The organism is Paraglaciecola sp., assembly GCF_051252315.1.
Taxonomy (GTDB): Bacteria; Pseudomonadota; Gammaproteobacteria; order Enterobacterales; family Alteromonadaceae; genus Paraglaciecola.
In genome coordinates this window covers 1-43,129 of the sequence record NZ_JBPOFP010000034.1, presented here as the reverse complement: position 1 = coordinate 43,129, position 43,129 = coordinate 1, and the positions used below count along the sequence as shown (strand labels likewise).

Below are 43,129 nucleotides of genomic sequence, written 5' to 3'. Positions count from 1 at the left end.
CCCCTTTCTTATTTTTTAAAGATAATTTGACTAAACGCACTTATTTACTGAAATTAAGTTTAAGTTCTTCCGGTGTTTTCATTAACATTGCATTATCAGCAGGCACGGTTTTTTCAAGATGCACATGCGCAAATACCGCACTACTAAAAACGACACTGATTACGGTTAAAAATTTAATTAATGTTTTCATATTTACCTCTTTTTTAAGTTTATAATTTAACGACGAAATTTATTTTTTGGATAACGCTTGGTTGAAGATATTTATGTCTCGCTTCTTAACAATTGAATAAATTGCTGGCAGTACAATGAGTGTTAGTAATACTGCGCTCGTCATACCACCTACCATTGGCGCAGCTATGCGACTCATTACCTCCGAACCTGTTCCTGTTCCATATAAAATAGGGAAAAGACCAATGATGATTGTAGCTACCGTCATCATGACAGGGCGCACGCGCAAACCAGCTCCATGCAGTAAAGCTTCGCGGTACTCACCATCTGATATAGGTTTTACTTGCTCCTTGGCTTTTTCCTTAAGCTCGGTAAGAGCTTGATTCAAGTAAACCAGCATGATCACCCCAATCTCAACGGCAACACCTGCTAGCGCAATAAAGCCTACGCCTACTGCAACAGAGAAGTTAAACCCTTCTAAATGCATCAACCATAGGCCGCCAATCATCGCCATTGGCAATGTCACAACAATAATGGCCACTTCGCTAAATGAGCGGAAATTCAAATAAAGCAAGATCAAGATAATGGCTAGCGTTAAAGGCAATACATAAGTCAATTTTTCTTTAGCTCTTTCCATATATTCATACTGCCCAGCCCAAGAAATTGAGTAGCCTGCTGGTATGTCTAAATTTTTATCAAGGTACTCTTTGGCATTGTCTACATATGTGCCGACATCAACACCTTCGATATCAATAAATGCCCAGCCATTAATACGAGCGTTTTCACTTTTTATTCCCGGTGCGCCATTTTCAACACGAATATCTGCCACATCGCCTAGTGCGATGCGCTGACCATTTGGCGTAATAACAGGTAACCTTGAAAGCTGCTCAGGAGAATCTCGATAATCTTGTGGATATCTTAAATTGACGGGATAGCGCTCTTGTCCCTCAACAGTTTGAGTGACATTCATGCCTCCAATAGCCGTCGATACGACCTGCTGGACATCAGCTATATTTAGCCCGAATCGACTCGCCTTTTCGCGAGAGATATCGACCTTGATATAACGACCCCCAGCAACACGTTCAGAATAAACAGACGCAGTACCTTCTACTTTTGGCAACAGTTGTTCTATCTGTTGACCAATTTCTTGAATCGTATCAAGATCAGGTCCTGCTATCTTAATTCCAACTGGAGTTTTGATGCCTGTCGCTAGCATATCTATTCGGGTTTTTATTGGCATTACCCAAGCATTGGTTAAGCCGGGGAATTTAACCAACTTATCAAATTCAGCTTTTAAACTTTCAGTGGTTACACCTTCTCGCCACTGCTCTTGTGGTTTCAACTGAATGAAAGTTTCAATCATAGTTAAAGGGGCTGGGTCAGTGGCGGTTTCAGCACGACCAACTTTACCAAAAACGGTTTCAACCTCAGGTACTGTGCGAAGTAACTTGTCCGTTTGTTGCAATAACTCACGAGCTTTACCAATAGAAATGCCCGGATAAGTGGTTGGCATATACATCAGGTCACCTTCATCTAGTGGCGGGATGAATTCACTACCAATCTTATTAACAGGCCAAAAGCCTACTACCGTAATCAATATTGCTATTACAATTGTCGATTTAGGGAATTTCATCACTTGCCTTAAGACAGGCATATATAGCGCCGTTAGTACGCGGTTCAATGGATTTTTCTTTTCAGATATAACCTTGCCACGAATAAAATAGCCCATAAGAACGGGAACTAGCGTGATTGCTAATCCAGCAGAAGCTGCCATTGCGTAGGTTTTTGTATAGGCAAGAGGGGCAAACATTCTTCCTTCCTGCGCTTCTAAAATAAAGACGGGTAAAAATGACACGGTGATAATTAACAAACTGAAAAACAATGCAGGCCCAACTTCACTTGCAGCTTTAGCCACGATTTGCCAGCGATTTTCATCCGTTAATGGTGTCTTTTCCATATGCTTATGCATATTTTCAATCATGACAATTGCGCCATCGGTCATGGCTCCAATAGCAATGGCAATTCCGCCTAATGACATGATATTGGCATTGATACCTTGCATATACATGATAATAAAAGACACCAAAATACCTAACGGCAGCGTGATAACTGCGACAAAAGAAGATCGCAGATGAAACAAAAAAGCTGCACAAATAAGTGCCACCACAATTAACTCTTCAATCAATTTATCTGACAGATTGTTGACCGCTCGTTCAATTAACTTAGATCTGTCATAAACAGGCACAACTTCAACTCCCTCTGGTAGAGAAGACTTTAATGATTCAAGTTTGTCTTTAACACCAATGATTGTTTGCTGCGCATTCTCTCCAAAGCGCATGACTATTACGCCTCCTACAACTTCTCCTTCACCATTTAACTCCGCTATCCCTCGACGCATCTGGGGACCCAGTCCAACGTCAGCTATATCTCCAATACGTAATGGCGTGCCCTGCTCATTAACGCCTAACGGAATTTCTTCGATGTCACCGACAGATTGAATATATCCAGTAGCCGTTACCATGTACTCAGCTTCGGCCATTTCAACAACAGATGCACCTGTCTCTTGGTTACCTCTTTTCAGCGCCATTTGAACGTGAGTCAATGGTATGCCGTAAGCTCGCAACTTATCTGGGTCAACTTGCACTTGATATTGTTTAACCATGCCACCAATTGCAGCTACTTCAGAAACTCCCGGCACAGTTTGGAGTTCATACTTGAGGAACCAGTCTTGGATACTACGTAACTGACTAAGATCATGATTTCCTGAAGTGTCCGTAAGCGCATATATATAAACCCAGCCCACACCTGTAGCATCAGGCCCTAGCTGTGGTTTTGCCGAATCAGGTAAACTCGGAGCTACTTGACTCAAATACTCCAACACCCGACTCCTTGCCCAATAAAGGTCTGTATCGTCGTCAAATATAATGTAGACGTAAGAGTCACCAAAGAAAGAGTACCCTCGAACCGTTTGCGCTCCCGGCACTGAAAGCATTGCGGTTGTTAAAGGGAAAGTAACTTGATCTTGTACTACCTGAGGTGCTTGTCCCGGATAACTCGTTTTGATAATTACTTGTACATCTGACAAGTCAGGCAGAGCATCAACTGGTGTATTTTTTAACGCAAATATTCCACCAAAAGCGATGATAAGCGTGATTAATAAAACAAAGAAACGGTTGCCCACTGACCATCTAATTATTGATTCAATCATTATTATTCTCCCAACTTAATGATTCGAATGATCAACAACAGCTTTTTTTTCATGATTTTTCTCATGCTCGCCACTGTTTTTTTCATTTGATTCAAGGGAAATTTCAGTGATAACTAAGTCATCTCTCACTTCAAATGTAAATATGACATTTTCACCAACTTTAAAGTCTGCTATGTCTATGTTTTCCTCAACGATAAAATCCATCGTTGCCGCAGGTCTATCCCACTTCTCTATTGGACCTCGACTAATATTGACAGTGCGATTACCTAAGGTTATTTCATTGATTAAACCTGAAACTGTTGCTGACGATACTTCTGGCTCCCCCATGATATGAATCCCCGTGACTTCATATCCCCCTTCATTGGTTTTAGACACCTCAAAGTGCAAGGATTGACCTGACTTCAATAAATCGACATCGACTTTCTCAGCCATATTAAAGTCCATTGTCATTTCAGGCCAATCCCAAGCTTCAGCCGGACCATGTGTAATATTGACCATACGATGCCCCGTCATGACGCTATTTACTTCACCTTGCATCCAAATTGAGTTCGGCACCTCATCATGGGTCATACGCTTAAAGTCGGATGATTTACTTGATTCAGAATCAATTAAGAATTGAGCAGAGGTAACAACCACATCTTCTTCAGTTAATCCATGCAAAATCTCGATACTATCGATATCGACTCGACCAATAGTGACTTCAATAGACTTAAATTGTCCATCACCTAAAGCAAGTACCACTCGGTCTTGCTTACCTGTGCGTATGACGGCCTCTTTAGGGACAATAATCGTACTGTCGGTTTGATTTGCATGAATCGAAACTTGTGCGAACATATTGGGCTTTAATTGAAAATCAGGATTATCAAATTTCAACCGAACTCTAAGGGTGCGAGTTTTGTTGTTTAAAGTTGGGTAAACATAATCAACAACGCCAGTCCAATCTTCACCGGGCAGATAGTCCAGAGTCATTGATACTGGCAACCCTTCTTTGATCATCGCAGTATCTCGTTCAAACACTTCAGCTTCTACCCATACTTGGTCAAGTTTGCCGATACTAAGCAACGTATTTCCCGGCTTCACATAAAAGCCTTCTCGTATCTTTAACCCATCCACAACACCAGCTTGAGGTGAATAAAAGGTAATGGATTGCTGAACTTTTCTTGTTTGCTCTAATTCTTTAATAAAGTCTGCTGAAAGTTGCAGCGCTTTAAGACGATCTTTAGCTGCCGAAACTAGAGAGCTGTTATTGCGCTTTAAGGCAATTAACAATTCTTCTTGAGCATTAACTAACTGGGGAGAATATAAGGTGTAGAGTGGCTGCCCTTTTTCTACAGGGTTACCAGTAGCCTTGACATAAAGCTTTTCGATCCAGCCATCAACACGTGGGTGGATATGAATTAGCTTATCCTCGTCATATTGTACATAACCTACCGTAGAGATTTCAGTATGCATATTTTTTAGCTCAACAGGTGCGGTACGAACACCAAGATTGTTTACGACATGAGGAGAAACTTTAACTGAGCCGGGGCCGAAGTCATCACTTGATGATTCATCATCATATACGGGAATTAAATCCATCCCCATAGGAGACTTACCGGGCTTGTCCCGGCGGTAGTTAGAATCCATCGGGGCAACCCAATAAAGCGCCTTCTTTTCTTCAGATTTGGCGATCGAGCTATCATAGTTCGAGTTTTGGAATATACTCAAGGTCCCAGCACCTATTGCAGCTCCTATGATGATTGCGATAATTATTTTCGTATTAGATGACATTACTTTTCTCCAAATTTATTGGTGTGCGCAAGTACTGGTTTGGTATTTGACTGTGCGAAGAAATAATTGATACGAGCGACTGTTTTTAATGCATCAACATCTATTTTTAAGGCTGATATTCTGGCATTAAGCTGAGCTGTCCTTGCTCTGACGACTTCAGAAAAATCGCCATCATCGTTGGTGTAAGCAGTCAATGAAGCCTCAGCCTGTTCGTAGGTTTGCTTAAGCAATTGATCTTTATATATCGATTGTCTTTCTGATAATCTTTTTAGCTGACGTAGCTCTTTTTCTATTGCGCTAATCATTTGTTTTGTTAATAACAATTTCTCTGTTCTGATAGCTTCTGATTCAGCGATTGATGCAGCAACTTGTTTATCTTGTCTATCTTCAGTGAATAACGGTAAATCAAATGTCACGCCAACAGAAAACAAGTCCGATCTACTATCTCCTGATGGCATATCATCACGATAGGCATAGCTAGCGTTAACTCCCCACTGGGGCTTATATTGTTGTTTGGCTATAATAATTGCTTTTTCAGATACTTTTTTCTTAACATCAATTGCACGAATGGCAGGATGGTTTTCTAATGCTAATGCCAGAGCATTTCGCGAATAATGAACCTCATTTAGAACAGCAGGATTTTGCAATCGAATTGCAGGTAGATCTTCTGAGACATTGAGCGCCATTGGTTGTGAATCAAAATCAAACGCTTTTTCAAAATCGCTGTCATTATAAAGATGAAGCCATTCGTTTAGACGAGCAATTGACGTTTCTAATTTTTGCTTTTGAACTGTCAATCTATCTTCTAATTGAACAATTTCTAGTTGCGCTCGAATGACATCTTGTTGTCTTGTTTTTCCTACAGCATTCGAATAACTCGCTTTTGCAACCTCCGCCATTTGTTCGAATAGGTCCCAATCGTTTTCGATTAACTTAATCGTTTGTTGCGCTAAAAATGCATCTAACCAAAGTTGGGAAACTTCACTTTTTAATTTTGCTTTACGATTTTTGCGTAACAACGGGAATTTAGTTGATTCTATTTTTAACTGTTGTTTTTTGAGTTTCAAACTATCTCCTCTAGGAAACATTTGAGACACTCCAACTTTAAATTGAGTCATACCTTCTTGATCGAAGTTCCATGTATCTGTTGGCAAGTTCATCATGCCAACAGATATTTTAGGGTCAGATAATGTCCCGGAAGCTATACTCATATTCTCTAAAGCCTGTTGTTTCAAGCTGCTGCCGTGTAACCAAGGATCATTTTGTTGAGCTAACTCTATAGCCTGTTGAAGTGAAATAACTTTTTCGGCTTGGGCGTAAAATGCAGAAAACCCAATCATTAAACCAACAGTAACCTTTGATAAGTTTTGAATTCCTAATTTCATTAGAATTGCTCCTCATAGGTATTCACTTTTGCATAGACTTTGCTAGTTCCATCCTTAAAAAAGACCAACACGTTATAAGGCATAAAACGTTCACCGACTTCCATTCCCGGAGAGCCAATAGGCATCGCAGGAACTGACAAACCAATGGCGTTGTCGTGTTTTTCAGATAAAAATTGTTTTATGAATTTGGCAGGTACATGACCTTCAAACACAAAGCCACTTCTTGTAACGGCTGTATGACAAGAGCGATAATTAGGTTTGATACCGTACTTAGTTTTTATATTGGAGATGTTTCGGAAATCTTTGGAGTCCGCAATAATTCCTTCATCTTCAATATGAGATATCCATTTTTTACAACATCCACAAGTAGGCGTTTTATAAACTAATAACTCGATTGGTTTAACGTCAGCATTACTTTTATGATTATGCTCGGTTGCGTGGGTAAACGCTGGTACTAGCAGCACAACTACCGCTAACTTAAAAAATATTTTGATCATTTTTGCCCCCAGACATGCTGGACAATATTTAGGCGCAATAGCGCTTAATTAATTAACAAGAAAAGTTATTTTGTGCGTAAATTTTGGACGCACTAATCCTGTGTTAGGCAAATATTGGAGGGCGGTAAAGGGAAGTAGAAATTGACTTTGGGTGTTCAGCACCTTGGTTCACTATAGTGTCAGTAAACCCTAAAATATCAGTTGAACCACTGTTTGCATTCAAAAATGTGACTGATGTACATGCATTTGCAGGACAAATACAATCTTGGTCGCAGCAGTCTTCTGAACTTGAAGCACTAGTTTTCATATCACTATGATCCATCCCCTCATGATGCTTCATTGAAGAGTGGTCCATAGTCATATGTGATTGATGAGAGTCCGATGGCATTTCACAAGACATAGTCGAATAGGCCAATGCTTGCCCAACAAAGGCAATCAGCATAGCTGCTAAAACTAAAACTTTAGAAAGTGGTTTAAACATAAATTATCTCAAAACAATACTTGTAAAATATTAATACAGTGGAGTCTCAAAGTAAATGGGACTTTCTATTTATGAGGTATAATTTGATTTTTGTGACCTTTAAAATTAACTGGAAAACCAAGCTATATAATGGTTCGTTGTTTAACTATCGAGTGATTTAATAATACCGCAGGTTTCAATTGTGCTATCAGAGCCACAAGTACTTGCCATTTGCTGTAACTCTTTTTTTAATGCTTTCAATTCTTTCATGCGTTTATTAACTAACGTTAGTTGCTGCTCAATGAGTGTGTTCACACTTAAGCAGCTTTCTTCGGGTTTATTTTTTAATTCAATAAGGCGCTTAATGTTGGCGAGTGGAATATCTAAACTTCGGCAATGCTTTATGAATTCCAACTCCTTCATCGCTTTATTGCTATACAGCCTGAAATTACCTTCTGAACGCTCCGGATCAGCAAGCAACCCTTCTTTTTCATAATACCTAATTGTTTGTATTGAACAACCTGATGTTTTCGATAATTCTCCAATTTTCATAAAGCTTCCCAATAAACTTGACTCTATAGTTACTATAGGTTTTATAGTTAAAGCATACAAGTTAATAAGGGATGAAAATGTGTAATAAGTATCTAACCAAGACCAGTATAGTCAATTTTGAACACGAAGATATTCAGTCCCTTATAAATCATCGCGGATGGAACGAACTTAATGAATTCAACAAAATCGGAGCCGCCTACCAATTTGTCAAAGATGAAATTTTGTTTGGTTACAACAAGAGCGATGATATTTCAGCGAGTGAAGTGCTGTCTGATGGTTATGGTCAATGCAATACCAAAGGCAATCTACTAATGGCTCTATTGCGTGGATTAGGCATTCCATGCCGATTTCACGGGTTTACTATAAATCAACAGTTGCAAAAAGGTGCCATACCAACCTATGTTTTTTGGTTAGCTCCTAAATACATTATCCACAGTTGGGTGGAGGTATACCTTGATGGTCGTTGGATCAACTTAGAAGGCTTTATCTTGGATGCACAATATCTAACATCCTTACAGCAAAGGTTTAGCCAAGAAAAAGATGTTTTTTGTGGCTATGGTGTTGCAACTAAATGCTTCTCATATCCAGATACTGATTGGCGGGGAACCGATACTTATATACAAAAAGAAGGTATTCATGACGATTTCGGACTTTATGATTCCCCTGATGAGTTCTATCGTGAGCAAGGAACTAACTTATCAGGCGTGAAGCGTTGGTTATATCAACGCGTGGTACGTTACTTAATTAATATGAATGTCACAAGAATTAGAAACAAAAATATACTGGAGGTAGAAAGTGCACAACCATAACCACAGTCATCAACATGAAAAAAATGATCGCATTGGTTGGGCTTTCTTCTTAAATGTGACATTCACCATTATTGAATTCATTGGTGGTTGGCTAACTAACAGTACTGCGATTATGGCTGATGCCGTTCATGATTTGGGTGATAGCCTGTCTATAGGGTTTGCTTGGTTATTGAGTCGTTTCTCAGATAAAGAAGCATCAGATAAATTTAGTTACGGTTATCGGCGACTCACTCTTTTTGGGGCACTCGTCAATGGAATCGTTTTGGTTATTGGCTCTATTTGGGTTTTATTTGAAGCAATACCTAGGTTGTCCAGTCCTGAAATGCCTGTTGCGGAAGGAATGTTAGGGCTAGCTTTACTTGGTGTTGCCGTTAACGGGTATGCTGTATTTAAATTAAAAGCGGGTAAGACATTAAATGAAAAAGTGCTGACATGGCACCTACTTGAAGATGTGCTTGGTTGGGTTACTGTTCTTATTGTTTCTGTCGTGCTTCTTTTTGTTGAGCTACCAATATTAGATCCTTTGCTATCAATTGGGTTTACGTTATTCATTTTATTTAATGTATTCAGAAATCTTAAATCAACGCTAGTATTGTTTCTGCAAGCTGCACCAGATGAAGAAACTCAAGAAAATATAAAACGATCACTAACTGAATTACCTGAAATAAGTGGTATTCATCATATGCATTTTTGGTCATTAGATGGTGAAAGCCACGTATTGACTGCACACTTAGAGTTAACTCATAACTTAGAGGTTGATGACATAATTAAGCTAAAGCAACGAATAGCTAAAGAACTTTCTACTCATCAGTTGTCTCATACAACCATTGAGTTTGAATTTCCTCAAGAATCTTGTCGTGATGAGTAATACCATGTTTGAAACACTTTGTTTCGGTTGGTCGATTGGTCTTAGTTTGATTTCCTGTTAATATGAAAAAGATGAGAGTAGATAGATATGTTTAGTATGAAGGTGACAAGTTACCTGTTGATTTCGCTGATTTTGTTTCAGTCGTTTTCTGCTGTCGCCAATACATTGGATTTTCATACTGTTGACTCGCAACATCTAAATGAAATACACGAACATCAATTGGGCGATAACATCCCTACTGAACAGACGCAGGTTAAACTACAATCTAGCGAACACCCCGATGCTGATAACACCCCCGTAGATATTTCTCACAATCCTGCTGATTGCCACCACTGTGGCCATTGTCACGGAACCCATGCCCAATGGATTGTAAGCACCAATGGTATCGAACTCGATTCTGTTGCCACCCATCACAATTTCTATTACTTATCAAAAGTAATGGATGCACCGGTCACGCAATTATTACGCCCACCTAAAGCATAACCCTGAACTAATCAAACACCGTTCGCCAATAGCTTGGCGATGTACATTTTTGATAATTTAGGAATAAAAAAATGATGCGTATTTCATTGAGTCGCCCTGTGCGTTTGCACGCTTGGGTGATTTCCACGATGCTTGTCCTTTTGACAACACAAACCGTGGTAGTAGCACAAACAAACAGTATCCCCAATCGCGAAATAACGTTGCAAAGCGCCATACAGCGAACATTAGCGAATTCGCCCGAATTGCATGAGTTCACATTCAGGCAACAAGCGATTGAGGGGGAAATTAAAACAGCTTCGCTCAAACCCGCCCTTAACGCAGGCATTGAAGTAGAAAACTTCTTAGGAACAGGCGAGGTCTCCGGTATTAAAGACTCGGAATTGACTCTCACATTGTCGTCGGTCATTGAATTGGGCAACAAGCTCACCTCACGTAAGGCGCTTGCTAAGGCACAATCAACCCTAGTCGAAGCACAAAAACAAGTGCACACATTGGATGTACTGGCTGAAGTGACACGTCGCTACATCGATGTATTGGCACAACAAGCGTTAATTGATGCACAAAAAGATGCAGAAACACTTGCTAGGTATACCTATCAAGCTGTCACAAAAAGGGTGGATGCTGGTGCATCGCCTGCATATGAGCAGAAACGCGCTGAGGCAGCGCTGGCAAGAGCTAGACTGGATGTAGTGACAGCACAGCAAACAAAGCAAGCCATGATAAATAGTCTGGCTATTATGTGGGGGGAGAAAGATCCCACTTTTACCTATGTTGAGGGTGACTTATTTGCGCTGCAATCGTCTCCTTCGTTAACCGCGCTTTTTACCACCTTACTGGACAGTCCCAATCTTGAGGTCTATGCACAAGAATCGAGATTGCAGGCTTCTCAAGTCCGCCTTACTCAAGCAGCTAATCAATCGGATTTAAGCTGGACGGCCGGTATCAGGCGCATCAATGGAATAGATGAAACAGCCTTTGTAGCAGGCGTGAGTATGCCTCTGTTTACTCGTGACCGAAATCTTGGCGAGTACCAAAAGCAGCGGGCAATTCAGGCACAGCTGGAACAACAAAAAGAGTCAGCGACGCAAAACCTATACCATCAGCTAAATATGGCCTTGATGGTCAGAAACAATGCGTTGCTCAATGTACAGACACTGCAAAACTCTATTATCCCACCCTTAGTTCAAGCGCTGGAATTAGTAGAACAGGCCTATATCAACGGTCGATTCAGCTACCTTGAATGGGTGAGTACACGTCAAGAACTGCTTAATGCCAAACAAGCTTTAATTCAGTCAGCAAAACAGGCACATCAGCGGGGTGCGGATATCGAATCATTCACTGCACAACCGCTTGCCGATGCAATCAACACCTCTTTTTCGAGTAAAAATCAATGAACAATAAAACATTAATCAAGAAACCAAACACCCTGTTAATTTTCATCATGTGCAGTGTTATGACATTGCTTTTTTGCAGTGCAATACAAGCAACAGAGGGCGAACATGGGGATGAGGATACTCATGATGCTGAATTTGTAGTCATGCCTGACAGCATGGCGCAAAAAATGGGCGTGATGACACAAAGTGTTAATGCCGGTCAACTTAATATCACCACCACAGTATACGGTAATATAGTGACCGATCCGGCATCGCTGAGTCATATCCGTGCCCGATTCGACGGTATGGTAACCAAGGTTAATGCAAATTTAGGTAACAAGGTCAAAAAAGGAGAGACACTGGCGGTCGTTGAATCTAATGAAAGCCTGAAAAGTTACCCTGTTGCAGCGCCGTTTTCAGGCACAGTGATTGCCAGACATGCCAATGAAGGCGAGTTATCTAATGGCCAAGTGTTATTTTCAATCGCTAACTATGATGATGTGTGGGCACAGCTTAAAATATTCCCACAGCAGCTCTCTGATATTGCAGAGCAGCAAAGTGTTCAACTTAGTGTGGCAGGCTCATCGTTAGAAACCACTATCCAACATATATTACCCTCGCCAGATGAAAAACCCTATGTATTGGCGTATGCCAAAATAGCTAATACCTCAGGTCGGTGGCCGGTCGGCACGGCTATTAAGGGGCTTGTGACAATCAACCGCGTAGATGTCGCCATGATGGTACCCAAAACTTCTATTCAAGAGTTTGAGGGGGCTTCGGTAGTGTTTGTCAAAGAAGGGGATGAATACCATCCTGTGCCCGTTACCTTAGGTCAGCAAGACAGCCACAATATCGAAGTATTATCAGGTCTGCACATTGCTGATGTGATTGTCAGCCAGAATAGTTATCTGTTTAAAGCCGATTTAGAAAAGTCGGAGGCCGGTCATGATCATTAATAACACAATGCTAGCCACTTGGTCATGCGTCTCAGTTATTGGGGGACGAACACATGATTGAATACATATTACGTTTATCCATAGAGCGACGAGGTTTAATGCTGATGTTGATCTTCCTCGTGTTGGGAATGGGGATATTCAGTTATCAAAAATTACCTATTGATGCAGTACCCGATATCACCAACGTGCAAGTGCAGATCAATACACAAGCATCGGGCTATTCGCCTTTGGAAACCGAGCAGCGGATCACATTCGTAGTAGAAACAGCGTTGGCGGGATTGCCTGATCTGTCCTACACCCGCTCATTATCTCGCTACGGGCTATCTCAGGTAACAGCGGTATTTGATGAGGGCACTGATCTGTATTTTGCGCGTAATCTCATTAATACCCGATTGGGTGCAATCAAAAGTCAGCTACCTGAAGGGTTAGAGCCTGAAATGGGACCTATCGCTACTGGGTTGGGCGAAATCTATATGTATACCTTGCGAGCCAAGCAAAATGCCATGCAAAAAAACGGTGAGCCGTATAATGCAATGGCGCTTCGCGAGATACACGACTGGATCGTAAAACCGCAGCTCGCACTGGTTAAGGGGATTACTGAAGTCAACGCCATTGGTGGGTACGTAAAACAATATCATGTGAATCCTGAACCACAGCTTATGCTGAATTTTGATATTAGTCTAAGTGATATCCATCGTGCGCTGGAGCGAAACAACACCAATCAGGGAGCGGGCTTTGTTGAGCGAAATGGGCAACAAATACTGGTGCGCTCACAAGGTCAACTACAGACACTTAGCGATATAGAAAATGTGGTAATAAAACGCATTAATACTGTCCCTGTTGCGGTGAAAGACATTGGCAGTGTGGCTATTGGTAGGGAGCTGAGAACGGGGGCGGCAACGCAGGAGGGTGAAGAGACCGTTTTAGGTACCGCAATGATGCTAGTCGGCGAAAACTCACGCGCCATTTCCCAATCAGTTGCCCAAAAGGTAATAGACATTCAGTCCAGTTTGCCCGATGGTATTGTCATTGAGCCAGTCTATGACCGCACCCTACTGGTCGATAAAGCTATCGACACGGTTCAGAAGAATTTAGTAGAAGGGGCGTTATTGGTCATAGTGATCTTATTCATATTGCTTGGCAATATTCGCGCCGCGCTCATCACTGCGGCAGTTATTCCGCTAGCTATGTTGGCGACCATCACTGGGATGGTTAATACCGGTGTGTCTGCCAACCTAATGAGCCTTGGGGCATTGGATTTTGGATTAATTGTCGATGGTGCGGTGATCATCGTAGAGAACTGTATCAGGCGGTTATCCGAGTCTCAGAAACGCACAGGCACAGTCTTACCACTTAAAGAGCGGCTAGAACTGGTTTTTCAAGCGACCAACGAAGTCATTCGTCCTAGCTTGTTCGGTGTATTGATTATTACTGTGGTGTATATCCCGCTGTTCTCATTGACAGGCGTTGAGGGCAAGATGTTTCAGCCAATGGCGGCAACGGTCATCATGGCGCTCATAGCAGCGATGCTGTTCTCCATTACTATTGTACCAGCGGCAGTCGCGATGTTTATGGGCGGTAAAGTCAGTGAAAAAGAAAGCTTCATTATTGTTGCAGCCAAATCCGCCTATTGCCCCATCATTCACCTTGCACTGAAATTACGCTGGATAGTGCTTGTCGGCTCAGTCGTGCTGGTAGTGGGCAGCTTATGGTTGGCAACGCGATTAGGCTCTGAGTTTGTTCCCCAGCTTGACGAAGGAGACATCGCACTGCACGCCATGCGAATACCGGGCACAGGTATCGAACAAGCCGTCGCAATGCAAAAAACACTTGAATCTACCTTGATGGAATACGAACAGGTACTCACAGTGTTTGCTAAAACCGGTACCGCAGAAGTAGCTACCGATGCGATGCCGCCCAACGTAACCGATACCTTTGTGATGCTAAAACCACGAGTGCGATGGCCTGATCCTGACCTATCAAAAGCTGAATTCGTAGAAACCCTTGGGCGAGACTTACAAGCGGTGACAGGCAATAACTATGAGTTTACCCAACCTATCCAAATGCGCTTTAACGAGTTGATAAGTGGAGTAAGGGCTGACCTTGGTATAAAAGTCTTCGGAGATGATTTAACCACGCTTGTTGCCTCTGCAAATGACATCTTAACGGTTTTGCAATCAATAGACGGCGTGGCGGATGCACGACTTGAGCAGGTCGATGATATCCCTATCTTCACTATCAACCCTAAGCCAGTCGAGTTGGCACGTTATGGATTGGACGTCGCCGATTTGCAGGAGTGGTTGGCGTCGGCCATCGGTGGTAATACCGCTGGCTTAATTTTTGAGGGAGATAGACGATTCGAGTTGCTTGTGCGATTTGATGAAGGTATACGCACAGATTTAGATGCCATTGGCAGCACTCCTATCATTACACCCGATGGGGAATTTGTACCTTTATCAGAAATCGCTACGCTGAATTACTCGTCTGTTCCCAATCAAATCAGTCGAGAAAACGGTAAGCGCAGAGTCGTGGTTACCGCCAATGTCAGAGAACGCGACTTAGGGAGTTTTGTTGACGAAGCAAAAATCAAAATAACCGAACAGGTTGCACTCCCAGCAGGCTACTGGCTGGATTATGGCGGCACGTTTGAGCAGCTTGAAAGTGCCAGTCAGCGGCTGTCTATCGTAGTGCCTGCCACGCTTTTTCTGATACTTGTGTTACTAGTGGTGGTGTTTGGCTCATTTCGTGATGCCTTGATCATCTTCACTGGCGTGCCTTTAGCCTTAACAGGAGGTGTTTTCGCACTCTGGATGCGTGACATGCCACTGTCGATATCTGCCGGAGTAGGGTTTATTGCGCTCTCTGGTATTGCGGTACTAAACGGCTTAGTGATGTTGTCATTTATTAAACAGCGAGTACTAGAAACAGGTGACCTAATTAACTCAATCGTTGACGGAGCTATCACAAGATTGCGTCCGGTTTTGATGACAGCACTGGTAGCAAGTTTAGGCTTTATTCCCATGGCACTGAATGTCGGAACTGGCGCTGAAGTGCAAAGACCGCTTGCAACTGTGGTGATTGGCGGGATCATCTCGTCCACCATTCTAACATTGGTCGTTTTGCCTATTTTATATCGGATGATGCACTCGAAATTAACTAAGGAGTGAATGTTGGGCACCGTATTGCAGAAAATACGGTGCTCTTCGTCTGGAAATTCAAAACAACTGAAAATGATTACTGAATTGTGTATTCACCAATAAGAAGCTGATTGTCCGGAATACTACAATTACCACCAATTCAATCAAGGTCGAATGACGATCCGCAAATGACACAAACATCTCAGTAACGTTCAACACTCGACCGACCGCTTTTAGGCTCAAACCAGTCTAATCCAGGATGAATTTTTATTACTCACCCCCATTGTGCGAACACATGTAATTAGGGTAAAAGTTCCTTTGCCTCACAGTCAAGAACTTTGGCAAGTTGATAAAGCATTTCAAGCGTAATGTTTGCCTCACCTCTCTCAATTCTCCCCATATAACTCCGGTCAAGCTTTGCATGCAAAGCTAAGCTCTCTTGTGAGAAGCCTTTTTCCTTTCGAACTGAGCGAATTTTTTCGCCAACCTTTACTGCAAGATTGTCCATAACTGGCCTTAATATAAAAACCAGTAATATCCTTAGTTGCGGTTTAACTATCCACGGATTATAATCCGTTTTTTGGTGTCCTTTTGGATTTCCTAGCAATAACAACAAGATATAAGGCGCAAACATGCCAAGAGGCACTTACGTACCAAACGACACATTACTTTCTCTTTTAAAAGCTCAGGGAAAGAAAACGTTCAAAGTTACAACAATTCGTGATCTCTTTATTGAGTCGTCCATTGGAGAACGAGACGCGAATGAATTACGTAGATGGGTAAATGGGCAGTTCAAAACATTAACAAAGCATGGATATATCAAAATTGTTTCTCAATCTGGTGTTAGAACAGATTTCAAAATTACAGCAAAGTTAGCTGAGGAAAAACAAGATAAAACAACATCAACCGAAACTTCTATTGTTACTTCAGAACAACCTGACATATTGACCATACTTAAGACTAGACTTCATAATTGTAAAATAGAAATGTTAACCAGCTCAGGAGAAACCAAGGAATATGAAGAGCTCAGCAAGTTGTTTCCAAACATGCATAAACAACTTCAGAAAAAATTTAATGTCGCTAAAGAAGTCAATATTGAATATATAGGCAGAGTCAAAGCACTCGAATTATTGATTGCAGAGTGTTCTTAATGGTACTTAGACGTTGGCAACATCAAAGCGCGACAGAAGCGTTAAATAAATATAACTCTGGTGAGCAACACTTTCTTTGCCTCGCAACGCCTGGCGCGGGTAAAACTCAAATGGCGGCAGAGGTGGCTAGACGACTATTCACGCAAAAAAAAATTGACTTCGTTTTCTGCTTTTCTCCTTCCGTTTCTACGTCAAAGGGTATGCGTGATACGTTGGAGAGGGCTCTTAATGCCCCGCTGACCGGACTTATTGGTGCCAAGGGGGTATGTGTTACCTATCAATCGCTAAACCATAAAGATAAAGGCTTTTGGGATGTATTCCGTCAACACCGAGTCTTTGCCATTTTTGACGAAATACACCACTGTGGTGGTAATGACTTCAATGAGGCAAACGTTTGGGCTCAGCATATCCTTGTGAATGTTCAGTCCTACGCTCATTTTACTCTTGCATTGTCTGGCACACCTTGGCGCTCAGATACTCGACCGGTCACGTTGTCCAAATACAGTGATGTAGATGGCAGCATTCACTGTGACTATGAATACGGACTCGCGGAAGCAATTCGAGAGTACGTTTGCCGTACGCCTTTTGTCAGTGTGATTGACAATGACAATATACGTTTGACGTCGAATACCGATGTGCCTAAGGCATACAGAAGTATTGGACAGATGCTAATAAATGAGTCGATTTCTTATCAAACCGTAGTCGAAGCCGACCCAGTTATCGATTTTTGCCTACAAGAAGCGAGTAAGCAACTCAACAAGATAAAACAGACTAACGCCAACGCAGCAGGTTTAGTCGTAGCCTCAACGGTCGAGCATGCGGAAAAGATAGCGGAAAAAATAAGAAAAGGGTTTACAGATTCAGTTAGTGTTGTGACCTACAAAAATAGTGAAAGTAACCAAATTATTGAACAATTCCAACACACAAATACTCAATGGCTTGTTTCTGTAGGGATGGTGAGTGAAGGGACCAATATACCCAGGTTACAAGTATGCTGCCATCTCACCAGAATAAAGACTGAATTACATTTTCGACAAATACTCGGTCGCATCATGCGGTTATCCGGCATTGATGCTAACAAACAAGCGCATTTGTTTGCTCCGGCACAACCAAAAATTGTTGAATATGCCAAACGACTATATGAGGACATTCCTGCCGATATTGCGTCAATTTCACTGTTAGTTAATCGAGAACAGATCGATTTAGCAGAATCTAATTTACCTGAAGTACAAGTCGAAGAGCAAGAGTTCTTAATTAAGGATACCAATAAAACGTCCACTGCAAATGAATTTACTCCAGAAACCATATTGCCTTCCCTTACTGAAACCTACCTTAATAGCCTTGGATTTAATGGCCGGTTTACCAAGGAAACTATCCAGAATACCTGAGTGAAAAATTGGTTTAATGTTTTCAAGGTCAACCACTGTGAACACTTCGAGTGGCCAGAATAAATTCAATCATCTATAACTATACCTTTTCGGTAACACAGTATATGGTAATTAAAAATGCCGTTGTTTTACTTCGGCTTTCGGCATAGCAGCCGTTCGGCTAAATTAAATCGAGTAACTGTTGATAGGCTAACAGCAGCCTGTTAGAGAACTTTTGATCAACAGCTGCAAATGGCGCAAAGAAGCAGCTCGGCCTATGAAAACCCAACCAATACCACTTGTTTTTATCACCGACCAAATAAAGTATTAAACAGAAATAAAGACAATAATTTATTGAAAAAAACATTAAAAGTGTAACATATATAATGTAAAATAAAATCAATAGGATAGAGTTTGTTTCATGTAACTAGGTATATTTAAAACATGTCTGAGCAACAATTGAGTGTGTTACAAAAAGAATGGTCAATTTTACAAACTCAGTTTGATGAATATGAAAAGTATTCACTGCTTATCAAGTTGTTCAATATCACTTTGACTTGTTATTTGCTGTTTGTTTTGAATATCGGTTGCTGGTCATTATTTATTTGTGCGCTAGTTTGGCTGCAAGATGGCATCTGGAAAACGTTTCAAGCACGAATTGGTGAAAGATTGGAGGTTATCGAAAGCGGGCTATCTTCTTCTGAGGTAACTGAAAAGCCAGTTCAGGGCATGCAGTTTAATTCAGCATGGGCTCAGTCTCGTAAAGGTGCTGTAGGGCTAATTGCTGAATATATAAAACAGTCGTTAAAACCAACTGTAGCCTATCCTCATCTTTTGTTAGTGATCATGGTTATCGTGCAACACTTAAGTTTATTGTAGATAAATGCAAAACCTCACAACAGGGCGTTTGTTACTCAGGACTGTTAGTATAAATGATGCCGCATTTATTCTGCGCCTTGTGAACGATCCGCAATGGTTAACTTATATTGGTGATAAAGGTATCCACACTCAACAAGACGCTATTGATTATATAAAGAACGGGCCACAAAAAATGTATCAAGAGCACGGTGTCGGGCTTTTGGTAGTCGAGTCACTGAGTGGTGATTTAATGGGCTTGTGTGGATTGCTTAAACGCCCTGAGTTGACGGAGCCTGATTTAGGTTTCGCTTTTTTACCTAATTATCGTCATCAAGGATTTGCCTACGAAGCTGCACATAGTGTTTTAGAAGATGCCTTCGGTCGTAAAAAAATGACTAAAATATTAGCAATCACGTCTGTTGAAAATGACAGGTCTATCGGACTTCTTAAAAAATTGGGGTTTAGCCACAAAGAGACTTTGCAGCTAACAGGTTATGAGGGCTTAACGCATTTATACGAGATTGGTATAATATCCAATGGGACATGTTAAATTGGCGGCAGTATCACTACTTTGATCAAAATGACTTGTTCTACCGGAACATCTGGCCAACCGTATTTTGGATCAAAGTCAGTTTTTACTTCAACCATTTTGTCTAACACTTCATATCCTTCTTGTACTGAACCAAATACGCTGTATCCCCAGTCTCTTCCTGGATCTAAACCATCATTGTTGTTCATATTAAAAAAGAACTGACGAGTCGCTGTGTGTGGATCGTTTTCTCGGGCCATGGTTAGGTTGTACATCTTATTTTTTAGACCGTTGCCCGATTCGTTATAGATTGCCGCAAAAGCGGGCTTTTTAATAAAATCGGTATCGTACCCACCACCTTGAACCACAAAGTCCGGAATAATGCGGTGAAATATGGTGTTTTCGTAACTGCGTTTGCTCACATAACGTAAAAAATTGTTGACTGTAATCGGTGCTTTGGCGCGATCTAACTCTACAATTATGTCACCCATACTGGTGACCATTTTCACTCTAGGGTAAAAGTTATCCGCTTGAATCTGTGAGCCATCATCTTTAGGTTTGGCGGAACTACTGGCAGTAAAACATAAACAAAGAATGACGATAAATTGGATAATTGATTTTCTAGGCATGAATAATCCTTATTATTTAGTTGCTGATAAAATACTGAATTTTTTGTCTCTTGCAACCACAGAAACATTACCGAATAATCTTTTTAGTTTGGCTGGGTAATCAAGATGTCGGTTTCCAATGACAAAAAGTTGCCCTCCTTTTGCTAGACAAGCTTTTGAATCTTTAAACATTTGCCATGCAATATGGTCAGTGATGGTGTTTTGTTGATGAAAAGGTGGATTACACATGACCAAGTCCACTTCTTTGCTCGCCGATTTTTGAGCAAAATTGTCTAGGCAGTTATCGACGATAAACTCACAGTTGTTGACAACATCGGGTAAGTTGCGCTGAATATTATGTTTGGCCGATGTCACAGCCATATGAGATTCGTCAACAAATATCAGTTTGGTGTTTGGATTTTTAGCCAGTAAATGCAAACCTAACACGCCATTACCACAACCTAAATCCAATACGGTTTTATTTTCTAACGCAGGGAACTTACTGAAGTGTTGCAACATAAATCGTGCACCAATATCCAGTTGCTGACGGGCAAATACATTGGCTAAGTTGCTGATTTCGAATCTAGGTTTGTCTGTATGCCAAATAGTTGGATAAGGGCTAGTATGAGATTTATCACCTGTCGGTTGGCAAAAAATGAGTCGAGATTTCTTCTTGGCTAACGAGGTATGACACGGGCCTAGGTATTTATCAAATAGAGCTTGGGTCGACTTTTGAATTAAATTGGCTTTACCTGCTGCCACTACCACAGTACTGGATGTAACGTACGCTTGTAAATCAATGAGCTGTTGTTCTAACAATGCTGTGGTTTTTGGTACCTTGATTAACACTAAATCAACCATTGAACTGGGAATATTTACCGAATCAAAAATATGGCTTGGATCTATCGTTAACTGATTTTGTTGTAGATTTTGTTGGCAAGCTTGTTGTGCCACATAGGAGTCACTAATTAAAGCAGGTTTTGAGGTGGCAAACCAACAGGCGAGTGCACCAAAGTCATCGTTATAGATACGAATATTTAGCTGAGCGATATCTGAGATATTTTGTTCTACGTGTTCAATTAAATATTCATCAGCGGCATCCCAAGCCTGCCAACTTGGATGCTGTAAATTTTGCGGGTACCTGAGTAACTGCAATTCGCGATCTAATAAGGTTAAACTAGTATTCATAAGCCTCAATTGAGTACGTTAATTTCATTTATGCAACAAGATTTGTTTGATAGTGACAATGATAACACGCCAGTCAAATTGAATATGCCCGATGCGGACGTGATTTATTATCCCAATTTTATAGACTCACACAAAGCAAGCCAGTTCATGCAAACGCTTTTGCAAACATTGGCTTGGCGTAAAGAACAAATTACCTTGTACGGAAAAACATTTGATGTCCCTAGACTTCAAGCTTGGTATGGAGATAACGAAGCGGCCTATCAATATTCAGGGATGACAATGCAGCCACAACAATGGACACAAGAGTTATTAGACTTAAAATATCTTTGTGAAGAAAAAACCCAGACTCACTTTAATTCTGTATTAGCCAACTTATATCGAGATGGAAATGATGGTGTAGGCCGTCACGCTGATGATGAAAAAGAGTTAGGCCATAACCCGGTCATAGCATCTTTAAGTTTTGGTGAAACCCGCAATTTAGATTTTTATCATAACCAACAAGGTCTCAAATCTAGAGTGGCATTAGCATCTGGTAGTTTATTAGTGATGCAAGGAAATACTCAACAATATTGGCAACATGCAGTGGCCAAGAGTAAAAAAAAGTTTGAGAAAAGGATTAATCTAACCTTCAGATCTATAAAGATAAATACAGTTTTTTAATCCTTAACGTTATAAAAAATGGTAAAGTAGGTGCTTAAAAATATATAACTAGTGCTCAATAGGTTAACTTCATTTTACTAAAGTTAATGCAAAACTTAGTTACGCTTCACTCTTTTTATGGCTAAAGTTAGTTTAGAAATAGACTAATAATATCAATAAAATATTTCTCTGAAGTTATGCTTGGTTAATTCGATTAAACGCATTAAGCACTAAAGAGGGACACATATGAATATTCAAAATAATATAGAAAACAAACTCTTATCTCATTTTAAGCCTGAACATCTGGAAGTTATTAACGAAAGTTTTATGCACAATGTACCAGAAGGATCAGAAAGCCATTTTAAAGTGGTCATAGTCACTCCAGAGTTTTCTGGTGAACGCTTGATCAATCGGCATCGAGCCGTTAACGCTGTGCTGAAAGACGAACTTCAAAATGATATTCATGCTTTGGCATTACACACTTATACAGAAAGTGAATGGCAAAAACTTTTTGGTGAATTCCCTACATCACCTAATTGTTTAGGTGGTTCAAAGCAATAAACGAATACTTCGATTATCAGCGGCACTTTATTAGCTTTGGCCTTTTTACGGCTAAAGCTAATTACTTATAACAGCCCTGTTCTTTCAATTTTTAGTTATTTTTGTTAAAAATCACATATTAATAACATTATTTGTTGAACTGTTTACGCGTTACAGCTAAACCGTCACTAAAATAAGAACCCAATATTCCCGTTTATGACCCCTTCAAATGTCTTTTTAAATTTGCAAAATAAAGTTGATTCGATTCACCAATCACTGTGTAAACTTGTCAGTTGGTTCACTCTATTTATGGTTTTGGTGACATTTCTGATAGTTGTACTTCGTTATGGCTTTAATCTTGGCTGGATTGCGATGCAGGAATCTGTAATGTACTTGCATGCCACAGTATTTTTATTAGGTGCAGCTCACACGCTTAAAGTGAATGAGCATGTGCGAGTGGATATTTTTTATCGCCAAATGAGTGTTGTAAAAAAAGCATGGGTAGATGCTTTAGGGACCTTATTGCTGTTAATGCCAGTCAATATTTTTATTTTAGTACTCAGTTACGACTACGTAATGAAATCATGGGAAATTTTCGAGTCATCTCCACAAGCAGGTGGATTGCCCTTAGTCTTTATACTAAAAACGCTCATTTTACTCTTTACTATTAGCATGATTCTACAAGGTGCCGCCGAACTCGTCCGCAATATACTGATCATTAAGCGTCCGCAGCATATTGAAGTGGAGCAAGGATAATGGAATATATTTCTTTATTAATGTTTGTTGTGGTTTGTGTTGTTTTGTTATTTGGTTTTCCCGTTGCTTATTCCTTAGCGGGAACAGCATTAATTTTCGCGGGTGTAGGCGTTTTAACTGGTGGCTTTGAAAGTGCCTATTTACACGCTTTGCCAAGCCGTCTATACGGAATAGTCACCAACCAAACACTTATCGCAGTGCCATTATTTGTATTTATGGGTGTGGTATTAGAAAAATCTAAAGTCGCAGAAAATCTATTGAATGCCATGACCCAGTTGTTTGGCCAATACCGAGGTGGTTTGGCTATTTCGGTGATTTTAGTGGGAGCTTTGTTAGCCGCCAGTACGGGTATTGTTGGGGCGACAGTTGTGACTATGGGGTTGTTGTCTTTACCTACTATGTTAAAGCAAGGATATGCCCCAAGTTTTGCTACAGGCAGTATTTGTGCAACAGGTACGTTAGGACAAATTATTCCACCCTCTATTGCACTGGTGTTGTTAGGTGATGTTTTGTCTAGCGCTTACCAAAAAGCGCAATTGAATATGGGGATCTTTTCACCTGAATCAGTGTCTGTTGGCGATTTGTTTGTCGGGGCAATTGTACCGGGTATGATTCTGGTTTCTTTGTATTTATTGTATGTGGTGATGGTGACATGGTTTCAACCTCATAAAGTGCCTAAAGTTGCTCCCCAATCCACAAATGTGTCACTAGCTTCATTACTCAATGCTTTGTTACCACCACTAATCTTAATCTTTTTAGTCCTTGGCGCTATTTTAGCTGGCTTTGCTACGCCAACTGAAGCTGCAGGGGTTGGCGCAACGGGGGCGTTAGTGCTGGCACTACTGCAAAAACAATTAAGTTTAAGTAAGTTAAAAGAAGTGATGTTAAATACAACTAAAGTCACTTCTATGGTGTTTTTAATTTTAATTGGCGCCTCAATATTTTCATTGGTTTTTCGTGGTTATGGCGGTGAAGAGTTAATCGAACAATTGTTTAATAGTTTGCCGGGAGGAGTATTTACAGCTGTTTTGTTGGTCATGGCAGTTATTTTTGTCTTAGGTTTCATCTTAGACTTTATTGAAATTACATTCGTCGTTGTACCCTTAGTTGCTCCTGTTTTATTAGCAATGGGTATAGATCCTATTTGGTTAGGCATTATGATAGCTGTAAACCTACAAACTTCTTTCCTTACACCACCTTTTGGTTTTGCGTTGTTTTATTTACGGGGTGTAGCACCAGCTACCGTGAAGACAACTGAAATATACAAAGGTGTACTCCCGTTTATTCTGATTCAAATTATGCTGTTAATCGCCATGGCAATATGGCCTAATTTAATTACTTGGTTACCTGAATACTTATATGGTTAAAATTTTATGTTAAATGTATTGCAAGGACGTGTTTTCAAATCCTTTATTTTTTCACTTATTTCCATTTTTTTATTGGCCTGTGGACAAGACAAAACAGCAACGGATACAGCCGTTCAAGAACAAACAAGTTATCAATGGAAAATGGTAACCTCTTGGCCTAAAAACTTTCCTGGTTTGGGCCGTGCCCCAGAAACGTTTTCTAAATACGTTGAAAAAATGTCCGGTGGACGTTTGACTGTGAAAGTGTATGGTGCCGGTGAATTAGTACCTGGCTTTGAAGTGTTTGATGCCGTGTCTCAAGGGACAGTGCAGATGGGTCATTCTGGGGCTTATTATTGGAAAGGCAAAGCCGCTGCAGCACAAATTTTCACTACTATTCCTTTTGGTATGAACGCTCAAGAAACCAATGCGTGGTTGCATTATGGTGGAGGAATGGAGTTGTGGCGTGAAGTGTATGAACCTTTTGGATTGATTCCTTTTGCTGGTGGTAACACAGGTGTGCAAATGGCAGGATGGTTCAAAAAAGAAATAAGCAGTATTGAAGATATCCAAGGTTTAAAAATGCGCATCCCTGGTTTAGGAGGGGAAGTATTCAAAAAGCTTGGAGGTATTCCCGTCGCACTAACTGGTGGTGAATTGTTTACTTCTTTACAGTCTGGCGCTATAGATGCAACCGAGTGGGTTGGCCCATACAATGACTTAGCGTTCGGTTTATATAAAGCGGCGGATTACTATTACTACTCTGGTTGGCATGAACCAGGTCCTGTTTTAGAATTTATCGTTAATCAAAAAGCGTTTGAATCTTTACCAGAAGATTTACAAGCAATAGTTGAAGTCGCAACGCGAGCCGTTAACCAAGATATGTTAGATGAGTATACCGCTCGAAATAATACTGCTATGCAATCTTTAAAAGACACCCATAATGTTGATATGCGAGCCCTGCCTGCAGATGTAATGAAAGCCCTGAAAAAAGCCTCAAATGAAGTGATGCAAGAGCAGTCAGCTGCAGATGCTACCTTTAAGAAAGTTTATGAGTCCTACTCTGCCTTCCAAAGCAAAGTCAGTCAGTACCATCAAATATCTGAACATGAATATTACAAAAATCGTTCAGCGCAAAATTAGTACATAAACCGTAAATAAATAGATTTAAAGAGGTTAGCTGTTCAGATTTGTTAATTTGAACTCTGCCTCTACAATATAAACAATTTTTCGAATAGGAATATCTCATGGTAATCAAGCCCAAAATCAGAGGCTTTATCTGTACAAATGCTCATCCAGTTGGCTGTGCGGCAAGCGTTCAACAACAAATTGATTATGTAAAAGCTCAAGGTGAAGTGCCTAATACGGCTAAAAATGTATTGGTATTAGGTTGTTCAACGGGTTACGGCTTAGCCTCACGAATTGTTTCTGCCTTTGGTGGGGGCGCTAAAACATTAGGTGTTTGTTTTGAAAAAGAACCGACAGAGCGTAAAACAGGTACCGCGGGTTGGTATAACACCGCTGGATTTCATGCTAAAGCTGAAGAAGCGGGCTTGTATGCAAAAACCTTAAATGGTGACGCTTTTTCTAAAGAGATGAAGCAACAAGTTATCGATACGCTTAAAGCTGATATGGGTAAAGTAGATTTAATTATTTATAGCTTAGCCTCACCTCGTAGAACAGATCCTGAAACGGGTGAAGTGTTTAAGTCGACTTTGAAACCTGTTGGCCAAGCTTATACCACTAAGACTTATGATACTGACAAAGACAAAGTACATGAGATTAGTTTAGAGCCAGCTAACGAAGAAGAAATTCAAAATACGATTAAAGTAATGGGTGGCGAAGATTGGGAATTATGGTTAGAAGCCCTTGACCAAGCTGATTTGCTTGCGGATAACTGTAAAACCACAGCGTATACCTATGTAGGCAAAGAGTTAACTTGGCCAATATATGGACAAGCGACTATCGGTAAAGCAAAGGAAGATTTAGATCGAGCTGCAGCGGCAATCGTTAAAACAAAAGCCAGTAAAAATGTTCAGGCTTACGTATCTTCGCTAAAAGCCTTGGTTACTCAAGCTAGTTCGGCTATTCCTGTTATGCCTTTGTATATTTCACTTATATATAAAGTGATGAAGGAAGAAGGCACACATCAAGGATGTATTGAGCAAATTTATGACTTGTTTAATGAAAAATTAAATCAAGGACAACCTACGGTTGATGAACATGGCCGTTTGTACATGAATGGTAAAGAAACTAACGATGCAACTCAGGCTAAAATTAAAGCCTTGTGGGATCAAGTGTCGCAAGAAAATTTCCATGAGCTAAGTGATTATGCTGGTTATCATCATGAATTTTTGAAGTTATTTGGTTTTGATGTGTCTGGTGTGGATTATGAAGCTGATTTAGATACTTTGGCTGATTGGTAAACCCGTTTAAAAGTTGATTAAAAATAAACCGCCTTTTAAGGCGGTTTTTTTATTTTCGAAAATTAGTCTACCTTTCTAAGGGGTTTTTGTAGAAAAATATCTAAAAACCTTACAAAAAAGGTGTTTAAACAATAATTTGCGTGGAAGATCGGGGGCGGTTAATGCTAAAATTCCGAGGCTAAGCTCAAGCAAAATTGATTATGTGTGGCTAATTAGGTTTAACACACATTTAAAATAGGGCTTAAGGCATTTCATAAATGCCGCAAGTTGTTGCAGCGGATAAATTTAAACAAGCTTAAACGGGCATAAAATACTCATCACCATTAGGTTTTTAAATGGAAACATTAAAAACATCTTAAAGAGCCTAATGGTGCTGTGTATTAATTTAGAGTAGTGCTATTGCGTATGATAAAAATCACGAAAGGGTTAGATCTTCCCATAAAGGGATCACCACAACAAAGTATTCAAGATGGAAACTCTGTCACTAGAGTGGCTGTTTTGGGTGAAGAATATGTCGGTATGCGTCCGACCATGCATGTCCAAGTTGGAGACAAGGTAAAGAAAGGCCAAGTTCTTTTTGTAGATAAAAAGAATCCTGGTGTTACGTTTACTGCTCCTGCTGCGGGTAATGTAGTTGAAGTTAACCGTGGTGCAAAACGTGTTTTGCAATCGGTTGTTATTCAACTTGATGGTGAAGAAAGTGAAGTATTTGCTAAATTTAGCAGTGCTGAACTAGCTTCATTGGATGCTGCTAAAGTTCAAGAAAATTTAGTTAATTCTGGTATGTGGACGGCGATTAGAACGCGTCCATATAGTAAAGCTCCAGCGTTAGATTCCAAACCAAGTTCAATTTTTGTAAGCGTAATGGATACCAATCCATTGGCGGCAGATCCTCAAGTAGTGATTGCTGAACGTAACGAGGATTTTGCTAATGGCTTACAAGTTCTGAGTCGTTTGACGGATGGTAAAGTTTACGTTAACAAAGCACCAGGAGCTGATATTGCAACTGGAAGTGCTACCGTTGAGGTGAACGAATTTGCTGGATGTCATCCAGCAGGCCTAGTTGGAACTCATATTCACTTCTTAGATTCAGCTGGAGCAAACAAAATTGTTTGGCATGTTGGATATCAAGATGTTTTAGCTATTGGTAGTTTGTTTACTACCGGTGAGTTAGACAATCGTAAGGTTGTTGCTCTTGGTGGCCCAGAGGTGAAAAATCCTCGTTTGATTCGCACTTTGTTAGGTGCTGATCTTGCCGAGTTGACTGCAAATGAAGTGAATGACGGTGATTTACGTGTGTTATCTGGTTCGGTATTACAAGGTACCAATGCACAGGGCGTTCATGGTTATTTGGGGCGTTTCCACAATCAAGTTTCAGTTTTACGCGAAGGCCGCGAAAAAGAACTATTTGGTTGGATTAAACCTGGTGTAAACCAACATTCCATTACTCGAGCTTATCTAGGGCATTTGAGTCCTAAGAAACTGTTCAGTATGACAACTACCACTAATGGTTCAGACCGTTCAATGGTGCCAATCGGCAACTATGAGCGCATTATGCCATTAGATATTTTGCCAACCCTATTACTTAGAGATTTACTTTCTGGTGATAGTGACGGTGCGCAAAGTTTAGGTTGCTTGGAACTAGACGAAGAAGATTTGGCTTTATGTACGTATGTTTGCCCTGGTAAATATAACTATGGTCCAGTCTTGCGTGAATGTTTAGACCAGATTGAGAAAGAGGGTTAATCATGGGCTTAAAAGCATTTTTAGAAAAAATTGAACCCGATTTTGAAGCGGGTGGTAAGTATGAAAAATGGTATGCCTTGTATGAAGCAGCGGCGACAATTTTTTATACCCCTGGAACCGTTAATAAATCGACTACTCACGTAAAAGATAGTATCGATTTAAAACGTATTATGATCATGGTTTGGATGGCAACATTCCCAGCTATGTTCTATGGCATGTACAATGTAGGCGTACAAGCTCAAGGTGCAATTGTTGGTGGAGCTGTATGGGCCGATACCGTCACTGCGTTTTGGCAAGCTGGTTTATTCGACGCCTTAGGTGGTTCGTTAAACGCCGATACAGGATGGCTAGGATTGATGTTCTACGGAGCATGTTTCTACGTACCTATTTATGCAACAGTGTTTGCTGTAGGTGGATTCTGGGAAGTATTATTTGCTTCCGTACGTAAACATGAAATTAACGAAGGTTTCTTTGTAACTTCAGTATTATTCGCCCTTACACTGCCTGCCACTATTCCATTATGGCAAGCTGCATTAGGTATTACTTTTGGTGTGGTTATCGCTAAAGAAATATTTGGTGGTACTGGCCGTAACTTCTTAAACCCAGCCTTATCAGGCCGAGCATTTTTGTACTTTGCTTATCCTGCGCAAATTTCGGGTGACGCCATATGGGTAGCTGCAGATGGTTATTCTGGTGCAACAGCATTGAGTCAAGCTGCATCTGGAAGCATCACTGATTGGAGTTTGAACGCTGATTGGTGGAACGCTTTCTTCGGTAACATCCAAGGTTCGGTAGGTGAAGTGTCTACTCTTGCGATTGCACTTGGTGGGTTATTCTTAATCTATATGCGAATTGCTTCCTGGCGAATTGTTCTAGGTGTTTTATTAGGTGGTGCTGCGTTAAGTACATTATTAAACCTAGTTGGCAGCGATACTAATGCAATGTTTGCTATGCCATGGTATTGGCATTTAGTGACCGGCGGATTTGCCTTTGGTATGTTCTTTATGGCAACGGATCCAGTTTCTGCTTCATTTACAAATCAAGGTAAGTGGGCTTACGGCATAATGATTGGTGTCATGTGTGTCATGGTGCGTGTAATTAACCCTGCATTCCCAGAGGGTATGATGTTGGCAATTTTGTTCGCTAACTTATGGGCACCTTTGTTTGACTATTTTGTTGCTCAAAGCAATATTAAACGGAGGAATGCTCGTGTCGGCTAATAAAGAAACACTAGGTAAAACAGTAGGTGTAGTAGTTGCCGTATGTTTAGTATGTTCAATTATTGTATCTAGTGCCGCTGTTGGTTTGCGTTCTATGCAAGAGACAAACGCAGCTTTAGATAAACAATCTAATATAGTTGAAGCGGCCGGTTTGAGTGCTGTAGCTGCCGGCGACATCGCGGGCACCTTCAACAAATATATAGAAGAGAAGTTCATCGATTTAGCGACTGGTCAATATGTAGAAAAGCCAGCTGATAACTACGACATGTACAAAGCTGCAAAACAGCCTGCATACACAGTCAAGGTAACTGGAAGCAATGTTGGATTTCAACAACGTGCAAGTATCGCTAGTATCTATATTGTAAAAGATGATGCTGGAAACGTTTCGCGTATCATTTTACCAGTACATGGCAGTGGTCTTTGGGATTTAATGTATGGATTCTTAGCGATTGATGCTGATGGCAATACAGTTCGTGAATTGATTTATTATCAACACAAAGAAACTCCTGGGTTAGGTGGCGAAGTGCAAAACCCAAGCTGGAAAGCTAAATGGAATGACAAACAATTGTTTGATCAAGGTGAAGTCGCTATTCAAGTTAAGAAGAATGCAAATCCATCTGATCCATATGCAGTTGATGCTTTATCCGGTGCTACGCTAACTAGTAATGGTGTTCAGAATACTTTGTCTTATTGGTTAGGTAAGAATGGCTACGGCCCTTACTTGAAAAATCAGACTTGGAAATCGTAAGGGGTTCATACAATGGCTGACGTAAAAGAAATGAAAAAGGTATTGTTAGGACCGGTTCTGGACAATAACCCAATTGCTTTGCAAATACTTGGCGTGTGTTCAGCACTCGCTATCACGACTAAATTAGAAACTGCACTTGTTATGTCATTGGCATTAACGGCTGTATGTGCATTCTCAAATTTATTTATCTCATTAATCCGTACACAGATTCCATCAAGTGTAAGGATTATTATTCAAATGACGATTATTGCGTCGTTAGTAATCGTAGTTGACCAAATCCTTAAAGCTTATTCATACGAAATATCCAAACAGCTTTCGGTATTCGTAGGACTTATCATTACTAACTGTATTGTTATGGGCCGTGCAGAAGCTTATGCCATGAAAAGTCCACCTTTCATGTCCTTTTTGGACGGTATCGGTAATGGCTTAGGTTATTCAATGGTATTGGTCGTGATCGGTACTATTAAAGAGTTATTTGGTTTCGGCACTATTTTAGGCTTCCCTGTATTTGAATTAGTTCAAAATGGTGGTTGGTATCAAGGTAATGGTCTTCTGATTTTACCTTTCAGTTCATTCTTCCTTATTGGTGGATTGATTTGGGCGATACGTACAATTCGCCCAGCACAAGTTGAGCCGAAGGAGTAATTCATGGAACATTATTTAAGTATTTTTATTAAGTCTGTTTTCATTGAAAACATGGCGCTTTCATTATTCTTAGGCATGTGTACTTTCTTAGCTGTGTCTAAGAAAGTTAAAACATCCATGGGTTTAGGTGTGGCGGTAATTGTGGTGTTAGGTATTTCAGTACCTGTTAACCAAATTATCTTTGTCAATATCCTTGCTCCTGGTGCACTTGCTTGGGCTGGTTTTCCTAACGCAGATTTAAGCTTTTTGAGCTTTTTAACCTTCATTGGTGTCATCGCTGCGTTAGTACAAATTCTAGAAATGACCTTGGATAAGTTTTTCCCTGCACTGTATAACGCACTAGGCGTTTTCTTGCCGCTAATCACTGTAAACTGTGCGATTTTTGGTGGGGTGGCATTTGCGGTGCAACGTGAGTACAACTTTACCGAGAGTATTGTTTACGGTATCGGTAGTGGGTTAGGGTGGGCAATAGCCATTACTTTACTTGCTGCTGTTCGTGAAAAGCTGAAATATGCTGACATGCCAGAGGGTATCAGAGGTTTGGGATCGGTATTTATGATCGCAGGTTTGATGGCTCTGGGTTTCCAATCATTTACTGGCGTGTCGCTTTAAGCGGTCTGGGAGTATTTTAATGAATTCAAATGAAATTTATCTCGGCGTAGGCATGTTTATCACTATCGTATTAGCGTTAGTGTTTATCATCATGTTTGCTAAATCTAAATTAGTACCAGATGGTGAAGTGACTATCACCATTAATGATGGTAGCCAAGACTCAATTACTGCACAACCGGGCGACAAACTATTAGGTGCGTTAGCTAACGCGGGTATATTTGTTTCTTCAGCTTGTGGTGGTGGCGGAACTTGTGGCCAGTGTCGTGTTGATATCAAAGAAGGTGGTGGAGAGCTATTACCTACTGAGTTAGATCACATCAGTAAAAAAGAAGCCAAACATGGTTGTCGTTTATCTTGCCAAGTTGCAATTAAACAAGACATGAACATTGAGTTAGAAGAAGAAATCTTCGGTGTTAAAAAGTGGGAATGTGAAGTTATTTCTAACGATAACAAAGCTACTTTCATCAAAGAGCTTGTTTTACGTATTCCTAACGGTGAAAGTGTACCTTTCCGTGCCGGTGGTTATATTCAAATCGAAGCTCCACCTCATCATGTTAAATACAAAGATTTCGATGTTCCTGAAGAATACCGTGGTGATTGGGAGCGTTTTGGCTTCTTTAATATTGAATCAAAAGTGGACGACGAAACAATTCGTGCATATTCAATGGCTAACTACCCAGAAGAAGAAGGCATCATTATGTTGAACGTGCGTGTAGCTTCGCCGCCGCCAAACAACTTGTCTTTACCTGCTGGTAAAATGTCATCGTATATTTGGAGCCTTAAAGAAGGTGACAAAGCAACTATCTCTGGCCCTTTCGGTGAGTTCTTTGCTAAAGAAACTGATGCAGAAATGGTATTTGTTGGTGGTGGTGCAGGTATGGCGCCAATGCGTTCACACATCTTTGACCAACTACGTCGAATTAAGTCTACTCGTAAGATGACATTCTGGTACGGTGCTCGTTCACTTCGCGAAATGTTTTATGTTGAAGACTTCGACATGTTACAAAAAGAGAATGACAACTTTACTTGGCATGTTGCCTTGTCGGATCCGCAACCAGAAGATAACTGGGAAGGTGATACAGGGTTTATTCATAACGTATTGTTAGAAAATTATCTGAAAGATCACCCAGCTCCAGAAGATTGTGAGTTCTATATGTGTGGTCCTCCTATGATGAATGCTGCAGTAATCAATATGCTGAAAGAGCTTGGCGTTGAAGACGAAAACATCATGTTGGATGATTTCGGCGGATAATAAAGCCTTCGAGCGTTAAAAATTTTAAAGGGGCTTAATGCCCCTTTTCTTTTGGATTTATTAAAGTTATGAAATTTATATTATCTCGTTTTAAACCCGCTATGTTATGTGCGGTTTTTTTATGTGTGTTGTTTGCTTGTTCAAAACAAGCTTCGGAAGTTCATCTTACCGGCCCAACAATGGGAACGGTTTACAATGTTAAATATGCTCCTTCTGCAGCGGTTACAGCTAAAGAGTTAAAACTTCAGCTAGATGCTGAATTAGTGGCTATCAATCAACTTATGTCCACCTATATTCCAGATTCAGAATTGAGCCGTTTCAATAAATGGCAGAGTTCAGAACCGTTTTTGTTATCATCAGAAACCTTATTTGTGATGAAAGAAGCAAAACGTCTTGGTGAAATGAGTGATGGGGTCTTAGACGTAACTGTTGGACCTTTGGTTAACGTTTGGGGATTTGGTCCACAAAACAAACCTGAAAAAATTCCGACTCCAGAGCTGATTGCTGATATCAAATCTAAAATAGGGCTGGATAAATTTAGCTTACAATCATCCAGCGCGACTAAATTACAGCCATACTTATATGTGGACTTGTCGACAATAGCCAAAGGGTATGGCGTAGATAGGTTAGCTGACATACTGATATCTTATGATATTCATAATTTTTTAGTAGAAGTGGGTGGAGAAATGCGAGTTTCTGGTAAGAAACTATCTGGTAAGCCTTGGGCCATTGCCATAGAAAAACCTGAAAGCTATTCTCGTAGCATTCAAAAAATTATCAGTGTTGGCAATAATGCTGTAGCTACATCCGGTGACTATCGTAACTATTATGAAGAAGATGGCGTACGTTACTCTCATTTAATTAACCCAGAAACCGGATACCCTATTAAGCATAACCTAGTGTCTGTGACCGTTATTCATCCCTCTTCTATGACCGCAGATGGCTTGGCAACCGCGTTGAATGTAATGGGTAAAGAAAAAGCAATTGAGTTGTCAGAAAAGCACGATTTGGCCGTTCTATTGATTAGCAAAGAAAAGGAAGGGTTTAATGAGTATACTAGCCCTAAGTTTGAAAAGATTGTGACTATTCATGAATAGTCAGTATATGGGGGGAAATTAGTTTGAGTACTTTTATTTTGGCGTTTGTTTTTTTCTTAGTTGTGGTGGCTGCCATGGCGATTGGATACATATTTCAGAAAAAATCTATTGCCGGAAGCTGTGGTGGACTAGGTGCTTTAGGTGTTGATAAAGCCTGTGATTGCCCAGAGCCATGTGATCGAAAGAAAGCCCGGTTGGAAAAAGAGCTAGCTAGAGAGCAAAAGCTTAAAGAATGGAAACAAAACCAAATTCTTTAAACTTTATATGGGTCGGTGTTAACAACAGTGATGAATTTAAATTCTCTCAATTTATTTGTAAAAGTGGTTCAAAAAGGTAGTTTTACTGCTGCTGCCCAAGAAACAAATGTACCCGTCGCCACGGTTAGTCGGCGTATTAGTGAACTGGAGAAAAGCCTTAACTTAAGGTTATTAGAACGTTCTACTCGTAAGTTAAGGATGACTGATTCTGGTGTACTTTTATTTGAATACGCCAGTCGAGGTATTGATGAATTTGAAGCAGGTAAGCTTGCTTTAGAGCATAGAGAAACTGAAGTTAGTGGTGTACTGAGGTTGTCTGCACCACCTCACTTTGAACCTTGGTGGGACTTACTGAGAGATTTTCAGACTCGATACAAAAATGTTGAGGTTGAGGTGTTTGTTAGTGAAAGGAAAATCTCTTTTATTGAAGATGGAGTGGATGTCGCCCTTAGGGTGGGGGAAGTGGACAACTTGTCAGCTATTGCTAGGGAGGTCCACCAATATCGTCATAAGCTTGTCGCTTCTGCTGTATACATTGAAAAATTTGGTAGTCCCAAAACTCCCTCAGACTTAATAAATTTTCCTTGCGTTTCTTGGTACAAAAAGCAGAATAATATAAATTGGGTTCTTGGCAATAATAAAGTTAGTTTAAAAACTAATACTCGGGCGAACGACTATTTACACATGCGTAATATTGCGCTGAATCACAAAGCTATCACAGAGCTACCACCATTTTTGGCCAAACATTGGTTAGATAATGGACAGTTAATAGAAGTGTTGCCAGACTTTCCTATGCCTTTGTATCGTATAAACTTGGTTTATCCGTCCCGTAAACAAATATCAAAAATATCCAAAGTTTACATTGATTTTTGTGTGAAAAATGCAGTTAACTACTTCTAGTTAACTGCTTACTATGAAAGGTTTGATCTATTTTTTATTCGCTAGCAAGTTATCGATAGATAGCATTGTTTTAGATGAAGCAACTAATAATAAAAAACCACCGGCCATAGAAATGTTTTTCATGAACATGATGAACTGCATTTGGTCGGCTAAGTTATTATGAAATAGCACTGCGCTAATTATGCAAAAAAACGTCATGGCTGCAGCCACTAATTGCGTTTTAAAGCCAATAATAATAGCTAATCCGCCTACTACTTCTAAGAGAATGGTAGGTACTAATAGGAATGAAGGTACGCCCATTGCGCTCATATATCCTTGCGTCGCTTCAAAGTTGCTAATTTTATCTAAACCGGATAACACAAATATTAAAGCCAGTAAAATTCTTGCAATCAAATGTAAATAATTCACGTTGTATATTTCCTGCTCTATTAAAGTGTGACGACCAATTTACCTAGACCTTTATTGCTTTCCATAAATTCATGGGCAGCTTGAATGTCTTCGAAATCAAATGATTTACTCAGCAGTGATGGTAATTCTCCTTTTACCAGTTTGTGAGCTAATTCATTGATGGGGGATTCAGAAAATGGCATATGTTCTGAACCTAACAAACCGGTCGAGAAAAAACTCAGCTTAACCGTATTTGGCAAGTCTGACATTAGACCAAAGCTTTCCAAAACAGGCGCTCCGCCTAATAATCCAACCACGTTTACCTCACCCCAGTGGCGAACGGTTTTTAATGAGTCTATAAGTGTAGAGGCGCCCACTACTTCAATTACCTTATCAACCCCTTCTGGTTTTTCTGCTCGCACTTGCTGCGTAATTTGGCCATCGTCGACAAATACCTTATCTGCGCCTATATCGAATAAGCGTTGTTTGTTTGCCTTTTGCCTAGTGGTAGCAAATACTTGTGCACCAAGGAATTTTGCATATGTAATGGCAGCTAAACCTATAGACGAAGTACCACCACGAACTAGTAGTGTTTCTCCCGCTTTTAGTTGCAATGTTTTACTTAATGATCCCCAAACCGTTAGGTAAGCTTCTGGTAAGGTTGCTAGGTCTTGCCAGCTAATGTCAGCATCAACCGCTTGTACATGGCTTAATGGCGCTGTGACATATTCTGCGTAACTACCATCACGGGCCATCATTAGGCCTCCCATAGCGGTGAACACTTTTTGTCCTTCAGCGAATGTACCGCTGCTATCTATGACTATTTCTCCCACCGCTTCTATTCCTGGAATCCTCGGCTCAGAAAGGGTTCCGTATAGGCCGCTTCTAAAATAACTTTCAACCCTATTTAAGCCAAAAGCCTTGACTCTTATTTTAACACTTCCTTCTGTTGCGGTAGGCTCTGCTATATTCTGGAGGGTTAGATTGCTAGGTCCACCTGCCTCGTTTATTACTATTGCTTTCATTTACTATTTTCCATTTTTATATTTATTTAGCTGGAGTGGTTGTTGCAAATAAGTAACGATGAATTTTCCATTCGCCGTTCTCCATTTTGAACACAAATAACTCATTATTACCTTCTTCAATTATGGCGTTATTAGCTAATACTTTGGTTTTACCTGCTGAGCTTGTGCGGGCCCAGGCTGTATCCCCTAACACTTCTATTTCATAAGTGGTGAATTTTACGTTTAACTTAATATTACTAAATACATAATTGTAAGCCCCCTCAATCGCTGTTCGGCCTTCTTGAGCAGGGGCATGTTGCGGCATAAATACAGGACTTTTACTATATAACTGCATAATTTGACTGGTATCGGAAGCATTTAATGCTTGTTCGTAAGTGCTCAATACTTCTTCAATATTCATGTTTTTATTTCCTGCGTGGGTGAGGTAACTCATTAGTGAAAGTAAGCTGGAAAATGTAATAACCAGAATTTTTTTCATTGTATGCTCCTAAGTGTTAGTTAAATCTTCATGGCAGAAAATCTTAAAGTAGTTCTTATTGCAAAATTAGTGTTATATTTATGAATTACTTTTCCATATTTGGAATAATTGATTGGTCTTTTAATTGGAGAGCATGTTGTAGCGATTATTTAGTAGTAATCTATTTTTTCTTTTGCTACGATACTGTTTTTTTGTACAGTGTTGTGGGTGCCAAATATGGCTCGTAAAATTATCCATATAGATATGGATTGTTATTATGCTGCTGTGGAAATGCGTGATAATCCGGATTATCGTAATGTACCTCTAGCAATTGGTGGGAGCAGTGACCGAAGAGGGGTTATTTCAACCTGTAATTATCTAGCAAGGAAATTTGGTGTACGTTCGGCTATGGCCACTGCACATGCTTTAAAGTTATGTCCTGATTTGGTTTTAGCGCCAGGTCGAATGGATTTGTATAGCAAAATCTCAGCTCAAATTCGTGAAATCTTTCATCGCTACACAGATAAAATAGAACCCCTTTCATTAGATGAAGCATATCTTGATGTTACCGAGTGTGAGCTGTTTGCAGGCAGCGCTACCCTGATCGCCGAAGACATTCGCCAAGCCATATTTAATGAAACCCAATTAACCGCTTCTGCTGGGGTTGCGCCTTGTAAGTTTGTGGCAAAAATAGCCAGTGACGAAAATAAACCAAATGGTATTTGTGTGATTACTCCTGACAAACTCGACGGTTTTGTTAAGCAGTTACCATTGGGGAAAATTCCAGGGGTAGGCAAGGTGACATTGTCTAAGCTGAACGACATGGGATTATATACCTGTAACGACGTTCGAGAGTTTCCATTTGAAGCGCTGGTTAAACGATTTGGTAAATTTGGCCCCATTATTTGGTCTCGTGCCCATGGTGAAGATACTCGAGAGTTATCCCTTTCTAGGCAACGTAAATCTGTTGGTGTAGAGCGCACAATGGCCGATGATATCTATAGTGCTAAGGATTGCGAAGCAATGATAGAAGCTCTGTATCCAAAACTGAAACAAAGATTAGAGAGCGTCAGCCCCGATCTAATAATTCAAAGCCAAGGTATTAAATTGAAATTTGCAGACTTTCAGCAAACGACTGTGGAGCATAAGTTTCAAAAATTAGACAAAGCTTACTTTTTTGAGTTGTTAAATGAAGGCCTAACTAGGCAGGCAAGTAGAGGAATTCGTTTAGTGGGGTTGCATGTGGGCTTGCTTAATAGAGAAACTCACCAGCAGCTTAATTTTTCATTTTAAGTCATGTCTGTTAATAAGGTTAATTTGGCACTTAATTTGCGCCGCTTTTAGTTATAGTAGGTACATTCTTTTTATACAGATAAGTTGATTAAATGCCTGCCAATATCTGGTTGTTAACACTAATACAATCCCTGGCTATGAGTGCCGCAACTATGTTTATTTTAGCAGGTGGAGTATTGGGTGCACTTTTAGCCCCTGATCCCAAATTAGCCACTATGCCATTAGCTATGATGATTGTAGGTACCGCCATTGGTGTTTTGCCTGCTACACGTTTAATGCAGTACTTTGGCCGTAAACCCGTGCTCATTTTTGCCGTGGGGTTGGGAGCGGTAGATAGTTTGTTTATTGCGAGTTTTGTAGATAAACAAAGTTTTAACGGTTTGATGTTTGGTTCCTTTATGTTGGGAATGGTGATGGCCTGTGTGCAACAGGTTCGGTTTGCTGCAATGGAATCGGTTAGCCCTAAGCTTGCCCCAAAAGCTGCTTCAACTGTAATGTTAGGCGGACTTGTCGCCGCGATTCTAGGTCCAGAATTGGTTCTAATTGGAAATAAATTTCATACTGTAAATTTTGTAGGAGCTTTTTACCTGATGGCGTTTGTACTTTTTACGAGCAGTCTGTTATTAGTTTTAGTTAAAAATACTCATATTATAAAGCAGCAAGAAAGTAATACAGGTCGCGATTTAGCAAAAATTGTACAACAACCTAGTTTCATCCTGGCAGTATCAGCTTCAGTAGTGGGTTATGCTTTAATGAGTTTTATTATGACTGCTACGCCTGTACATATGCACGTAATAGAGTCACATTCATTAGAAGATACGAAGTGGGTTATTCAAAGTCATATCTTCGCAATGTTTTTCCCTTCATTATTTAGTGGTTGGCTCATTAGTCGGATTGGCGTAAATAGAGTTATTTACTTGGGGTTGACCGCTTATGTAGCGACGATTTTTATCGCTCTATCAGGTGGCCAATTTGTTAATTATTGGTTATCACTAGTGTTGTTGGGGATAGGATGGAATTTTTTATTTTTAGGTGGAACCATATTGTTATCGGATTCATATCAACCACAGGAAAAATTCAAGGTTCAGGGACTAAATGAGTTTCTAGTTTTTGGGTTCCAAGCATTTGCTTCCTTAAGTGCGGGAGTCATTCTTAATCTGATTCACTGGCATGGATTATTGCTGACTAGCTTTAGTATCATTTTATTGCAGATTGGTATTATATTCTGGCAAAAGTACAAATTAAATAAAGAACAATCATTCACATAGGAAAATTCAATGTCTTTAAAGATAGGAAAATATAGACATTACAAAGGTAATGACTACGAAGTATTAGGCGTTGCACGTCATTCTGAAGATGAATCAGAATTAGTGGTATATAGCCCTTTGTATGGCGAGCAAGGTTTATGGGTAAGGCCTTTAAGTATGTTTACCGAACAAGTAATGGTTAATGGGGAGTACCAAGCTAGGTTTGAATTTGTCGGTGCTTAACCCTAGTCCAGTAAGTTTGTTAAATGAGAAGCTTATTCAGACTGCTCTGGTTCGGTTGGGTAAATCCCAAATTTGAGTAAAGCATTATGAAACGTTGAGACATTAGTCAGATAAACCACGTGGGTATAACCTTTTTGCATACTTTGCAGCTGCTTATACGCGTTAATATCAATTTTCGATAATTCCGCTAAGCGCTTTTTGTTAAGTGGAATTGGCTTATCGTTGCAACGCATGGCACTAATATGTGAGACGCAGGCTTCCACAGCACTTTTTGCTACATGCTGACTTATTTGATTTCGAACTTTGCCAAATAAGAAGTCATTTTGGTCTACATAAATAATACGTTGGTTGTTTGTTCTAACTACGTGCACTATGTGCGCATCTCGTTGTTTATTGCGTAGCATTTTGTCAAGTAGACTTGATTTAGGCCCGGTGGCTTCTTTGTCTGCAAAAAAGCCATGTAATGGAACTTCGTTACCCAGAGTGGAAAAGGGTTTGAGATCAAAACAATCTTCTTCATGATAGATTGTTTTAAGCCTATCAATGGTAAATCTATTGTTGGTAACTAGAATAGAAGCACAAGGTAAATTACGAATACTTAGCTCCCATAAGTAGCTGTGTACACTTCCTTGTTGTAGGCTGATATCTCGTGAAAGAAAGTATTTTGCATTATTATCAAATAACTGCTGTATTTGTGCCCCAGCTGACTTAATTAATTCTTCTGGTAATTTTAGGCGTAATAATTTTTTATTTTGATCATAATGTACGACTTGATACTTTTGATTACGTAACTTTAATTGTTTTATTGATACTTTAATCTCATCACCCAGTGTAAAACTAGCGGGTTCAGATAGAGTTAACTTTAAACCACTCATAGACATGTCATCTAAGGTGGCTTCTGCTTGGCTAAATATTCCACTTTTGCATTGTGCCGGTATATCCATTTTATATCTTGTTTCAACACGTCTATCAGCTGCTGACTCCATGACCATCTCAATAGGCCAGCTTTTTTGGGTGTTAATAATCCCACGAGGAAATGGTTTAAACGGTTCAGGCTTAGACACCTCAAGGTTGCCTACCCACTCAGTGACGTCTTTGCAGAAGAGAACATGACTAAGAGAGGCAAGTTCGGGATTGTCTCTAGGGGCCAGTCCGTGAATATCAAATGCAATTTGCTTATGTTCAGTGGCAATACGCTTAAGTCTAAATTGAATTACGCGTAACTTATCAGATCGTGTGGCTAACTCTATAAACTGTTTAAGTAGGCCTGTTTTTGCGAGTTGCCTGTGAGTGATAGATACGTCAATATCGTTGTTTTTCCCTTCTATGCTGCCAATAAGTAGAAACGTTTCTTGGTATGCAGACAGCTCTTTCAGGAGATTTTGGAATATTTGTTCGGTTGGTAAATCCTCTCTTACTGAAAATTGTGCATTATATGCTTTATTTTTCGGTGTGCTTAATTCATAAAGAGGAGATAAATGGCCATCTTTTTCGCCTAAAAAAACCGGAATCCAAGGACTATTACTAAAAATTCTATCTCGTTCAAGGTTTTGTAAAGCCCGTTCAAGTTCTAATTCTCTTTCTAAGGGAAACTGGTTCATTACATGTTTAATGTAATTCATCCAACGTTGCCGTTGTTTTTTGGGCATGTCAGGAGTGAAAACAAACTCAGTTTCGAACACTGAAGTATCTTTGTTGAAGCTACTATCCAACATAGAAAATTCAATCTCTGTTATACCCTCATTTAAAATTGCAACATGCGGCAAAGTAAATAGCATTCTTGATGTATCTTCAGCATTTAGATTGGGCTGGCGTTTAGTCTCAACCGTCATCCCACTAAAAGATATGGCAGATAGCCGACAGTTTTTACCTTTTTCAAACTCAGAGCAATACACAGTGAAATTTGGACGAATAGCTAAATCTTCCTGAAAATCAATATCTTTAAAAGATTGAGACTCAACTTTGAAGGCTTTAGTTATTTTCTTTTGTTGTTCTTGTTTTACATGAGATTGATAGTGGTCAGAATTCATGACCGCTTCGAATACACCAACGGTATAGCGGTCATCAAATCTACTGGTTTCTTTTAAGAGTATTGCTTTACCCATTTTATCCAATGACATGGGAATGCCGAAGTGTTTAAACTTCACCACTGGAAATTTCGCAAATTCTGAATTATCGGCTGAGGCGTCGGTTAGGGCTGTAAGACGGATAACCTCCTCTTTAATGGTATTTCTGATTTTACTCGGCAATACATTTGAAAACTTATTGATCCCTTCTAATAAGCGGTTTTCTTGCTGAAAAGGGATAAGCTTATTGATCAAGGATTTATACTTCTTGATTACGGCTTCGTCATCATTAAATTTTTCTTCTGAATTATTAGCCAATCCCCCCCCTAATGTAAAAGTAGCTAGGTATCTGATCTAATAGCTAAAATTATCATTTTTAGTCTGATTTTTATACAAGTAAATTATTTTAATGGAAAGTTAACTTCAGTAATGAGTTTGTCAGGTGCGGTGTCTGTAGGATCATTAAGGTAAACCTCGAACGGATGAATACGCTTGTTACATTTAATTTCTTTGTTTTGTTGCATGTTGTATAAGGTACTCCAAGCATTACCCACATAGTCATAAGGCCCTATATGTCTAATTGTATAAGTTTTTGTAGCTGGAATTTCTCCAAGCACAAAACCCGTAGATACGACATTTTGGGGATCCGATACAGGTATGGCAGCAGTATATTCAACTAACCCCTTAACAATATCCCAGTGGTGGTAAATTGAAAATGCTTGCCCACTTTTCAAGTCTGGGTGTTCTTGTATGTAATTTCTTAGCTCAATAAAATCCTTGTTCATACATTCGCCAATCTCTGCTTGAGAACACTTAGTCTTTATTCCAATATAAGAAATATAAGGAGATTTATTTACGCC

43 protein-coding genes are annotated in these 43,129 nt (G+C 40.0%); 28 read left to right on the top strand and 15 right to left on the bottom strand.

Going from position 1 to position 43,129, the window contains the following annotated elements:
- Positions 1 to 40: 40 nt before the first annotated feature.
- The 7 genes from ACSHXM_RS08870 to cadR all read right to left on the bottom strand — a co-directional run bounded on the left by ACSHXM_RS08870 (position 41) and on the right by cadR (position 8,040).
- Entirely contained in the window at positions 41 to 190 is a 150-nt protein-coding gene (locus ACSHXM_RS08870) for a hypothetical protein (RefSeq protein ID WP_435688399.1), read from the bottom strand.
- A 39-nt stretch (positions 191 to 229) separates the two neighbouring features.
- Complete coding sequence (locus ACSHXM_RS08865) at positions 230 to 3,376, bottom strand: efflux RND transporter permease subunit (protein ID WP_435688398.1); 3,147 nt, start codon at positions 3,374 to 3,376, stop codon at positions 230 to 232.
- 15 nt (positions 3,377 to 3,391) lie between these two features.
- The gene (locus tag ACSHXM_RS08860) at positions 3,392 to 5,146 is read right to left on the bottom strand and encodes an efflux RND transporter periplasmic adaptor subunit (protein WP_435688397.1); all 1,755 of its coding nucleotides are present in this window, start codon (positions 5,144 to 5,146) and stop codon (positions 3,392 to 3,394) included.
- A complete protein-coding gene (locus ACSHXM_RS08855; protein ID WP_435688396.1) occupies positions 5,146 to 6,531 on the bottom strand; it encodes a TolC family protein in 1,386 nt (461 codons plus the stop codon). The genes ACSHXM_RS08860 and ACSHXM_RS08855 overlap by 1 nt, the downstream gene beginning before the upstream one ends.
- Positions 6,531 to 7,028 carry a DUF411 domain-containing protein gene (locus tag ACSHXM_RS08850; protein ID WP_435688395.1) on the bottom strand — a complete coding sequence of 166 codons (498 nt, stop codon included), beginning with the start codon at positions 7,026 to 7,028 and terminating at the stop codon, positions 6,531 to 6,533. The genes ACSHXM_RS08855 and ACSHXM_RS08850 overlap by 1 nt, the downstream gene beginning before the upstream one ends.
- 103 nt (positions 7,029 to 7,131) lie before the next feature.
- Positions 7,132 to 7,509 carry a hypothetical protein gene (locus ACSHXM_RS08845; RefSeq protein WP_435688394.1) on the bottom strand — a complete coding sequence of 126 codons (378 nt, stop codon included), beginning with the start codon at positions 7,507 to 7,509 and terminating at the stop codon, positions 7,132 to 7,134.
- Positions 7,510 to 7,650: 141 nt separating this feature from the next.
- Entirely contained in the window at positions 7,651 to 8,040 is a 390-nt protein-coding gene (cadR, locus tag ACSHXM_RS08840; protein ID WP_435688393.1) for a Cd(II)/Pb(II)-responsive transcriptional regulator, read from the bottom strand.
- Positions 8,041 to 8,117: 77 nt separating this feature from the next.
- Between cadR and ACSHXM_RS08835 the strand changes: the two genes are divergently transcribed.
- The 6 genes from ACSHXM_RS08835 to ACSHXM_RS08810 all read left to right on the top strand — a co-directional run bounded on the left by ACSHXM_RS08835 (position 8,118) and on the right by ACSHXM_RS08810 (position 15,696).
- Complete coding sequence (locus ACSHXM_RS08835; protein ID WP_435688392.1) at positions 8,118 to 8,849, top strand: transglutaminase-like domain-containing protein; 732 nt, start codon at positions 8,118 to 8,120, stop codon at positions 8,847 to 8,849.
- Positions 8,836 to 9,717, top strand: coding sequence for a cation diffusion facilitator family transporter (locus ACSHXM_RS08830; protein ID WP_435688391.1), 882 nt, complete (start codon positions 8,836 to 8,838; stop codon positions 9,715 to 9,717). Before ACSHXM_RS08835 ends, ACSHXM_RS08830 begins: the two co-directional genes overlap by 14 nt.
- Before the next feature lie 87 nt (positions 9,718 to 9,804).
- On the top strand, positions 9,805 to 10,200 hold the full coding sequence (locus ACSHXM_RS08825) for a hypothetical protein (protein WP_435688390.1): 396 nt from the start codon (positions 9,805 to 9,807) through the stop codon (positions 10,198 to 10,200).
- A 71-nt stretch (positions 10,201 to 10,271) separates the two neighbouring features.
- Complete coding sequence (locus tag ACSHXM_RS08820) at positions 10,272 to 11,594, top strand: TolC family protein (RefSeq protein ID WP_435688389.1); 1,323 nt, start codon at positions 10,272 to 10,274, stop codon at positions 11,592 to 11,594.
- Positions 11,591 to 12,529, top strand: a complete 939-nt coding sequence (locus tag ACSHXM_RS08815) for an efflux RND transporter periplasmic adaptor subunit (protein ID WP_435688388.1) — start codon at positions 11,591 to 11,593, stop codon at positions 12,527 to 12,529. Before ACSHXM_RS08820 ends, ACSHXM_RS08815 begins: the two co-directional genes overlap by 4 nt.
- A 53-nt stretch (positions 12,530 to 12,582) precedes the next feature.
- Positions 12,583 to 15,696 (top strand): efflux RND transporter permease subunit, encoded by a 3,114-nt coding sequence (locus ACSHXM_RS08810; RefSeq protein ID WP_435688387.1) that lies wholly within the window; start codon positions 12,583 to 12,585, stop codon positions 15,694 to 15,696.
- A gap of 271 nt (positions 15,697 to 15,967) precedes the next feature.
- Here the strand turns inward: ACSHXM_RS08810 and ACSHXM_RS08805 are convergent, their stop codons facing one another.
- The gene (locus tag ACSHXM_RS08805; protein WP_435688400.1) at positions 15,968 to 16,174 is read right to left on the bottom strand and encodes a helix-turn-helix domain-containing protein; all 207 of its coding nucleotides are present in this window, start codon (positions 16,172 to 16,174) and stop codon (positions 15,968 to 15,970) included.
- Positions 16,175 to 16,298: 124 nt separating this feature from the next.
- On the opposite strand from ACSHXM_RS08805, the gene ACSHXM_RS08800 reads away from it, so the two are divergent.
- From ACSHXM_RS08800 to ACSHXM_RS08785, 4 genes are all read left to right on the top strand, one after another.
- Positions 16,299 to 16,817, top strand: coding sequence for a hypothetical protein (locus tag ACSHXM_RS08800; RefSeq protein ID WP_435688386.1), 519 nt, complete (start codon positions 16,299 to 16,301; stop codon positions 16,815 to 16,817).
- Positions 16,817 to 18,205 carry a DEAD/DEAH box helicase gene (locus ACSHXM_RS08795; protein ID WP_435688385.1) on the top strand — a complete coding sequence of 463 codons (1,389 nt, stop codon included), beginning with the start codon at positions 16,817 to 16,819 and terminating at the stop codon, positions 18,203 to 18,205. The genes ACSHXM_RS08800 and ACSHXM_RS08795 overlap by 1 nt, the downstream gene beginning before the upstream one ends.
- A 423-nt stretch (positions 18,206 to 18,628) precedes the next feature.
- A complete protein-coding gene (locus ACSHXM_RS08790; RefSeq protein WP_435688384.1) occupies positions 18,629 to 19,063 on the top strand; it encodes a hypothetical protein in 435 nt (144 codons plus the stop codon).
- Between the two features lie 4 nt (positions 19,064 to 19,067).
- Positions 19,068 to 19,592 (top strand): GNAT family N-acetyltransferase, encoded by a 525-nt coding sequence (locus ACSHXM_RS08785; protein WP_435688383.1) that lies wholly within the window; start codon positions 19,068 to 19,070, stop codon positions 19,590 to 19,592.
- Here the strand turns inward: ACSHXM_RS08785 and ACSHXM_RS08780 are convergent.
- Together ACSHXM_RS08780 and ACSHXM_RS08775 are read right to left on the bottom strand one after the other, a co-directional pair.
- A complete protein-coding gene (locus ACSHXM_RS08780) occupies positions 19,589 to 20,200 on the bottom strand; it encodes a peptidylprolyl isomerase (RefSeq protein WP_435688382.1) in 612 nt (203 codons plus the stop codon). The two genes, ACSHXM_RS08785 and ACSHXM_RS08780, sit on opposite strands and share 4 nt — an antisense overlap.
- Positions 20,201 to 20,212: 12 nt before the next feature.
- Positions 20,213 to 21,367, bottom strand: a complete 1,155-nt coding sequence (locus tag ACSHXM_RS08775) for a methyltransferase (protein WP_435688381.1) — start codon at positions 21,365 to 21,367, stop codon at positions 20,213 to 20,215.
- Positions 21,368 to 21,376: 9 nt separating this feature from the next.
- On the opposite strand from ACSHXM_RS08775, the gene ACSHXM_RS08770 reads away from it, so the two are divergent.
- The 15 genes from ACSHXM_RS08770 to ACSHXM_RS08700 all read left to right on the top strand — a co-directional run bounded on the left by ACSHXM_RS08770 (position 21,377) and on the right by ACSHXM_RS08700 (position 35,551).
- Entirely contained in the window at positions 21,377 to 22,027 is a 651-nt protein-coding gene (locus tag ACSHXM_RS08770; RefSeq protein ID WP_435688380.1) for an alpha-ketoglutarate-dependent dioxygenase AlkB family protein, read from the top strand.
- Between the two features lie 225 nt (positions 22,028 to 22,252).
- Positions 22,253 to 22,567 (top strand): transcriptional regulator BolA, encoded by a 315-nt coding sequence (gene bolA, locus ACSHXM_RS08765; protein WP_435688379.1) that lies wholly within the window; start codon positions 22,253 to 22,255, stop codon positions 22,565 to 22,567.
- Positions 22,568 to 22,762: 195 nt separating this feature from the next.
- The gene (locus ACSHXM_RS08760) at positions 22,763 to 23,302 is read left to right on the top strand and encodes a TRAP transporter small permease subunit (protein WP_435688378.1); all 540 of its coding nucleotides are present in this window, start codon (positions 22,763 to 22,765) and stop codon (positions 23,300 to 23,302) included.
- Complete coding sequence (locus ACSHXM_RS08755) at positions 23,302 to 24,669, top strand: TRAP transporter large permease (RefSeq protein WP_435688377.1); 1,368 nt, start codon at positions 23,302 to 23,304, stop codon at positions 24,667 to 24,669. Before ACSHXM_RS08760 ends, ACSHXM_RS08755 begins: the two co-directional genes overlap by 1 nt.
- A gap of 6 nt (positions 24,670 to 24,675) precedes the next feature.
- Positions 24,676 to 25,791 (top strand): TRAP transporter substrate-binding protein, encoded by a 1,116-nt coding sequence (locus tag ACSHXM_RS08750; RefSeq protein WP_435688376.1) that lies wholly within the window; start codon positions 24,676 to 24,678, stop codon positions 25,789 to 25,791.
- A gap of 104 nt (positions 25,792 to 25,895) precedes the next feature.
- The gene (gene fabV, locus ACSHXM_RS08745) at positions 25,896 to 27,074 is read left to right on the top strand and encodes an enoyl-ACP reductase FabV (RefSeq protein ID WP_435688375.1); all 1,179 of its coding nucleotides are present in this window, start codon (positions 25,896 to 25,898) and stop codon (positions 27,072 to 27,074) included.
- A gap of 405 nt (positions 27,075 to 27,479) precedes the next feature.
- Positions 27,480 to 28,820, top strand: a complete 1,341-nt coding sequence (locus ACSHXM_RS08740) for a Na(+)-translocating NADH-quinone reductase subunit A (protein WP_435688374.1) — start codon at positions 27,480 to 27,482, stop codon at positions 28,818 to 28,820.
- A gap of 2 nt (positions 28,821 to 28,822) precedes the next feature.
- Complete coding sequence (locus ACSHXM_RS08735) at positions 28,823 to 30,040, top strand: NADH:ubiquinone reductase (Na(+)-transporting) subunit B (protein ID WP_435688373.1); 1,218 nt, start codon at positions 28,823 to 28,825, stop codon at positions 30,038 to 30,040.
- Positions 30,030 to 30,788 (top strand): Na(+)-translocating NADH-quinone reductase subunit C, encoded by a 759-nt coding sequence (locus ACSHXM_RS08730; RefSeq protein WP_435688372.1) that lies wholly within the window; start codon positions 30,030 to 30,032, stop codon positions 30,786 to 30,788. The genes ACSHXM_RS08735 and ACSHXM_RS08730 overlap by 11 nt, the downstream gene beginning before the upstream one ends.
- Before the next feature lie 12 nt (positions 30,789 to 30,800).
- Positions 30,801 to 31,433, top strand: coding sequence for an NADH:ubiquinone reductase (Na(+)-transporting) subunit D (locus ACSHXM_RS08725; protein WP_435688371.1), 633 nt, complete (start codon positions 30,801 to 30,803; stop codon positions 31,431 to 31,433).
- A gap of 3 nt (positions 31,434 to 31,436) precedes the next feature.
- Complete coding sequence (nqrE, locus tag ACSHXM_RS08720; protein ID WP_435688370.1) at positions 31,437 to 32,045, top strand: NADH:ubiquinone reductase (Na(+)-transporting) subunit E; 609 nt, start codon at positions 31,437 to 31,439, stop codon at positions 32,043 to 32,045.
- A gap of 19 nt (positions 32,046 to 32,064) precedes the next feature.
- Positions 32,065 to 33,297, top strand: coding sequence for an NADH:ubiquinone reductase (Na(+)-transporting) subunit F (gene nqrF, locus ACSHXM_RS08715; protein ID WP_435688369.1), 1,233 nt, complete (start codon positions 32,065 to 32,067; stop codon positions 33,295 to 33,297).
- Positions 33,298 to 33,365: 68 nt separating this feature from the next.
- Positions 33,366 to 34,394: an FAD:protein FMN transferase gene (locus ACSHXM_RS08710; RefSeq protein WP_435688368.1), complete on the top strand. Its 1,029-nt coding sequence runs from the start codon at positions 33,366 to 33,368 to the stop codon at positions 34,392 to 34,394.
- Positions 34,395 to 34,417: 23 nt separating this feature from the next.
- Entirely contained in the window at positions 34,418 to 34,651 is a 234-nt protein-coding gene (gene nqrM / locus ACSHXM_RS08705; protein WP_435688367.1) for a (Na+)-NQR maturation NqrM, read from the top strand.
- Between the two features lie 30 nt (positions 34,652 to 34,681).
- Complete coding sequence (locus ACSHXM_RS08700) at positions 34,682 to 35,551, top strand: LysR family transcriptional regulator (RefSeq protein WP_435688366.1); 870 nt, start codon at positions 34,682 to 34,684, stop codon at positions 35,549 to 35,551.
- Between the two features lie 27 nt (positions 35,552 to 35,578).
- On the opposite strand, the gene ACSHXM_RS08695 is transcribed toward ACSHXM_RS08700, so the two are convergent.
- The 3 genes from ACSHXM_RS08695 to ACSHXM_RS08685 are packed head-to-tail and all read right to left on the bottom strand — an operon-like array spanning position 35,579 to position 37,441.
- Positions 35,579 to 35,959 carry a DoxX family protein gene (locus tag ACSHXM_RS08695; RefSeq protein WP_435688365.1) on the bottom strand — a complete coding sequence of 127 codons (381 nt, stop codon included), beginning with the start codon at positions 35,957 to 35,959 and terminating at the stop codon, positions 35,579 to 35,581.
- 20 nt (positions 35,960 to 35,979) lie between these two features.
- Positions 35,980 to 36,963, bottom strand: coding sequence for a zinc-binding dehydrogenase (locus tag ACSHXM_RS08690; RefSeq protein ID WP_435688364.1), 984 nt, complete (start codon positions 36,961 to 36,963; stop codon positions 35,980 to 35,982).
- A 22-nt stretch (positions 36,964 to 36,985) separates the two neighbouring features.
- The gene (locus ACSHXM_RS08685; protein ID WP_435688363.1) at positions 36,986 to 37,441 is read right to left on the bottom strand and encodes a YybH family protein; all 456 of its coding nucleotides are present in this window, start codon (positions 37,439 to 37,441) and stop codon (positions 36,986 to 36,988) included.
- Positions 37,442 to 37,657: 216 nt separating this feature from the next.
- Here ACSHXM_RS08685 and dinB point away from each other — a divergent pair, with 216 nt between their 5' ends.
- From dinB to ACSHXM_RS08670, 3 genes are all read left to right on the top strand, one after another.
- A complete protein-coding gene (gene dinB, locus ACSHXM_RS08680; protein ID WP_435688362.1) occupies positions 37,658 to 38,713 on the top strand; it encodes a DNA polymerase IV in 1,056 nt (351 codons plus the stop codon).
- Positions 38,714 to 38,805: 92 nt separating this feature from the next.
- Complete coding sequence (locus tag ACSHXM_RS08675; RefSeq protein WP_435688361.1) at positions 38,806 to 39,981, top strand: MFS transporter; 1,176 nt, start codon at positions 38,806 to 38,808, stop codon at positions 39,979 to 39,981.
- A 9-nt stretch (positions 39,982 to 39,990) separates the two neighbouring features.
- The gene (locus ACSHXM_RS08670; RefSeq protein ID WP_435688360.1) at positions 39,991 to 40,203 is read left to right on the top strand and encodes a DUF1653 domain-containing protein; all 213 of its coding nucleotides are present in this window, start codon (positions 39,991 to 39,993) and stop codon (positions 40,201 to 40,203) included.
- A gap of 32 nt (positions 40,204 to 40,235) precedes the next feature.
- On the opposite strand, the gene ACSHXM_RS08665 is transcribed toward ACSHXM_RS08670, so the two are convergent.
- Together ACSHXM_RS08665 and ACSHXM_RS08660 are read right to left on the bottom strand one after the other, a co-directional pair.
- Positions 40,236 to 42,587: a PilZ domain-containing protein gene (locus ACSHXM_RS08665; RefSeq protein ID WP_435688359.1), complete on the bottom strand. Its 2,352-nt coding sequence runs from the start codon at positions 42,585 to 42,587 to the stop codon at positions 40,236 to 40,238.
- 83 nt (positions 42,588 to 42,670) lie between these two features.
- Positions 42,671 to 43,129 (bottom strand): GyrI-like domain-containing protein (locus tag ACSHXM_RS08660; RefSeq protein ID WP_435688358.1); only part of this gene is annotated, 459 nt, incomplete at its 5' end.

Excerpts from the sequence above, each read along its gene's own strand:
- ACSHXM_RS08870 (WP_435688399.1), bottom strand. The coding sequence starts at position 190 with ATGAAAACATTAATTAAATTTTTAACCGTAATCAGTGTCGTTTTTAGT.
- ACSHXM_RS08865 (WP_435688398.1), bottom strand. The coding sequence starts at position 3,376 with ATGATTGAATCAATAATTAGATGGTCAGTGGGCAACCGTTTCTTTGTT.
- ACSHXM_RS08860 (WP_435688397.1), bottom strand. The coding sequence starts at position 5,146 with ATGTCATCTAATACGAAAATAATTATCGCAATCATCATAGGAGCTGCA.
- ACSHXM_RS08855 (WP_435688396.1), bottom strand. The coding sequence starts at position 6,531 with ATGAAATTAGGAATTCAAAACTTATCAAAGGTTACTGTTGGTTTAATG.
- ACSHXM_RS08850 (WP_435688395.1), bottom strand. The coding sequence starts at position 7,028 with ATGATCAAAATATTTTTTAAGTTAGCGGTAGTTGTGCTGCTAGTACCA.
- ACSHXM_RS08845 (WP_435688394.1), bottom strand. The coding sequence starts at position 7,509 with ATGTTTAAACCACTTTCTAAAGTTTTAGTTTTAGCAGCTATGCTGATT.
- cadR (WP_435688393.1), bottom strand. The coding sequence starts at position 8,040 with ATGAAAATTGGAGAATTATCGAAAACATCAGGTTGTTCAATACAAACA.
- ACSHXM_RS08835 (WP_435688392.1), top strand. The coding sequence starts at position 8,118 with ATGTGTAATAAGTATCTAACCAAGACCAGTATAGTCAATTTTGAACAC.
- ACSHXM_RS08825 (WP_435688390.1), top strand. The coding sequence starts at position 9,805 with ATGTTTAGTATGAAGGTGACAAGTTACCTGTTGATTTCGCTGATTTTG.
- ACSHXM_RS08820 (WP_435688389.1), top strand. The coding sequence starts at position 10,272 with ATGATGCGTATTTCATTGAGTCGCCCTGTGCGTTTGCACGCTTGGGTG.
- ACSHXM_RS08815 (WP_435688388.1), top strand. The coding sequence starts at position 11,591 with ATGAACAATAAAACATTAATCAAGAAACCAAACACCCTGTTAATTTTC.
- ACSHXM_RS08810 (WP_435688387.1), top strand. The coding sequence starts at position 12,583 with ATGATTGAATACATATTACGTTTATCCATAGAGCGACGAGGTTTAATG.
- ACSHXM_RS08805 (WP_435688400.1), bottom strand. The coding sequence starts at position 16,174 with ATGGACAATCTTGCAGTAAAGGTTGGCGAAAAAATTCGCTCAGTTCGA.
- ACSHXM_RS08800 (WP_435688386.1), top strand. The coding sequence starts at position 16,299 with ATGCCAAGAGGCACTTACGTACCAAACGACACATTACTTTCTCTTTTA.
- ACSHXM_RS08795 (WP_435688385.1), top strand. The coding sequence starts at position 16,817 with ATGGTACTTAGACGTTGGCAACATCAAAGCGCGACAGAAGCGTTAAAT.
- ACSHXM_RS08790 (WP_435688384.1), top strand. The coding sequence starts at position 18,629 with ATGTCTGAGCAACAATTGAGTGTGTTACAAAAAGAATGGTCAATTTTA.
- ACSHXM_RS08785 (WP_435688383.1), top strand. The coding sequence starts at position 19,068 with ATGCAAAACCTCACAACAGGGCGTTTGTTACTCAGGACTGTTAGTATA.
- ACSHXM_RS08780 (WP_435688382.1), bottom strand. The coding sequence starts at position 20,200 with ATGCCTAGAAAATCAATTATCCAATTTATCGTCATTCTTTGTTTATGT.
- ACSHXM_RS08775 (WP_435688381.1), bottom strand. The coding sequence starts at position 21,367 with ATGAATACTAGTTTAACCTTATTAGATCGCGAATTGCAGTTACTCAGG.
- bolA (WP_435688379.1), top strand. The coding sequence starts at position 22,253 with ATGAATATTCAAAATAATATAGAAAACAAACTCTTATCTCATTTTAAG.
- ACSHXM_RS08760 (WP_435688378.1), top strand. The coding sequence starts at position 22,763 with ATGACCCCTTCAAATGTCTTTTTAAATTTGCAAAATAAAGTTGATTCG.
- ACSHXM_RS08755 (WP_435688377.1), top strand. The coding sequence starts at position 23,302 with ATGGAATATATTTCTTTATTAATGTTTGTTGTGGTTTGTGTTGTTTTG.
- ACSHXM_RS08750 (WP_435688376.1), top strand. The coding sequence starts at position 24,676 with ATGTTAAATGTATTGCAAGGACGTGTTTTCAAATCCTTTATTTTTTCA.
- fabV (WP_435688375.1), top strand. The coding sequence starts at position 25,896 with ATGGTAATCAAGCCCAAAATCAGAGGCTTTATCTGTACAAATGCTCAT.
- ACSHXM_RS08740 (WP_435688374.1), top strand. The coding sequence starts at position 27,480 with ATGATAAAAATCACGAAAGGGTTAGATCTTCCCATAAAGGGATCACCA.
- ACSHXM_RS08735 (WP_435688373.1), top strand. The coding sequence starts at position 28,823 with ATGGGCTTAAAAGCATTTTTAGAAAAAATTGAACCCGATTTTGAAGCG.
- ACSHXM_RS08725 (WP_435688371.1), top strand. The coding sequence starts at position 30,801 with ATGGCTGACGTAAAAGAAATGAAAAAGGTATTGTTAGGACCGGTTCTG.
- nqrE (WP_435688370.1), top strand. The coding sequence starts at position 31,437 with ATGGAACATTATTTAAGTATTTTTATTAAGTCTGTTTTCATTGAAAAC.
- nqrF (WP_435688369.1), top strand. The coding sequence starts at position 32,065 with ATGAATTCAAATGAAATTTATCTCGGCGTAGGCATGTTTATCACTATC.
- ACSHXM_RS08710 (WP_435688368.1), top strand. The coding sequence starts at position 33,366 with ATGAAATTTATATTATCTCGTTTTAAACCCGCTATGTTATGTGCGGTT.
- ACSHXM_RS08700 (WP_435688366.1), top strand. The coding sequence starts at position 34,682 with ATGAATTTAAATTCTCTCAATTTATTTGTAAAAGTGGTTCAAAAAGGT.
- ACSHXM_RS08690 (WP_435688364.1), bottom strand. The coding sequence starts at position 36,963 with ATGAAAGCAATAGTAATAAACGAGGCAGGTGGACCTAGCAATCTAACC.
- ACSHXM_RS08685 (WP_435688363.1), bottom strand. The coding sequence starts at position 37,441 with ATGAAAAAAATTCTGGTTATTACATTTTCCAGCTTACTTTCACTAATG.
- dinB (WP_435688362.1), top strand. The coding sequence starts at position 37,658 with ATGGCTCGTAAAATTATCCATATAGATATGGATTGTTATTATGCTGCT.
- ACSHXM_RS08675 (WP_435688361.1), top strand. The coding sequence starts at position 38,806 with ATGCCTGCCAATATCTGGTTGTTAACACTAATACAATCCCTGGCTATG.
- ACSHXM_RS08670 (WP_435688360.1), top strand. The coding sequence starts at position 39,991 with ATGTCTTTAAAGATAGGAAAATATAGACATTACAAAGGTAATGACTAC.